The organism is Streptomyces achromogenes subsp. achromogenes, from assembly GCF_000720835.1.
Lineage (GTDB): Bacteria > Actinomycetota > Actinomycetes > Streptomycetales > Streptomycetaceae > Streptomyces > Streptomyces achromogenes.
On sequence record NZ_JODT01000050.1, the window covers coordinates 1 to 46,769 of the forward strand.

A 46,769-nucleotide genomic window follows, 5' to 3' on the forward strand; every position below is an offset into this window, starting at 1 on the left:
TATCAGATCTTTTCTCGATCCGATTTCCTCGGTGCTTTCCAGGTTCCCGCTCTCGCGTTTCCCTTTCCGGCGGTTCCGACTCTATCAGATCCTTTCGGCTCCGATTCCCGGTCGGCGGGGTTTGTCTCGGGGTTTTCGGCTTTCGCCGTCCGCCCTTTCGACATTCACTACGTTAGCCGATTCCCTCCCGGGTCTCATAATCGAGTCCCGCGGGTTCGAATTCGGGCGCGCGGGCGCGCTCGAAACGACCCCGTCGAAGGGGTTGAGCTAGGTAGTGGGTTGGCCGCTCCGGCTGCAGGCGATCGCCGTACCCGGTTCAGCGGCTCGGAATACGTTACGCACTTGGACCGGCTGCGTCAACCTCGGCGGCGCCTCGGTACATGGGCCCGGTAGGGGCTGACGGTGGGATCGTCCGCCACCCAGTAGCGCCACGGGTGGAGGTCGCCGTCGCCTCCCTCACCGGAGACGCCGGTGCGGGGGCCGCTGCGTACCTGGTCGGAGGGGACCGGCGTGCCGGTCAGTATCCGCAGCGGGGTCTCGTCCGGGGCACACGCGTCCGTGCCGTCCAGTGCCCGGTCGATCCCCAGGGCGGTGGCCAGCCGGGCGGGGCCCTTGGCCAGTTCCTTGTCGTTGCGGGCTGAAAGGCGTCGCCTACGGGCCAGCTCGGCGCCCTCCACCACCTCACCGGCGCGCAGCAGCACGGCGCTCGCCCGGCCCTCGGGTCCGCAGACCAGGTTCATGCAGTGCCACATGCCGTAGGTGAAGTAGACGTAGACGTGTCCGGGCGGGCCGAACATCACGGCGTTGCGGGCGGTGCGGCCGCGGTAGGCGTGGGAGCCGGGGTCGTTCTGGCCGTCGTAGGCCTCCACCTCGGTGAGGCGGAGTGCGATCGGGCCGTCGGGTGTGCTGCGGACCAGGACGCGGCCGAGGAGGTCCGGGGCGACTTCCAGGACCGGGCGGTCGAAGAAGGTGCGGGGCAGTGGCGTACGGTCCGGGGGCGCGATCATGCCGTCCGAGGGTAGTCCAGAGGGCGTACCGGCCCGGCGGAACCGGTCATGGGCGGATCGCGTTCGTACCGGTCGAGGATTCTTTCGTAAAGGGAGTGCCATGGCGTTCAAGAAGCTGCTCGCGAGCCTGGGGGCCGGCGGCGCGTCGGTCGAGACGGTGCTGACCGAGGTCAACGTGGTGCCGGGCGGTGTCGTCCAGGGTGAGGTGCGGATCCAGGGCGGTTCCGTGAACCAGGCCATCGAGGGGCTGTCCGTCGGTCTCCAGGCCAAGGTCGAGGTGGAGAGCGGCGACCAGGAGTACAAGCAGGACATCGAGTTCACGAAGGTGCGGCTCGGTGGTGCCTTCGAGCTCCAGGCGGGTGCCGTGCACGCGGTGCCGTTCGGGCTGGAGATCCCCTGGGAGACGCCGATCACCATGATCGACGGGCAGGCGCTGCACGGGATGAACATCGGTGTGACCACCGAGCTGGCGATCGCGCGGGCCGTGGACTCCGGCGACCTGGACCCGATCAACGTGCACCCGCTGCCGGCGCAGAAGGCCATCCTGGACGCCTTCGTCCAGCTGGGCTTCCGCTTCAAGAACGCGGACATGGAGCGCGGCCACATCCGGGGGACGCGGCAGCGGCTGCCGTTCTACCAGGAGATCGAGTTCTTCCCGCCGGCGCAGTACCGGGGCCTGAACCAGGTCGAGCTGAGCTTCGTGGCGGACGAGCACGCGATGGACGTCGTGCTGGAGATGGACAAGAAGCCGGGTCTGTTCAGCGAGGGCTCGGACACCTACCGGTCCTTCCAGGTGGGCCTGAACGACTGGCAGGGGACCGACTGGGCAGCTTACCTCAACCAGTGGCTGTCCGAGGTCGGCAGCAAGCGCAACTGGTTCTAGGCTCGAAGCTGCTGGTTCCAGATCTCGATCAGGAGGTACCGAGGTGACCGAGCTCAAGCGGCGGCCGCTCCCCCATGACTTCCATCCGCCCGTGCCGTCGTTCACGGTGACGAGCGAGGACGTCCGGGAGGGTGCCACGCTGGGAAGCGCCCAGGTGTACGCGGAGGGCAACACCTCGCCGCAGCTGCGCTGGGAGGGCTTTCCCCCGGAGACCAAGAGCTTCGCCGTGACGTGCTACGACCCGGACGCGCCGACCGGCAGCGGGTTCTGGCACTGGGTCCTGTTCGACATCCCGGCGTCGGTGACCGAGTTGCCGGCGGGTGCGGGCAGCGGCAAGTTCGAGGGGCTGCCCGAGGGGGCCGTGCACGCGCGGAACGACTACGGGTCGAAGGACTTCGGCGGTGCCGCTCCGCCGCCCGGGGACGGCCCGCACCGCTACGTCTTCACGGTGTACGCGGTGGACCAGGAGAAACTGGGGCCGGACGCGGACGCCTCGCCGGCCGTGGTCGGCTTCAATCTCCGGTTCCACACGCTGGCGCGCGCCCAGCTGATCGGTGAGTACGAGATCCCCGCGCAGGGCTGAGCGCCGTACCGCGATCCAGTTCAGCGTTCACTGAACGTTTGCCCGCCTCCGGTCTTGGAAGTGATCGGAGGCGGGCACTTTTTATTGCGTTGTCCATCTCGGCGTGCCCGTCCAGAGTTGATCCAAGCCCGCCGGGGGGTGGGCAGGCGCACACGGGAGGTGGGCTGGATGCGTGACACGTTGGTCCTGAACGCGAGTTTCGAGCCGCTGTCGACGGTGTCCCTGAACCGAGCCGTGGTCCTGGTGCTCCAGGACAAGGCCGTGGTCGAACAGGCCCACCCCGTACTGCGCATGCGCGGTGCGGATGTGGACATCCCCGCGCCCCGGGTGATCCGGCTGTGCCGGTATGTACGGGTGCCGTTCCGAAGACGAGCGCCGTGGTCTCGGCGGGGGGTGCTGGTGCGGGACCGGCACCGGTGCGCGTACTGCGGGCGCCGGGCGACGACCGTGGACCATGTGGTGCCGCGGGCGCAGGGCGGGCAGGACACGTGGCTGAACACGGTGGCCGCGTGCGCGGAGGACAACCACCGCAAGGCGAACCGGACTCCGGAGGAGGCCGGGATGACGCTGCTGCGGCAGCCGTTCGAACCGACGCCTGCCGACGCGATGCTGCTCTCGCTGGGGCAGGAGGAGATCGCCGCGCTTCCCGAGTGGCTCGCCAGGGACGCGGCCTAGGGCCTGTCTGACCATTCCCGTCTGCCGGGTTTCTCCGTGTGCGCGGCCGCGGGGCCTCGTGGCGGGCTCGCGCGGTTCCCGCGCCCCTGACGGGGCGCGGGGTGGACGGAGTTCAGTCGATCGGGGGCTTCTCCCGGCGTTCCGTGCCGCCATTGCCGCCGTTGCCGCCCCTGTTGCCCGAACCGCCGCCCAGGGAGCCGAAGTTGCCGACGGCTCCGGAAAGGCCCTTGAGGGCGTCGCCGATCTCGCTGGGGACGATCCAGAGCTTGTTGGCGTCGCCTTCGGCGATCTTCGGGAGCATCTGGAGGTACTGGTACGAGAGCAGCTTCTGGTCCGGGTCGCCGGCGTGGATGGCCTCGAAGACCGTGCGGACGGCCTGGGCCTCGCCCTCGGCGCGCAGGGCCGCGGCCTTGGCCTCACCCTCGGCGCGCAGGATCTGGGACTGCTTCTCGCCCTCCGCGCGCAGGATCTCCGACTGCCGGACACCTTCGGCCTGGAGGATCGCGGCGCGCTTGTCGCGGTCGGCGCGCATCTGCTTCTCCATCGAGTCCTGGATGGAGGTGGGCGGTTCGATGGCCTTCAGCTCCACGCGGTTGACGCGGATGCCCCACTTGCCGGTGGCCTCGTCCAGGACGCCGCGCAGGGCGGCGTTGATCTCCTCGCGGGAGGTCAGGGTCCGTTCGAGGTCCATGCCGCCGATGATGTTGCGCAGGGTGGTGACGGTGAGCTGCTCGATCGCCTGGATGTAGCTGGCGACCTCGTAGGTGGCGGCCCGGGCGTCGGTGACCTGGTAGTAGATGACCGTGTCGATGTTCACGACCAGGTTGTCCTGGGTGATCACCGGCTGCGGCGGGAATGGTACGACCTGTTCCCGCAGGTCGATGCGGTTGCGGATGGTGTCGATGAACGGGACGACGATGTTGAGGCCCGCGTTCAGCGTCCGTGTGTAACGGCCGAAGCGCTCGACGATGGCGGCGCTGGCCTGTGGGATGACTTGGATCGTCTTGATCAGGGCGATGAAGACCAACACCACCAGAATGATCAGGACGATGATGACCGGTTCCATCGTCGCTCCCCGTACCCTTCTCCGCCTCGGCGCCTTCGGCAGATCTCATGTCTGTTGAGGATCTTGCTGGTCGAGTCTGTCAGACCGTCGCGCAACTCGTGGGCCGTTCCCGGTGAGTTGTCCTCACAGGACGATCGCGGTGGCCCCTTCGATGTCCACGACGTCCACCTCCTGACCCACCTCGTAGGCCCGGCCGGTGTCGAGGGCGCGGGCCGACCAGACCTCTCCGGCGAGCTTGATCCGGCCGCCGGATCCGTCGACCCGTTCCAGGACGACGGCCTGTCTGCCCTTCAGCGCCTCGACGCCGGTGGCGAGTTGGGGCCGCTGGGTGCTGTGCCGGGCGGCGATGGGCCGGACGACGGCGATGAGGGCGACGGAGACGACGACGAACGCGAGGACCTGGATGACGGCGTCGAAACCGAGGGCGGAGACGACCGCCGCCGCGACGGCTCCCACCGCGAGCATGCCGAATTCCGGCATGGCGGTGACCACGAGCGGGATTCCGAGCGCCGCCGCGCCGACGAGCCACCACACCCATGCGTCGATGTTCACATGGTCATGGTAGGGCCGCGATCGGGCGGCGGACAGGGCGCGCAGGGGGGAGCGGCGGGGTCAGGACAGGGGCAGGCCCTGGGCGGTCCAGCGGTCGCCGACCTGCTCCACGACGAGCGGGAGGCCGAAGCAGAGGGAGAGGTTGCGGGAGGTCAGTTCCAGCTCGACGGGGCCGGCGGCGAGGACCTTGCCCTGGCGGATCATGAGGACGTGGGTGAAGCCGGGGGCGATCTCCTCCACGTGGTGCGTGACCATGATCATCGAGGGGGCGATGGGGTCGCGGGCCAGCCGGCCGAGGCGGCGCACCAGGTCCTCGCGTCCGCCGAGGTCGAGGCCGGCGGCGGGCTCGTCCAGCAGGAGCAGCTCGGGGTCGGTCATCAGGGCGCGGGCGATCAGGGTGCGCTTGCGCTCGCCCTCGGAGAGGGTGCCGAACTTCCGGTCCAGGTAGTCGCTCATGCCGAGGCGGTCGAGGAAGGCGCGGGCGCGCTGCTCGTCGACGTCCTCGTACTCCTCCTGCCAGCCGGCGGTCATGCCGTAGGCGGCCGTGAGGACGGTCTGCAGGACGGTCTGGCGCTTGGGGAGCTTGTCGGCCATGGCCATGCCGGCCATGCCGATGCGGGGGCGCAGTTCGAAGACGTCGGTGCCGGGCTTGCCGAGGGTCTCGCCGAGGATGGTGGCGGTGCCCGTGCTGGGGTAGAGGTAGCTGGAGGCGACGTTCAGGAGGGTGGTCTTGCCGGCGCCGTTGGGGCCGAGGATGACCCAGCGCTCGCCCTCCTTCACCGACCAGGAGACCTGGTCCACCAGAGCCCGGCCCTCGCGGACCACGGATACGTCCTGAAGCTCCAGAACATCGCTCATGAGCGCGTTGTCTCCCCTTGCAGTGTGGCCGGTCTCGGCTGTCGCGTACGCCTGTGACTGGGGTCTCGCGCCGGTGGGCGCAGCCCTTATGAAATCTACGCCACGAGTGCCCCGCTCCATTCCATCGGTCCGGTCCTTAGGGTGGGGGCATGCTCTCGGAACCGCGTTCAGGACGTCTCGCAGCTTGGGGTAATGCCCTTTTGGCCGGACTTGTCTCTCCGGACGACGCCGCTCTCGCCATCGTGGGCGAGGACGCGGTGCACCGGGTGGACGGGCTGCCCGGTGAAGGGGCACCGGTCGGGCTGACGCTCGCGCTGGGGCGGCTGCGCGCGCTGGGGGTGACCGGGCTGCGGGTGGCGCTGCCGGCGCCGGGGCATCCGCTGGGGCTGAGCGGTCCGCCGGAGTTCAACGCGCGGGCGCTGGACGCCGGGGAGGCGGTGGTCTGTCACGGCGCCGCGTTCGGGCTGGTGCCGGAGGCGTACGAGGCCGGGCCCGAGGGCGATGTGCACGCCGAGGTGGTCTGGCGGGTACTGCCGGTGCGCGAGGCGCCGCCGGCCGACGTGCCGTCGCTCGGTGAGGCCGAGCGCGAGCTGGCGGAGGCGCTGCGCGAGGCGACCGAGGTGCTGTCGAAGCTGGACGTCGCCGGGTCGGGGCCGGTGGCGGAGGCGGCGATCGACGCGTACCGGGCGCGGGCCGAGCGGGGCCGGGAGGTGCTGGCGCCGGGGTACCCGCCGCGCGCGGTGCGGGTGCTGGAGCTGGCGCAGCGGGTGGGGCTGCTGGTGTCGCTGGCGTACGGCAACGGGCACGGGGCCGCGGTCAGCTCCGCCGAGATGCGGGCGCGGTCCGAGGCCCTCAGGCCGGTGGAGCGAACGGCGCGACGGGCGCAGGTGGCGGCGTACAACGCGTATGTGGAGGAGCGGGAGCGCGGGGGGCGGTGAGCGGGCGGGTGGACGGGGCTCGGTGACCGGTCGCGGGGCGCGACTGGGGAGGAGCGGGGCGCTGGACGCGGTGACCGGTCGCCGGAGCGCGGCTACGGGGGAACGGGGGCGCCGGACGCCGTCACCGCCCGCGGGGCGAGGTCGCGGGTCTCGGCGGTGGTGACCCGTGCGGGGCCGGCCGGTGAGCTGGTCGCCCGGCGGGGCGGCCGGCGCCGGCAGGGCGCGCCGGTGAGCTGGTCGCCCGGCGGGCCGGCCGGCGCCGGCGGGGCGCGGCAAGGCCTCCCGGCGGGGCCGGGAGGCCTGGGGTCGCTGTCCGGTGTCGGGTCAGCTGTTGACGCCGAGGTTGCCGAAGGCCGGGTTCAGTACGCCGATGACGTTCACGCTGTTGCCGACCGCGTTCACCGGGACGTGCACCGGCACCTGGATGACGTTGCCCGAGACGACGCCCGGGGACCCCACGGCCCCGCCCGCGGCGCCGCTGTCGGCGGAGGCGAGCCCCGCGCCGGCGGCCACCAGGCCACCCGCCACCATCGTCACGGCCGCTGCCTTCTTCAGGTTCTTCACTGTCTACCCCTCCTGGGTGCTCCACCGCGGCGATCACCGCGGCACGCACTGGAGAACGGCGGGGATCACCGGAGGATGCGCCGTCCGGGTGACATTCCCACGACGGTATGAATCTCAGTCCGGTTAGTGACGCTCCGTGTTGCCCTGGTGCGGACCGGTCGGGGCGGGTCAGCCGGCCACGCCGTGGCGTACGGCCCACAGCGCGGCCTGGGTGCGGTCGGCGAGGTCGAGCTTCATCAGGATGTTGGAGACGTGCGTCTTGACCGTCTTCTCGGACAGGACGAGGACGCGGGCTATCTCCCGGTTGGAGCGGCCGTCCGCGATCAGGCCGAGCACCTCGCGCTCCCGTTCGGTGAGCGATCCTCCCCGGCCCTGTCCGCCGCCCGCCTCCTCCCGGGCGAGCAGGGCGTCGGCGACCTCCGGCTGGAGCAGGACGTGCCCGGCGTGCACGGAGCGGATGGCGCCGGCGAGGGCGTCGGGGTCCACGTCCTTGTAGACGTACCCGGCGGCGCCCGCGCGCAGGGCCGGGACGACCGTGCGCTGCTCGGTGAAGCTCGTGACGATCAGCACGCGCGCGGGGTTGCCGAGTTCGCGCAGTCTGCGCAGCGCGTCGATGCCGTCCATGCCCGGCATCTTGATGTCCATGAGGACGACGTCGGGCCGCAGCTCCTCGGCGCGGGCGACTCCCCCGGCGCCGTCGGCGGCCTCGCCGACGACCTCTATGTCGTCCTGCACCTCCAGGAAGGTGCGCAGGCCCCGGCGGACCACCTGGTGGTCGTCGACCAGCAGCACCTTGATCGGTTCACCCACCGGGGACCTCCATCTCGATCGTGGTGCCCTTGCCGGGCGCCGATTCCACGGTCAGCGAGCCGCCGACCCCGCCGGCCCGGTCCCGCATGGAGACCAGGCCGAGGTGGCGTCCGGCGCGGCGGACCGCCGTGGGGTCGAAGCCGCTGCCGTCGTCGGTGACGCGCAGGACGGCGCCGCAGCCGCGCCGCCGCACGCTCACGTCCACGTGTTCCGCGCCGGAGTGCCGCAGGGCGTTGTGCAGGGCCTCCTGGGCGACCCGGAGCATGGCCTCCTCCTGGGCCGCGGGCAGGGCGCGCAGGCCGGCGCCGGTGAAGGTGACGCGGGCGGTGTGGGCGCGGTCGAGGACCTGTATCTGGGTGCGCAGGGTGGCGACCAGGCCGTCCTCCTCCAGCGCGGCGGGCCGCAGCTCCACGACGGCGGCGCGCAGCTCGTCGGCGGCCTCGGCGGCGAGCGAGGCGACCTGGTGCAGTTCGCCCTTGGCGCGGGCGGGGTCGCGGTCGACGAGCGCCGCCGCGGCCTGGGCGGTCAGGCGCAGCGAGAACAGCTTCTGGCTGACCGCGTCGTGCAGTTCGTGGGCGAGCCGGGAGCGTTCCTCGGCGATGGTCAGTTCGCGGCTGCGCTCGTAGAGCCGGGCGTTGGTGAGGGCGATGGCGGCGTGCTGGGCGAGGATGGAGAGCAGTTCCTCGTCGTCCTGGGTGAAGCCGCAGCCTCCCTCCGGCTTGGCGCAGCGCTTGTTGGCGAGGAAGAGCGCCCCGATGACCTCCTCGCCGTCCCTGATCGGCAGGCCCAGGAAGTCGGCCAGGTCGGGGTGGGCGTCCGGCCAGCCCTCGAAGCGGGGGTCCTTGCGCACGTCGGCGAGGCGCTCCGCCTTCGCCTCGTGCAGCATCGCGGCGAGGATGCCGTGCTGACGCGGGAGCGGGCCGATGGCACGCCACTGCTCCTCGCTGACGCCGTCGACGACGAACTGGGCGAAGCCGCCGTGGTCGTCGGGGACGCCGAGGGCGGCGTACTGCGCGTCGAGCAGTTCGCGGGCGGAGGCGACGATCGTCTTGAGGACGTCGCGCACCTCCAGATGCCTGCTCATGGCCAGCAGCGCGGAGCTCACCGCGGCGAGGCCGGACCGGGGGCCTTGACTCATGTCCTCACGGTACCGGCGGGGTCCGACAGCGCGGATCGGGCCGGTGACGGCGGGACCTGGTCCGCTGGTCCTAGGGCGGGTGGCCGAGCCCGGGTCGCCGGTGGTGGACAGGTGCGTACCTACGTGACGTACGCGCGCGCGAGGCGGGGGCTATGCCTCGCGGACGAGGCCGGCGGGGGCCGTCTCCTACCCAGGGAGGAGGAGCCTCACGCTGGGCGTCGCGGTGACGACTTGCCGTGAGGGCGGCCGGTAATGCATGTGAGCCCGCGCATAGGGCCTGCATCACGTACGAAAGCGCATAGGAGATGGGCCCGCCCGCATGAACGGGATCGACGGTCCCGTCTGTCCTATTTTGCCCTTCCCTGATCCACTATCTCGCATCGTATGTCGCACCTTTGCCTGGGCATTTCGCGCCCGCTAAGAATTGCCTCGTCGCTCAGCGCCGCGGGTTTCCACCGCGGCGTTCGTGCGGGAGGAGCCGATTCCCCCGGCGGACGCAGGAGCGACCTCCGCGCTATCGAAGAGGTCCATCAGCCATGCCCGAGAACATGCTCAATCGTGCTCATAGTCGTCCGCTGACCACGCGGCGCAGGATCGCCGCCGTCGCGGGTGTCGCCGCGTTCGGCACCGCCGCCGTCGCCCTCTCGGCCACCGTCGGTCACGACGGCACCGTCACCACGGGCTCCCCCGCCACGACCGCGCAGGTCTCCTCCGTCACGGCGGCGAAGGACGTCAAGGGCACCGACATCCGCCGGCTGACCGCCGACAGCGTCAAGCTGGACGCCCTCGCGGCGCGGAAGAAGGCCGCCGACGCCACGGCCGCCGCCAAGACGGCCAAGGCCGCCGAGCAGAAGCGGGCCGCCGTCCGCAAGGCCGCGCGGCAGCACTCCGCCGTGCAGGCCGCCACCCGCTCCACCGAGCGTCTGGACATCCAGCCGGTCGCCGCCAAGACGTACACCAACAACCTCGACGGCTGGATCCGGCAGGCCCTGTCCATCATGCGGGCCAAGGGCATCCCGGGCAGCTACAGCGGCCTGCACCGCAACATCATGCGGGAGTCCTCCGGCAACCCCCTCGCCATCAACAACTGGGACGTCAACGCCGTCAACGGCATCCCGTCGAAGGGCCTGCTCCAGGTCATCCCGCCGACCTTCAGCGCCTACCACGTCGCCGGCACGTCCTGGAACATCTACGACCCGGTCGCCAACATCACCGCCGCCGCCAACTACGCGGCCCACCGGTACGGCTCGATCGACAACGTCAACAGCGCGTACTGAGGTCTGGCGCGGGACCTCAGCGACGTGACGCCGAAGGGCGGCACCCCGATCACGGGGCGCCGCCCTTCGGCGTTACGCGTGTGCGCACGGGGCGCGGTTACTTGCGCATGACCTCCGGCTCGTGGCGGCGCAGGAAGCGGGAGACGAAGAAGCCGCAGACCGCGCCGAGCGCGAGCAGCGCGACCATGTCCAGGCCCCAGGCCGAGGCGGCGTGGTCCCACAGCGGGTCGGTGCTGCCCGGGTCGTCGGTGTTCGGGGCGATGTTGTTGAAGTCCAGCGTGGTGCCGGCCGCGGCCACCGCCCAGCGGGACGGCATCAGGTACGAGAACTCGTTCACGCCGGGCGTGCCGTGCAGCGTGAACAGGCAGCCGGTGAAGACGACCTGGACGATCGCGAACATCACCAGCAGCGGCATGGTCTTCTCGGCGGTCTTCACCAGCGAGGAGATCACCAGGCCGACCATCATCGAGGTGAAGCCCAGCGCCATGATCGGCAGGCACAGCTCGACCAGCGTGGAGCCGCCGAGCACCAAGCCCTTGCCGGGGATCTCGCGGCTGGTGAAGCCGATGACGCCGACCAGCAGCCCCTGGAACATGGTGACGGCGCCGAGCACGACCACCTTGGACATCAGGTACGCCGAGCGGGACAGGCCGGTCGCGCGCTCCCGCTCGTAGATCACCCGCTCCTTGATCAGCTCACGGACCGAGTTCGCGGCGCCCGCGAAGCACGCGCCGACGGCGAGGATCAGCAGGACGGTGGTGGCGGTGCCGTTCGGGACGGGCAGGTGGGTCTTGGGGTTGACCGGGTTCGGCAGCAGTCCGCGGTCGGGCTGGATCAGCAGGCTGACCGCGCCGATGACCGCCGGCAGCAGCACCGTCAGCGCCAGGAAGCCCTTGTCGGAGGCGATGACCGAGACATAGCGGCGGACCAGGGTCATCAGCTGCGAGCCCCAGCTCTGCGGCTTGGGCGGCCTCAGCGCCTGCGGCGCGGGCATGGGGGCGGTCTGCGGGGCGATGGCGTCGATCTCCGCCGCGTACATCTGGTAGTGCTGCGAGCCCTTCCAGCGGCCCGCCCAGTCGTAGTCGCGGTAGTTCTCGAAGGCGGAGAAGACGTCGGCCCAGCTGTCGTAGCCGAAGAAGTTCAGCGCCTCCTCGGGCGGGCCGAAGTAGGCGACCGCGCCGCCCGGGGCCATCACCAGGAGCTTGTCGCACAGCGCCAGCTCGGCCACCGAGTGGGTGACGACGAGGACCGTACGGCCGTCGTCGGCGAGGCCGCGCAGCAGCTGCATGACGTCGCGGTCCATGCCCGGGTCGAGGCCGGAGGTCGGCTCGTCCAGGAAGATCAGCGACGGCTTGGTGAGCAGCTCCAGGGCGACCGAGACGCGCTTGCGCTGGCCGCCGGAGAGCGAGGTGACCTTCTTGTCCTTGTGGATGTCGAGCTTCAGCTCGCGCAGCACCTCGTCGATGCGGGCGTCGCGCTCCTTCGCCGTGGTGTCGGCGGGGAAGCGCAGCTTGGCCGCGTACTTCAGGGCCTTCTTCACGGTCAGCTCGCGGTGCAGGATGTCGTCCTGCGGCACCAGGCCGATGCGCTGGCGCAGCTCGGCGAACTGCTTGTACAGGTTCCGGTTGTCGTACAGCACCTCGCCCTGGTTGGCGGGCCGGTAGCCGGTGAGCGCCTTGAGCAGGGTGGACTTGCCGGAGCCGGACGGGCCGATCACGGCGATCAGCGACTTCTCGGGGACGCCGAAGGAGACGTCCTTGAGGATCTGCTTGCCGCCGTCGACCGTGACGGTCAGGTGACGGGCCGAGAAGGAGACCTCACCGGTGTCGACGAACTCTTCGAGGCGGTCGCCGACGATCCGGAAGGTCGAGTGGCCGACGCCGACGATGTCGGCCGGCCCCAGCTGTACGGAGCCGCCCTTCGCGATCGGCTGGCCGTTGACGTAGGTGCCGTTGTGCGAGCCGAGGTCGCGGATCTCGAGGCGGCCGTCGGGCGTGGCGTGGAACTCGGCGTGGTGGCGGGAGACCTGGAGGTCGGAGACGACCAGGTCGTTCTCCAGGGCACGGCCGATGCGCATCACGCGGCCGAGCGCGAACTGGTGGAACGTGGTCGGGCTGCGGTCGCCGTAGACCGGCGGCGCCCCCGCGCCACCACCGGGCGTCTTCTGCGCGTACTGCTCGGCGGGCCCACCCTGCTGCCAGCCCGCGTGCGGGGCCTGCGGATGGGCCGGGGCCTGGTGGGGTATGCCCTGCTGGGGCATGGCCTGCTGGGGTACGGCCTGGTGGTGGGCGGGCGCCTGGTGGGCGGGTGCCTGCTGGGGCATGGGCTGCTGGGCCCAGTCGGGGGCGGCGGGGCCCTGGGGCGCGTACGGTGCCGCCGCGTGCGCCTGCGGCTGCGGCTGTGCCTGCGGGTCCTGTGCCGGGCCTCCGACCGGTACGGCGGTCGCCGAGAGGTTCACCCGCGGGCCGTCGGTCGCGTTGCCGAGGTGCAGCGACGAGCCGGGAACGATCTCCGTGTACTGGACCCGCCGGCCCTGCACGTACGTGCCGTTGGTGCTGCCGTGGTCCTCGATGACCCAGGTGTGGCCGTTGAAGCTGACCGTGGCGTGCCGCCAGGAGACCCTGGCGTCGTCGAAGACGATGTCTCCCTGCGGATCACGGCCGAGGGTGTAAGGCCTGGACGGGTCGAGCGTCCAGGTCCGTCCGTTTGTTTCCAGTACGAGTTCCGGCACTCCATGCCCCACTGAGTTGTCCCCCGAATTACCCCCATCGCGGGGAGTCTAGGGATGTCGAACATCGAGGGGGAACTATTCCAGGCGCGGCCCCCTGACCGAAACCCGGGCCTTGCCAAGCGGTCCCGGGCGCGCTCCACTTCGCCCTGGTGGCGGGGGTGAAACCGGGCCGGACGGTGGCAATCGCCGCAGGGGGCGAGCGGTGCCGTCGGTGTCGCGTGGGCGGGTGGGAGGCCTCCGGTGAGCGGGACCGCCTCGGACGGACGCGGCGGGCCCGCCGAGCGAGGGGCGTCGAGACCGGCACGGCCGCCGTCGGGATCACGCCACCGGGGGCGGTCCGGGGCGGTTGCGCCCTTTGGTCGTGGTCCTTCCCGCTGGTCGTACTCCTTCCCGCGCTCCTTGTGAGCGGCGGGAGTTGGGGGGTGGTGGCGGCCGGTGGTGCTGCTCCCCCGGCGCCCTGTGCCGGGAGGGGTCGCGGCGCGGCGGGTGGGGACGGGCCGCCCGAGGGGTGTGGTGGCGCTTCTGACGCAGTCGCCGTGGCGCTGTGGCGCCGCGGGCGGGGGCGGGCCGCGGATCGCCGGTCGCCGGTCGGCGTGGCACGCTCGGAGTGAGGGCGAGGCGGTGTCCGGTCCGCGCGCCGCCCGGGCCGGCCGGCCGCAAGGTTCCCGACACCGGGGCGTCGGCCATTGTTCCGTGTCCGTCAGGCGGACCTCGGCGGCGGGAGGCACTGGGTGCCGGATACGGTGGTGACACCATGAGCGCTTCGCAGACCTCCGCTTCGCAGACCTCCGAGGTCCCCACCCTCCTTGTCAAGATCTTCGGCAAGGACCAGCCGGGCATCACCGCGGGTCTCTTCGACACCCTCGCCGCCTACCTGGTCGACGTCGTCGACATCGAGCAGGTCGTCACCCGGGGCCGGCTGGTGCTGTGCGTCCTGGTGACCCAGCCGCCGGCCGGTCTGGAGGGCGACCTGCGGGCCACCGTGCACAGCTGGGCCGAGTCGATGAAGATGCAGGCCGAGATCATCTCCGGACACGGCGACAACCGTCCGCGCGGCCTCGGACGCTCCCTGGTGACCGTGCTGGGCCACCCGCTCACCGCCGAGTCGACGGCCGCGATCGCCGCCCGGATCGCGAAGGCCGGCGGCAACATCGACCGTATCTTCCGGCTCGCCAAGTACCCGGTGACGGCGGTGGAGTTCGCCGTCTCCGGCGTGGAGACCGGGCCGCTGCGCACGGCCCTGGCCTCCGACGCCGCGGCACTGGGTGTCGACATCGCCGTGGTCTCGGCGGGCCTGCACCGGCGCGCCCAGCGGCTGGTGGTCATGGACGTGGACTCGACCCTGATCCAGGACGAGGTCATCGAGCTGTTCGCCGCGCACGCCGGCTGCGAGGACCAGGTCGCCGAGGTGACGGCCGCGGCGATGCGCGGGGAGCTGGACTTCGAGCAGTCGCTGCACGCACGCGTGGCGCTGCTGAAGGGGCTGGACGCGTCGGTGGTGGAGAAGGTGCGCGAGCAGGTCCGGCTGACGCCGGGTGCGCGCACCCTGATCCGCACCCTGAAGCGGCTCGGCTACCAGGTGGGCGTCGTCTCCGGCGGCTTCACCCAGGTCACCGACGATCTCAAGGAGCGGCTGGGTCTGGACTTCGCGCAGGCCAACACGCTGGAGATCGTCGACGGCAAGCTGACCGGCCGGGTCGTCGGCGAGATCGTGGACCGGGCGGGCAAGGCGCGGCTGCTGCGCCGGTTCGCCGCGGAGGCCGGGGTGCCGCTGTCGCAGACGGTCGCGATCGGCGACGGCGCCAACGACCTGGACATGCTGAACGCGGCGGGCCTGGGCGTGGCCTTCAACGCCAAGCCGGTGGTGCGGGAGGCGGCGCACACGGCGGTGAACTTCCCCTTCCTGGACACGGTCCTCTACCTCCTCGGCATCACCCGCGAAGAGGTCGAGGCGGCGGACACGCACGACGAGGACTGAAACGGGCCGGACTGGGCCGGGAGGAGCCGGGCAGGGCCCGGTGGGACGGGCCAGGTGGTGCCCGGGCCGGGCAGGGCAGGGCCGGGCAGGGCAGGCCTGCGGGCGGCCACCGGCGGCCCGTCCGCCCGGCGGCCCGTCCGCCCGGCGGCCCGTCCGCCCGGCGGCCCGTCCGCCCGGCGATCCGTCCACCGATGGGTCGTCCCCGGTGAGGTCGACCACCGGCGGATCACCCCTCGGTGAGGTCTGCCGCCGGTGCGTCACTCGCGGAGGACCCGGCCGCCCACGGTTGCGCTCTCGGCAGGGCCCGGCGATCCGCCCGGGTCCCAGGCCCTCCCCCCTACGGCCTGCCGGGGCGGCGCCAGGCCGGGGTCGTCACTCGGAGGGGGCCCAGTAGTCCGTGAGCGTGGCGACGCCGGGCTCGACGCCCTTCCAGAGGCCGTCGTAGGAGAGCAGGGCGAAGCCGGCGGCGGGGAAGCCACGACGGTTCATCCGGACGAGCGCGTCGCCCTCGGCCGAGCCGGCCAGGATGTCGGCCAGGCCGTGCACGCCCGGGTTGTGGCCGATGAGGATCACGTTCCGCACCTCGTCGGACAGCTCGTTGAGCACGGCGATCAGCTCGCCCGGCGATGCCTCGTAGATCCGCTCCTCGTAGACGGTCTTCGGCCGGTGCGGCAGCTCCTGGACGGCGAGTTTCCAGGTCTCGCGGGTACGGACCGCCGTGGAGCACAGGGCCAGGTCGAAGGTGAGGCCGGTGTCGGCCAGCTTGCGTCCGGCGGCAGGGGCGTCCATGCGGCCTCGCTCGGCGAGTGGGCGCTCGTGGTCGGGAACCTGGGGCCAGTCGGCTTTCGCATGCCGGAAGAGGACGATCCTGCGGGGTTCTGCGACGCTCATGAGATCCAGCTTCGCATGAAACGGGCCACCCGGCGCAGGGAGTTGACATGCGGATTCACCGCGTGAGGGGGCTTGCCGTCAGCGCGCGACGAGCTGCTGGACGCGCTCCAGCAGCCGCGCGATCGCCGGGTCGCCGCCGGCCGCCTGGGCGTCCGACGGGTTGAGTATCAGCGCGAGCAGCGCGACGAAGGCGAGGGCGGGCAGGGCGAGCGCCCACCAGGGCAGACGGGTGCCGACGCCGCCCGTGGTCGCCGGGTGGGGCCGGGAGTGGGTGCGGGCCGGCATGATCGCCTCCGTGAGTGGTCTCCGAGGAACCGTGACCGCCTCACGCGGTCACCTCTCGAAGGTACGGAATCCGGGGCCGCCAACCCATCCGGATTCCCACCCACTTGACCCTGACCCTGACCCCCTAGGGGATGGGGGGCCAGCACACCATCCGCCCGGAGCGGGACGCCCCGAGCGGAGCCAGGCAGGGCCGTCGGCGTCACGGGGACGCGATGGTCGCCACCACGGCGATGATCACGAAGATGGCGAGGAACGAGCCGAAGACGAGCAGCATCTTCTTCTGGCCGTTCTGCGGGTTCGGGTCGAGCACAGGCTGCATGACCCCAGTCTCGCACCCCGCCTTCCCCGCGACGGCCCCGGGGCACCCCGGTCGGGTCAGCGCGTCGCCTCGTCCTCGACCGTGCGGTCACGGCCCGCGATGAAGCCCACCACCATCTGCGGCACCATCAGGGCCGCCATCAGGGCGATCGGCAGTCCCCAGCCGCCGCTCTGCTGGTAGAGCACGCCCACCAGCAGCGGGCCGGGGATGGAGATCAGATAGCCCGTGCTCTGGGCGAACGCGGACAGCTGGGCCACGCCCGCACCGCTGCGGGCGCGCATGCCGACCATGGTCAGGGCGAGCGGGAAGGCGCAGTTGGAGACGCCGAGCAGCAGGGCCCAGGCCCAGGCGCCGCCGGACGGCGCGAGGTACAGCCCGGCGTATCCGGCGAGCCCGCAGACGCCCAGCACCAGGACGATCGGCCCCTGGTGGGGCAGGCGGGTGGCGACCCGGGGGATGACGAAGGCCAGCGGCACGCCCATCACCATGGTCACGGCGAGCAGCACACCGGCGGTGCCGGCCGGGACGCCGGCGTCCCGGAAGATCTGCGGCATCCAGCCCATCGTGATGTAGGCGGCCGTGGCCTGGAGGCCGAAGAAGACGGCGAGCGACCAGGCCGTGCGGCTGCGGGTGATGCGCAGTGGGGCCTGCTGTTCCGCGGTGTCGGCCGCCGGCTCCTGGGTCCGGGCGTCGGCCGGGCCCCGGTTGCGGAGCAGCGGCAGCCAGGGCAGCACGGCGGCGGCGGCGATGGTCGCCCACACGACGAGGCCGGACTTCCAGTTGCCGCCCATGGCGTCGGTGAGCGGGACGGTCAGCGCGGCGGCGAGGGAGGTGCCGGCGGCGAGGGCCATCGAGTACAGGCCGGTCATGGACCCGACCCGGTCGGGGAACCAGCGCTTGACGATGACCGGCATCAGGACGTTGCTGACGGCGATGCCCATCAGAGCGAGCGCGCTGGCGGCCAGGAATCCGGCCGTGTTGCCGACGTACGGCCGTATGACCAGGCCGGTGGCGATGGCGGCCATGCCGGCGCACACCACGGCGGCCGGTCCGAAGCGGCGGGCCAGGCGGGGTGCCATCACACCGAAGACGGCGAAGCACAGCGGGGGCACGGAAGTGAGCAGTCCGGCCACGCTGCCGCTCATACCGAGCCCGTCGCGGACCTCTTCGAGGAGGGCGCCGAGGCTGGTGATGGCCGGCCGGAGGTTCAGGGCGGAGAGCATGATGCCCACGACCACCAGCCGGGTCGCCCACGCGCGCGTGCGGCCCGCGCCGGGGGTCGTCTCTGGGGGGTTCGGCGCGGCGGCCGCCGCACCGCGTTCGGTCGGTGACATCGCCGTACGGGTCTCCACTGTCCGGATTTCCTCACTAGCCATAAGACCCATCATAGAATCATAGGATGATTGCCTGTCCATCCCCGGAGCGTCCGCGCCCGGTCCTTACGTGCGAAGGTGTGCCATGCCCTTGAGCCACCCACGTCGTTCGGCGCTGTCCGAGCAGGTCATCGCGGAACTGCGCAACCAGATCGCCTCCGGCGAGTGGCCGGTCGGTTCCCGCATCCCGACCGAGCCGGAACTGGTCGAGCAGCTCGGTGTCGCCCGCAACACCGTCCGCGAGGCCGTCCGCGCGCTCGCGCACAACGGTCTGCTGGACATCCGCCAGGGCTCGGGCACGTACGTCGTCGCCACGAGCGAGCTGGCCGGCGTGATGCACCGCCGCTTCGCCGACGCCGACCCCCGGCACATCGCCGAGCTGCGCTCCACCTTGGAGTCGGCCGCGGCCAAGCTGGCCGCCGAACGGCGCACCGAGAAGGACCTCAAGCAGCTGGACGCGCTGCTCGTCCGGCGCGAGGAGGCGTGGGAGACGGGCGACACGGAGTCCTTCGTGGCGGCCGACGCCACCTTCCACCTGGCGGTGGTGGCCGCGTCCCACAACGACGTGATGACGGCGATGTACGCCGATCTCGGCGAGGTGCTGCGCGACTGGCTGCGCGCGGACGTCGGGGCGGAGCTGACCCCGGAGACCCACATGGACCACGCCCGCCTGGTGGACGCGATCCGCGCGGGGGACGCCGAGGCGGCGGCCGGGGAGGCCGCGAGCTATCCGTTCCTGTGCAATCCGGGCCGGTTCAGCGCGCCTTCTGGTGGCTGATCCACACCGAGCGGATCTCCTTCCAGCACCGGCCGGTGAGCCGTACGGTCATGGCCGGCCAGGCGTCCGCCGGGGCGCTGTCGCTGTCGATGTCCCACCAGCGGGCGCACTCGATGTGCAGCCGTACGCGGTCGATGTCGACATAGGGGTTGTGGCAGTAGGCCACCACCTGGGAGCCGTGGACGGTGGTACGGCAGGAGGCGCCGAACCGGCCCGGCGAGGGTGACGCGCCGGCCGCCACGCGCGCGTGCGGCAGCGCGTCGTACGGCAGCGACAGCACGAGGGCCAGGGCCAACGACAGCGGGGCCAGGCTGCGGGACAGGCGCACAAGCGGACCTCCTCGGCCGGGCTGCGGAGGGTCGTGCGAGCGAACGCGTCGTCCGAAGGCGTACTCACAGGGTGCGCCGTCGGCGCGGCGGCGGCCCGGCCGGTGGGCCGGACGGGTGAACTCCGGCATCCGCACCCGGGCCTACGGGAGTGCCCCGCACATGCGCCCGCGCCTACGGCGACGCCCCGCTCCTCGCGCACGGCGGGAAACGGGGCGTCGTAGCGTCGTAAGGCTCAGCAGGGCCTCGTAGGGCTCACGCAGGGCCTCTCAACGAATCGGAACTCAGGCGCCGATGGCGTGCAGGCCGCCGTCGACGTGGATGATCTCGCCCGTGGTCTTCGGGAACCAGTCGCTCAGCAGGGCGACGATGCCGCGGCCGGCCGGCTCCGGGTCCTTCAGGTCCCACTCCAGCGGGGAACGGCTGTCCCACACGGAGGCCAGGTCGCTGAAGCCCGGGATGGACTTGGCGGCCATGGAGCCGATCGGGCCCGCCGAGATCAGGTTGCAGCGGATGTTCTGCTTGCCCAGGTCGCGCGCCATGTAGCGGCTGGTGGCCTCCAGAGCGGCCTTGGCCGGGCCCATCCAGTCGTACTGCGGCCAGGCGTACTGCGCGTCGAAGGTGAGGCCGACGACCGAGCCGCCGTTCTGCATCAGCGGCAGGCAGGCCATGGTCAGCGACTTCAGGGAGAACGCCGAGACGTGCATGGCGGTGGCGACGGACTCGAACGGCGTGTTCAGGAAGTTGCCGCCGAGCGCGTCCTGCGGCGCGAAGCCGATGGAGTGCACGACGCCGTCCAGGCCGCCCAGCTCCTCGCCGACGATGTCCGCCAGCCGCCCGAGGTGCTCGTCGTTGGTGACGTCCAGCTCGATGACCTTGGTCGGCTTCGGCAGCTTCTTGGCGATGCGCTCGGTCAGCGTGGGCCGCGGGAACGCGGTCAGGATGATCTCGGCGCCCTGCTCCTGGGCCAGCTTGGCGGCGTGGAAGGCGATGGAGGACTCCATCAGCACACCGGTGATCAGGACGCGCTTGCCCTCGAGGATTCCGCTCATGGTGATCAGTGACCCATTCCCAGTCCGCCGTCAACCGGGATGACGGCTCCAGTGATGTACGAGGCGTCGTCGGACGCGAGGAAGCGCACCGCCGCGGCGATCTCCTCCGGCTGCGCGTACCGGCCGAGCGGCACCTGGGCGACGATGTTCTGTCGCTGCTCGTCGCTGAGCACCTTGGTCATGTCGGTGTCGACGAAACCGGGCGCGACGACGTTGAACGTGATGTTGCGCGAGCCCAGCTCCCGGGCGAGGGAACGCGCGAAGCCGACCAGCGCGGCCTTGGAGGCGGCGTAGTTCGCCTGTCCCGCCGAGCCGAGCAGACCGACCACGGACGAGATGAGGACGACGCGGCCCTTCTTGGCCCGCAGCATGCCGCGGTTGGCGCGCTTGACGACGCGGAAGGTGCCGGTGAGGTTGGTGTCGATGACCGAGGTGAAGTCGTCCTCGGACATGCGCATCAGGAGCTGGTCCTTGGTGACGCCCGCGTTGGCGACCAGGACCTCGACCGGACCGTGCCGGTCCTCGATCTCCTTGTAGGCCTGCTCCACCTGCTCCGGGTCGGTGATGTCGCACTTGACGGCCAGGAAGCCGGCCGGCGGCTCACCCGAGCGGTACGTGATCGCGACCTTGTCGCCGGCGTCGGCGAAAGCGCGGGCGATGGCGAGGCCGATGCCCCGGTTGCCTCCGGTGACGAGAACCGAGCGGCTCAACGGATCACCCTTTCGATAGCGGTCTTACATATCCGCCCGGACTCCTGGGCGGCAGGCGGCTTCACCGGAAACCTATCGGTACCGCCGCGCCCGCAGGCAATCGGGCACCGACAGTGCCTCATGCCGCACACTGTGGGGTCCCTACAGTCGGCGTGCCGCCGGAGCGCGTCGGGCTCGGTCCGTCCTGCGGGGCGGGAAGCGCGGTCGCCCCGGCCCGGCGGGTGCACGAGACGTACGCGAGGTGCCCCTCAGCGAGACCGATCCGGACACCCGGCCCCGCTGTCAGCATCCGCTGGCGACACCTCGCACTCGGCCCACACCGTCTTGCCCGGCCCCCGCCGCTCGCCGACACCCCAGCGGGCGGCGACGGCCGCCACGAGGAGCAGTCCCCTGCCGCCCTCGGCGTCCGGAGGGCCGCACGGAGTTTCCGGCCCAGGATGCTCGGGCCGCCCCGGGTGGGTGTCGGACACCTCGACGCGCACGACACTGGCGGCGCGGTCGAAACTCAGGCGCAGCTCGAAGTCACGCCCCGGGACGCGGCCGTGGAGCACGGCGTTGGCGGCGAGTTCGGCGACGACGAGAGTGACGGCGTCGGAAGCGGGGCCGCCGTACGGCATGCCCCAGAGGTGGAGACGGTGCGCGGCGAGCCTGCGGGCGAGGCGGGCCCCTCGGCGGGTGGCGGAGAAGCGCTGGACGAACACACTTACGGTTACGGCCACTTGGGCCTCTGGCGCTGACATGGAGCCAGAGTTCTGCTCACGTCCAGGCCGCCAACAGGTACGACGCCCATACAGTCGCGGCTGTATCAGTGCACACTCTGGACTGGGTGGGTAACTCCCCGTGACCCTGGGTGGGCGGGCGGGGTTTCGGTGAGAGCACGGAGACGTGAGCACAGGAGGCACGTGGCGATGACGGTGGACCACGGCGGAGGCACTGCGAACAACACTGAAGCCGAACTTTCCGACAGTCTCAAGACCTTCGGCGCGGTTCTGAAGGCGCTGCGGGAAGAAGCCGGGCTGACCCAGGAGGAGTTCGCGCCGCGCGTACGGTACTCGGCCGCGTACATCGCCAAGATCGAGCAGGGCAAGCGGTTCCCTCCGGCGGATCTGCCGGCACGGGCGGGTGAGGTGCTGGGGCCGGTCGGGGCGAAGGTCCTTACGGCGGCGGCGAAAAGTCTGACGAGGCGGGCAGGGCTGGCGTCGTGGTTCCAGCAGTGGGCGGGGATCGAGGAGGAGGCGATCTCCCTGTACGCGTATGAGTGCCGGGCGATTCCTGGGTTGTTGCAGCCCGAGGGATACATTCGGGCGATTTACGACAGGCGACTGCCACCAGTGTCCGAGGAGCAGATCGAGCGCCAGGTCACGGCTCGACTGGACCGCCAGCAAATCATCTCCACCCGGCAGAACACGGCGTTCAGCTTCGTCATTGAACAGGCCATCCTGGATCGGCGCATGGGTGGGCGGGATGTGACCAGGGGAGTCATCGATCACCTTCTAAAGGTGGGCACTCGGCGCAACGTCGAAATCCAGATCATGCCCGCGCTCCAGGAGGACCACTGCGGGGTCGACGGTCTTATGTATCTGGCCGAAACGCCTGCTCACCAGTGGATCGGTTACACGGAAGGGCAGCGGTCAAGCAACCTGATCTCCGCCCCCAAGGACGTGAGCGTCATGCTCCAGCGCTATGGCAAGCTGCGTTCGCAGGCCCTGGATTGCCGGGCCACCGTGGAGCTGCTGGAACAGATGCGAGGAGCGCTATGAGCACCACCGACGAGCTGAGCTGGTTCAAGAGCAGCTACAGCGGCAGCGAGGGCGACAACTGTGTCGAGGTCGCCGTGCTCCCCGCAGCAGTCCACGTACGCGACTCCAAACACAAGGACATCCGCCCCCTCACCGTCACCCCGGCCGCCTGGACGGCGTTCACCGCGCTCCTGGACGGCTGAGTTCGCGGCCAGGGATTCTCCCGGGAGTGTGACCGGCGCGGCATGATTCACTGCCTGCGAAGGTCACCACAGGCAAGCGCCCGAAGGGATCCCACCGATGCCTCACGAAGTCGATCATTCTTTCCTGGCGCTCCCCCTACGCGCCCTCGCCGACGCCGCGCTGGCACGCGCGCGTGCGCTGGGGGCCGAGCACGCGGACTTCCGGTTCGAGCGGGTGCGCAATGCCTCCTGGCGGCTGCGGGACGCGCGGCTCGCCGGGTCGTCGGACACCACCGACCTCGGGTACGCGGTCCGGGTGGTGCACGGCGGCACCTGGGGCTTCGCCTCCGGGGTGGACCTGACCATGGACGCCGCCGCCCGGGTCGCCTCGCAGGCGGTGGCGATGGCCAAGCTGTCCGCGCAGGTGATCAAGGCCGCCGGCTCCGATGAGCGCGTCGAGCTGGCCGACGAGCCGGTGCACGACGACAAGACGTGGGTCTCCTCGTACGAGATCGACCCGTTCTCGGTGCCGGACGAGGAGAAGGCCGCGCTGCTCGCGGAGTGGAGCAGCCGGCTGCTGGGCGCGGACGGTGTCGATCACGTCGACGCCTCGCTGCTCACCGTTCATGAGAACAAGTTCTATGCGGACACGGCCGGGACGGTGACCACCCAGCAGCGGGTACGGCTGCACCCGCAGCTGACGGCCGTCTCGGTCGACGGGGCGAGCGGCGAGTTCGACTCCATGCGCACCCTCGCCCCGCCGGTGGGGCGCGGCTGGGAGTACCTGACCGGGACCGGCTGGGACTGGGACGACGAGCTGGCCCGGATTCCGGAGCTGCTCGCCGAGAAGATGCGGGCGCCGAGCGTGGAGCCGGGCGTGTACGACCTGGTGGTGGACCCCTCCAACCTGTGGCTGACCATCCACGAGTCCATCGGCCACGCCACCGAGCTGGACCGCGCCCTCGGCTACGAGGCCGCCTACGCCGGCACCTCCTTCGCCACCTTCGACCAGCTCGGCAAGCTGAGGTACGGCTCGGAGCTGATGAACGTCACCGGTGACCGCACCGCCGAGCACGGCCTGGCGACCATCGGCTACGACGACGAGGGCGTGGCGGCGCAGTCCTGGGACCTGGTGAAGGACGGCACGCTGGTCGGCTACCAGCTGGACCGGCGGATCGCGCGGCTGACCGGGTTCGAGCGGTCCAACGGGTGCGCGTACGCCGACTCCCCCGCGCACGTTCCGGTGCAGCGCATGGCCAACGTCTCGCTGCGGCCGGATCCCGCCGGGCTGTCCACGGAGGATCTGATCGGGGGCGTGGACCGGGGCATCTACGTCGTCGGCGACCGGTCCTGGTCGATCGACATGCAGCGGTACAACTTCCAGTTCACCGGCCAGCGCTTCTTCAAGATCGAGAACGGGCGGATCACCGGGCAGCTGAAGGACGTCGCCTACCAGGCAACGACCACCGACTTCTGGGGCTCGATGGCCGCCGTGGGCGGACCGCAGACGTACGTCCTCGGGGGTGCCTTCAACTGCGGCAAGGCCCAGCCGGGCCAGGTCGCCGCCGTGTCCCACGGCTGCCCCTCGGCCCTCTTCAGGGGCGTCAACATTCTGAACACCACGCAGGAGGCCGGTCGATGAGCGCCCGTACCCACAAGCCGCACGAGATCGTCGAGCAGGCGCTGGCGCTGTCCCGGGCGGACGGCTGTGTCGTCATCGCCGACGAGCACTCCACCGCCAATCTGCGCTGGGCGGGCAACGCGCTCACCACCAACGGGGTGACCCGGGGCCGTACGCTCACCGTGATCGCGACCGTGGACGGGGCCGAGGGCACCGCCTCCGGTGTGGTGTCCCGGTCGGCGGTCACCGCCGAGGAGCTGGAGCCGCTGGTGCGGGCCGCCGAGGCCGCCGCGCGCGGCGCCGGTCCCGCCGAGGACGCGCAGCCGCTGGTCACCGGGGTGCCGGAGTCACCGGACTTCATGGACGCGCCCGCCGAGACCTCCTCCGCGGTGTTCGCCGACTTCGCGCCGGCGCTCGGCGAGGCGTTCGCCCGCGCGCGGGCGGGCGGCCGGGAACTGTACGGCTTCGCCAACCACGAGCTGGTGTCGACCTATGTGGGCACGTCCACCGGGCTTCGTCTGCGGCACGACCAGCCCACCGGCACGCTGGAACTGAACGCCAAGTCCCCCGACCGCACCCGCTCGGCGTGGACCGGCCGCTCCACCCGGGACTTCAAGGACGTCGACCCCGGCGCGCTCGACGCCGAGCTGGCCGTACGGCTCGGCTGGGCGAAGCGGCGCGTGGACCTGCCCGCGGGCCGGTACGAGACGCTGCTGCCGCCGACCGCCGTCGCGGACCTGCTGATCTACCAGCTGTGGTCGGCCTCCGGCCGGGACGCGGCCGAGGGGCGGACGGTGTTCTCCAAGCCGGGCGGCGGCACCCGGATCGGGGAGCGGCTCTCGGAGCTGCCGCTCACCCTGCGCAGCGACCCGAACGAGCCAGGGCTGGAGTGCCCGCCCTTCGTGATCGCCCACTCCTCCGGCAGCGACGAGTCCGTGTTCGACAACGGGCTGCCCACGCACGCCACGGAATGGATCGACCGGGGCGTGCTGAAGCACCTGACGACGACCCGGCACAGCGCGGGCCTGACCGGACTCCCGGTCGCCCCCGCGCTCGGGAACCTGATCCTGGACGGCGGCAACCGGTCCCTGGACGAGATGGTCGCGGACACCGAGCGCGGGCTGCTGCTGACCTGCCTGTGGTACATCCGCGAGGTCGATCCGGCGACCCTGCTGCTCACGGGCCTGACCCGGGACGGCGTCTACCTGGTGGAGAACGGCGAGGTGACCGGGCAGGTGAACAACTTCCGGTTCAACGAGTCGCCGCTGGACCTGCTGGGCCGGGCCTCCGAGGCCGGGCGGACGGAGCGGACGCTGCCGCGCGAGTGGAGCGACTGGTTCACCCGCGCCGCGATGCCCCCGCTGCGGATCCCGGACTTCAACATGAGCTCTGTCAGTCAGGGCGTATAACCTCGTAGGCGTTCGTGGTCGGGTGTCGTCACCCGGCTGCCGGAAGATCATCAAGGAGACACGAGAACCGTGACGGACATCGTCGACGAGCTGAAGTGGCGCGGGCTGTTCGCCCTGTCCACCGACGAGGACGCATTGCGCAAGGCGCTCGCGGACGGTCCCGTCACGTTCTATTGCGGTTTCGACCCGACGGCTCCCTCCCTGCACGTGGGACACCTGGTGCAGGTGCTCACCGTGCGCCGGCTCCAGCAGGCCGGGCACCGCCCGCTGGCGCTCGTCGGCGGTGCCACGGGCCTGATCGGCGACCCGCGTCCGACGGCCGAGCGCACGCTGAACGACCCGGAGACGGTGGCCGGCTGGGTGGACCGGCTGCGCGCCCAGATCGAACCGTTCCTGTCCTTCGAGGGCGAGAACGCGGCGATCATGGTCAACAACCTGGACTGGACCGCGGGCCTGTCCGCGATCGAGTTCCTGCGGGACATCGGCAAGCACTTCCGCGTCAACAAGATGCTGACGAAGGACTCCGTGGCCCGCCGTCTGGAGTCCGACCAGGGCATCAGCTACACCGAGTTCAGCTACCAGATCCTCCAGGGCATGGACTTCCTCCAGCTCTACCGCCGCTACGGCTGCACGCTCCAGCAGGGCGGCAGCGACCAGTGGGGCAACCTCACGGCCGGGCTCGACCTGATCCACCGGCTGGAGCCGGACGCCTCGGTGCACGCCCTGGCCACCCCGCTGATGACCAAGGCGGACGGCACCAAGTTCGGCAAGACCGAGGGCGGCGCCGTCTGGCTCGACCCGGACCTGACGACGCCGTACGCGTTCTACCAGTTCTGGCTGAACGTGGACGACCGGGACATCACCCGGTACATGCGCATCCTGTCCTTCAAGTCCCGCGAGGAGCTGGAGGAGCTGGAGCGGCAGACCGAGGAGCGTCCGCAGGCCCGGGCGGCGCAGCGGGCGCTCGCCGAGGAGCTGACCACGCTGGTGCACGGCGCCGGCCAGACGGCCGCGGTGATCGCCGCGTCCCGGGCGCTGTTCGGCCAGGGCGAGCTGGCGGAGCTGGACGAGCGGACGCTGGCCGCGGCGCTGTCGGAGGTGCCGCACATCCGGGTCACCGAGCCGGCCCCGGTGGTCGACCTGCTCGCCGAGGTCGGCCTGGTGCCCAGCAAGTCCGCGGCCCGGCGGACGGTGAAGGAGGGCGGGGCCTACGTGAACAACGTCAAGGTCACCGCGGAGGACGCGGTGCCCGCCCGGGAGGATCTGCTCCACGGGCGGTGGCTGGTGCTGCGGCGCGGGAAGAAGAACCTGGCCGCGGTGGAGGTCGTCTCCGGCTGACGCCGTGCGATGCACTCGGCGCCGAGTCGTGCGCCCGTGTCGTGCGCCCGGCGCCGTGTGGTGTAGGGGCGTGGGCTGTCCGCGCCCCTACACCCGGGCCCGGTGCTTCCTCTTGCCCAGCGTCGCCATGTAGAGGGCGTCGACGGCCGCGACGATGATGATCGCCGCCACCAGCTGGAAGATGTGCCGGCTCCAGTCGATGCCCTTGGTCTCCGACACGCCGACCGCGCGGGCGACCGCGTTGCCCACGATGGCGCCGAGGATGCCGCAGATGGTGGTCAGCCAGAGGGGGCTGTGCTGTTTGCCCGGGATGACCGCCTTGGCGATGATGCCCAGCACGAATCCCACGATGATCGCCCACAACCAGCCCATGGCTGCCTCCTCGTACGGCTCGACGTGAGCATTACGGCCAGTGTGGGGCGGTGCGCCGTACGGCGCACGTCGGATTGCCCCGTACGCGCCGGGGGCGGAGGACGTCGTCGCAGGCAGGGGGCGACCCGGCCTCGATAGCGGCGTGGGGGCGGCGTAACGTGGGGGGTGGCCCGGCCGGGGTTCCCCGCCGGATGCGGACGAGGGTGCGGGCCGGAACGGGTCCGATGCGGGCGGATGGTGAATGGTGATGCGGAAACAGCACGGCGGTGGCGTCCAGGTGTTCCGGATCACCGGCGCGCGGACCGGACTCGCCGAGGATGTCCGGGGCCGGCAGCGGCGGTATGTGATCTCGATGTCGGTCCGTACCGTGTCGGTGATCCTCGCGGCCTCGCTGTGGAACGTCGAGCGGTACGTCGCGATCGTCGCGCTCGTGCTCGGCGCGGTGCTGCCCTATATCGCCGTGGTGGTCGCCAACGCGGGCCGCGAGCGGCCGCCGTCGCTTCCGTCGACGTTCGTCACCGCGCCGCCGCGTCCGATGATCGCGGCCCCGTCGGCCGACGCCCAACGGGCGGACTCCGTACGGGATTCCGCACCGCGCGACGTGCCGACGAACCAGGCGGCCGGAGCGGGCGGTGAGCGCCCCGACCCGGTCTGAGCACGGCGGACGCGGGGGCCGCCGGGGCGGCCACCTGGGAGCTCAAGAAAACCTCAGATCAATCTAGCTGTTCCGGTCCCGGGCGACGGGGTAGCCGTGACATACTGCGTAGGCGCTCCGCATCCCCCGTCGGAGCGACGGACCGACGCCGGGCAGCTCCCCCCGTGGCTGCCCGGCGTCGCCTTGTTTTCCGCCCTTTCGTTTTCCGCCCCTCGATGAGACGAACCGAGACGAAACCGTGAGTGACGAGACCCCGATCTGCTCGGCCAAGGGCTGCCGCACGGCGGCCGTGTGGGTGCTGGCGTGGAACAACCCCAAGGTCCACACGCCGGAGCGGCGCAAGACATGGCTGGCCTGTGAGGAGCACCGCGAGCATCTGTCGCAGTTCCTCGGCGTGCGGGGGTTTTTGAAGGACGTGGTGCGGTTCGAGGAGTGGCGGGCCGCCGAAGAGGCCGGGGCGTAACGGGAGCCGGCGGCTTCGGTCCCGTGCGGCGGTCGCGGAAGCGTCACGGCCGCGGCACGGTCGGGCGACGGGCGGCGCGTGTGCGGTGCCGCGCGGGCAGGGTGTTCCCATGACCGGTGTGACACGGGCCTGCGGCTGCGACGAGGGTCAGATTCCCTGGATGCCGGCGCGGTTCGGAGTGAGCCGCCGGACCGGTCCGGATCCGGCCGAGGGGGACGGTCTCGACTCGTTCACCTGGTCCGAGCGGGAGTCGTAGGGCCGCGTGGTGTGCCCCGTCCCGGGCGGCAAGGCCCTCGCCGCCCGGTGCCTGACCGGCCGGGCGGCGGACGGGCCGGCGGTCTAGCCGCCGATCGCCGACATGGGCCGGTCCGGCTGGACGAACGACGGGTCGTCCAGGCCCGCGCCGGCCTTCTTGCCCCACATCGCCAGCTTCCAGAGGCGGGCGATCTCCTCGTCCGGGGCGCCCGAGCGCAGGGCGGCGCGGAGGTCGGTCTCCTCGGTGGCGAACAGGCAGGTGCGTATCTGGCCGTCGGCGGTGAGGCGGGTGCGGTCGCAGGCCGCGCAGAACGGCCGGGTCACCGAGGCGATCACGCCGACCCGGTGCGGGCCGCCGTCCACCAGCCAGCGCTCCGCGGGGGCGGAGCCGCGTGCGTCGGCGCCCTCGGGGGTGAGGTCGAAACGCGTGCGCAGGGAGGCGAGGATGTCCCCGGCGGTGACCATGCCCTCGCGCTTCCAGCCGTGCTGGGCGTCCAGCGGCATCTGCTCGATGAACCGCAGTTCGTAGTCGTGCTCGACCGCCCAGGCGAGCAGGTCCGGGGCCTCGTCGTCGTTCAGGCCCGGCATCAGGACCGAGTTGACCTTGACCGGGGTCAGGCCGGCCTCGCGGGCGGCGGCCAGGCCGTCCAGGACGTCCTGGTGGCGGTCGCGGCGGGTGAGGGTCTTGAAGACGTCCGGCCGGAGGGTGTCCAGGGAGACGTTGACCCGGTCCAGGCCGGCCGCCTTCAGCGCGGTCGCGGTGCGGCCCAGGCCGATGCCGTTGGTGGTCAGGGACATCCGGGGGCGCGGGGCGAGGCCGGCGACGCGCTCCACGATGCCGGTCAGGCCGGGGCGCAGCAGGGGCTCGCCGCCGGTGAAGCGGACTTCCTCGATGCCGAGGATGCGCACCGCGATGCCGATGAGGCGGACGATCTCGTCGTCCGTGAGCAGGTCGGGCTTGGCCAGCCACCGCAGGCCCTCCTCGGGCATGCAGTAGGTGCAGCGCAGATTGCACCGGTCGGTCAGCGAGACCCGCAGATCGGTGGCCACCCGGCCGTAGGTGTCGATGAGCACGTGGGCCCCTCCCTCTCCCGGTCACCCATTCTGGGCCGCGGATGCCCCGTCCGTCACCTGCGAGCGTACGTGACCCCGCCGACATCGACAGCGGCCCGATCCCACGAGGTACGGCGCGACCGCGTCGTAGGACCGTACAGTCCCGGCCGACGCGGTCGTCCCGGGTGCCGCCTCAGTGGGCGCCGGTGCCGGTCAGGGAGCGCACCTCCAGTTCCGCGTACTTCCCGGCGTCCGGGACCTCCTTCGACAGCAGGGTGCCCACCACGCCGAGCAGGAAGCCGACCGGGATGGAGATGAGGCCGGGGTTCTCCAGCGGGAACCAGTGGAAGTCGACGCCCGGGAACATCGACGTCGGCTTGCCGGAGACCACCGGGGAGAACAGCACCAGGCCGACCGCGGTGACCAGGCCGCCGTAGATCGACCACAGCGCGCCCGCGGTGGTGAACCGCTTCCAGAACAGGCTGTAGAGGATGGTCGGCAGGTTGGCGGAGGCGGCGACCGCGAAGGCGAGGGCGACCAGTCCGGCCACGTTCAGATCGCGGGCCAGGGCGCCGAGGACGATGGAGACCGCGCCGATGCCGACGGTCGACCAGCGGGCCGCGCGCACCTCCTGCTGCTCGGTGGCCTGGCCCTTCTTGATGACGTTGGCGTAGATGTCGTGCGCGAAGGAGGACGACGAGGCCAGGGTCAGGCCGGCGACGACCGCGAGGATCGTGGCGAAGGCGACCGCGGAGATGGTGGCGAGCAGGATGGCTCCCCAGTTGGAGTCCACACCGCCCAGGTGCAGCGCCAGCAGCGGGGCCGCCGTGTTGCCCGCCTTGTTCGAGGCGATGATCTCGCCTGGTTTGATCAGCGCGGCGGCGCCGAAGCCCAGGGCGAGGGTCATCAGGTAGAAGGCACCGATCAGGCCGATGGCCCACAGGACGGACTTGCGGGCGGCCTTGGCGGTGGGGACGGTGTAGAAGCGGATCAGGATGTGCGGCAGGCCGGCCGTGCCCAGGACCAGGGCGATGCCGAGGGAGAGGAAGTCCAGCTTGGTGGTGCCGGTGGCGCCGTACTTCAGGCCGGGCTCCAGGAAGGCGCTGCCCTTGCCGCTGTTGTTGGCGGCCCTGCCGAGCAGTTCGGAGACGTTGAAGTCGAACTTCAGCAGGACGAGGAAGGTCAGCAGCACGGCACCCACGATGAGCAGCACCGCCTTGACCATCTGGACCCAGGTGGTGCCCTTCATGCCGCCGATGGTGACGTACACGATCATCAGCAGGCCGACCAGGGCGACGATGCCGATCTTGCCGCCGTCGCTGGTGATGCCGAGGAGCAGGGAGACCAGCACGCCGGCACCGGCCATCTGGGCCAGCAGATAGAAGATCGACACGACGATGGTGGAGGTGCCGGCCGCGGTGCGCACGGGACGCTGGCGCATGCGGTAGGCCAGCACGTCGCCCATCGTGTAGCGGCCCGAGTTGCGCAGCGGTTCGGCGACCAGCAGGAGGGCGACGAGCCAGGCGACGAGGAAGCCGATGGAGTACAGGAAGCCGTCGTAGCCGAAGAGGGCGATGGCGCCGGCGATGCCGAGGAAGGACGCGGCGGACATGTAGTCACCGGAGACGGCGAGGCCGTTCTGGAAGCCGGTGAACTGCCGTCCGCCCGCGTAGAAGTCGGCGGCGTCCTTGGTCTGCCGGCCCGCCCAGACGGTGATGACGAGGGTCGCGGCGACGAACACCGCGAACAGGGTGATGATCAGCGTGCGGTGCTCGCTCGCCTCGCCGGCGGCCAGCAGCGTGTGGGGTACGGCGCTCATGCTCCGCCCTCCATCCGGGACTTGATGGCCTCGGCCCGGGGGTCGAGCCGGGTGGCGGCACGGTGGGCGTACCACCAGGCGATCAGGAACGTGGTGAGGAACTGGGCGAGGCCCAGAACGAGGGCGACGTTGATGTGGCCGGCCACCTTGGTGCCCATGAAGCCGCCCGCGTAGTTGGACAGCAGGACGTACAGCAGGTACCAGGCGGCGAAGGCGATCGTCAGGGGGAAGGCGAAGGAGCGGTGGGCGCGGCGCAGTTCACCGAACTCCGCGCTCTGCTGCACCTCGGTGAACTCCTCGGCGGAGGGAAGGCGGGTCGGGGTCTGCGCGGGTGGCGGTGTCTCGGTAGCCACGGAGTCTCCTCGCGTCACGGACGTGCGCTTGCTCATCTCTCAGGGACGGGACCACATTACAGCGAGTCATCACGCGACTCCATCGGGTGATTCCCGTAGGGGGCCGGATCTTCCGGGCCTCCCGCCCACGGTCACGGCGCCGCCCGCGACGGGGTTCAAGTCCGCCTGGGTCTTTCGGAGATCAGCGCCGGGGGATAGCTTCGGCCCAGCACGACGTCGTCATGTACCTGCTCGGACAGTCACCGGTGTTCCGGGCGGTTCCGTATCCGGATGATGTGGAGATCCCATGGCTCATCTGCGCTCCAGACGCCGACTGGCGCTCGCCGTACCGGCCGTGCTGTCGCTGACCGCCACGCTCGGCTTCGTGCCGTCGGCGGCCTCCGCGGCGGCCTCGACGGCCCCGGCGGCCACGGCGGCGCGGGCGGCGGACGGCCCCACCCTGTCGTACGTGGTGAACACCCGGACGGACCGTTCCACGATCGCCTCGGTGCGGCGGGCGATCACCCGCAACGGCGGTACGGTCGTGACGAGTTACGACCGGATCGGGGTGATCGTGGTGCACTCCGCGAACCCCGGGTTCGCCCAGGCGATCCGTGCCGTACGCGGTGTCGCCTCGGCGGGCGCCACCCGCAACGCGCCGCTGCCCGCCCAGTCCACCACCGACGTGGGCACGCCGAAGGCGCTGAGCGCGGCCGAGGCCGCCGGGGTCCGGGCCGCCGCCGGCCAGGACCCGCTGGAGCCGCTCCAGTGGGACCTGCCGGCCATCAAGGCGGACAAGGCGCACGAGAAGTCCCTGGGCAGCCCGGACGTCACGGTCGCCGTCATCGACACGGGCGTCGACGACACCCACCCGGACATCGCGCCCAACTTCGACCGGGCGGCCTCCGTCAACTGCGTGTCGGGCAAGCCGGACACGACGGACGGGGCCTGGCGGCCGGGCGCCTCGGAGAGCCCGCACGGCACGCATGTGGCCGGTGAGATCGCGGCGGCGAAGAACGGCGTGGGGATGACGGGCGTGGCGCCGGGGGTGAAGGTCGCCGGCATCAAGGTGTCCAACCCGGGCGGCTACTTCTACACCGAGGCCGTGGTCTGCGGCTTCGTGTGGGCGGCCGAACACCACGTCGATGTGACCAACAACAGCTATTACACCGACCCGTGGTACTTCAACTGCACCGCCGACCCCGACCAGAAGGCGCTCGTGGACGCCATCACCCGGGCCTCGCGCTACGCGGAGAGGAAGGGCACGGTCAACGTCGCGGCGGCGGGCAACGAGAACTACGACCTCGCGTCCCACGCGATCACCGACGAGGACTCGCCGAACGACGGCACCCCGTCGGACCGGGTGATCGACCCGCACGAGTGCTTCGACATACCGACCCAGCTGCCGGGTGTCGTCACGGTCGCGGCGACCGGCGCCAAGGGGCTGAAGTCGTCCTTCTCCAACCACGGTCTCGGCGTGGTCGACATCGCCGCGCCCGGCGGCGACTACTACCAGCCGCCGCAGGCCCCGGCGACCAGCGGCCTGATCCTGGGCACGCTGCCGGGCGGCAAGTGGGGCTACATGGCCGGGACCTCCATGGCGACCCCGCACGTCGCCGGCGTTGCCGCATTGATCAAGTCAACCCATCCGCACGCCCCGGCGGCGGTCGTGAAGGCGCTGCTGTACGCGGAGGCCACCGCCACGCCCTGCACCGACCCGTACGACATCGACGGCGACGGCAAGGTGGACGCGGTGTGCGAGGGGACGAAGAACCGCAACGGCTTCTACGGCTGGGGCGTCGCGGACGCGCTGGCCGCGGTGACCAGGTAGACGGGGCACGGAGGTCCCTGTAGGTGTCCACGCGAAATATTGATTGAATCAATAATGCATAGTGCAGTCATGACTGCACTCACGTACGCGTGGTCCTCGCTGGGCGGCGATCCCGCCCGGCTTTCCCGGCTCACCTCCGTCCCGCGGGAGGGCGTGCTCACGGCGCGCCTTCCCGTGCGGGAGCTGGCCCGGGCGTGCGTCGGCGCCTGCGCCCTGGCCGCGGCGGAGCTGGCGGCCCGCCGGGCCGGGCTTGCCGAGGTGCCGGCCGTCCGGGTCGACGACGGCGCGGTGGCGGCGGCCTTCCACAGCGAGCGGCTGCTGCGGGTGGACGGCCGGGCGCCGGTCTCCTTCGCACCCCTGTCCCGGTTCTGGCGGACGGCCGACGGCTGGGTGCGCACCCACGCCAACTACCCGCACCACCGAAGCCGGCTGCTGGGCGCGCTGGGGCTGCCCGAGGACGCCTCGGCGGAGCGGGTCGCCGCACGGCTCGCCGGGATGCCGGCCGTGGAGGTGGAGGAGACCGTCGACGGCACGGGCGGTCTCGCCGTGGCCCTGCGCACACCGGAGCGGTGGCGGGCCCACGAGCAGGCGGCCGAGGTCGCCGCGCGCCCGCTGGTCGAGCGCGGGCGGCTGGACACGGCGCCCCCGCGCAAGTTCCCGCCGCTCGACCCGGCCGCCCCCGCCGTGTTGCCCGCCGCCGGGCTGCGCGTCCTGGACCTGACCCGGGTCCTGGCCGGCCCGGTCGCCACCCGGACCCTCGCCCTGCTCGGCGCGGACGTGCTGCGCGTGGACGCCCCCTGGCTGCCGGAACTGCCGGACCAGCACGCCGACACCGGCTTCGGCAAGCGGTCCGCCACGCTGGACCTGGGCACCGGCCGGGACGTCCTGGAGGACCTGCTGAGCACGGCGGACGTCGTGGTGACCGGCTACCGCCCGGGCGCCCTGGACCGGTTCGGGCTCTCCCCCGAGGAGCTGAGCGCGCGCCACCCCGGCCTGGTCGTGGCGCAGGTGTCGGCGTGGGGCGCGCACGGGCCCTGGCGCGGGCGGCGCGGCTTCGACAGCCTGGTGCAGGCCGCCACCGGCATCGCGGTCACCGAGGGCACGGCCGGGGAACCCGGCGCGCTGCCCGCGCAGGCCCTGGACCACGGCACCGGCTATCTGCTGGCGGCGGCCGTGCTGCGGGCGCTGACCGAGCAGTCGTACGACGGCGGGAGCCGGCTGGTGCGGATCGCGCTGGCCCGGACCGCGCACTGGCTGACCTCCGGCATCCGCCCGGAACCGGCCGGCGGGGAGCCGTACCCGGGCCCGGACGCCTGGCTGGCGGAGACCGGCGGCACGCTGGGCCGGCTGCGGTACGCCCGCCCGGCCGTGTCCTTCACGGGCGGCCCCGCCGACTGGGCCCGGCCCCCGGTGCCGTGGGGCTCGTCCCCGGCCCGCTGGGCCGCCCCGGCCTCCCAGGGGTGACGGACACGGTCAACGGTCGACGCCGTCAGCGGTCGTTGGTGACCAGCACCTTCAGGGCCGTGCGCTCGTCCATCGCCTTGTAGCCGGCCGGCACGTCCTCGATGCCGACGGTCATGTCGAACACCGGGGACGGGTCGATGGTGCCGTCGAGGACGTCGGGCAGGAGGTCGGGGATGTAGGCGCGGACCGGGGCGACCCCGCCGCGCAGGGCGATGTTCCGGTCGAACATCACGCCGAGGTCCAGGCCGGTGCCGCTGCCGTGGGGCACGCCCACGAAGCCGATGGCGCCGCCGTCCCGGGTGATGCCAACGGCCGTCCGCATGGACTGCTCGGTGCCGACCGCCTCCACGACGGCGTGCGCCCCCTGGCCCCGGGTCAGCTCGCGGACGGCCTCGACGGCCGCCTCCCCGCGCTCGGCGACGACGTCGGTGGCGCCGAACCGGCGGGCGATGTCGGTGCGCACCTGGTGCCGGCCCAAGGCGATGATCCGTTCGGCGCCGAGCCGCTTGGCGGCCAGGACGGCGCACAGCCCGACCGCGCCGTCCCCGACGACGGCGACCGTGGCGCCGGGCCGGGCGCCCGCGCCGAGGGCGGCGTGGTGGCCGGTGCCGAGCACGTCGGACAGGGTCAGCAGGGCGGACAGCAGATGGTCGTCGCCGGCCGCCTCCTTGGGCAGCCGGACCAGGGTGCCGTCGGCGAACGGCACGCGGACGGCCTCACCCTGGCCGCCGTCGTAACCGACGGAACCCCAGAAGCCGCCGTGCTCGCAGGAGGTGGTCAGGCCCTCGCGGCAGTAGTCGCAGACGCCGTCGGACCACATGAAGGGCGCGACCACCAGGTCACCGCGGCGCACGGTGCCCACCTCCGAGCCGGTCTCCTCCACGACGCCGAGGAACTCGTGCCCGATCCGCTGGCCCGGCTGCCGTGCCGCCTCGCCCCGGTAGGCCCACAGGTCACTGCCGCAGATGCAGGCGCGCAGCACCCGTACGACGGCGTCGGTGGGCAGCTGTACCACGGGGTCGGGGACGTCCTCCACGCGCATCTCGTACGGGGCGTGGATGGTGGTGGCGCGCATGGCGGCGGTCCTTCTCGTGCTCGTGCGGGTGGCGGGCGGGGCGGTGCGCTCGCGGGTGGCGGGCGCACTTCACGGTACGTCGTGCCCGCGTAGGCCCGCGCGGCCGGGCCCCGCCGCGCTCACACCCCGGCCGCCCCCAGCAGGCTGCCCGCCGCGTAGGTCACCGCCATCGCCAGTGCCCCGCCGGCCACGTTGCGCACGATCGCGCGCCGGGGGTCGGCCGCGCCGAGGCGGGCGCTGCTCCAGCCGGTGAGGACCAGGGCGGCGAGGACGCAGCACACGGTGACGGGGAGCCGCGCACCGGCCGGGGGCAGCACGATGGCCAGCAGCGGCAGCAGCGCGCCGACGGTGAAGGCCACGAAGCTCGCCCAGGCCGCGTGCCAGGGGTTGGTCAGCTCGTCGGGGTCGATGCCGAGCTCCACCCGCGCGTGGGCCCTCAGCGCGTCCCGCGCGGTGAGCTGTTCGGCGGCCTCGCGGGCCACCTCCCGGGACAGGCCGCGCGCGGCCAGCAGGTCGGTCAGTTCGCGCAGTTCGGCCTCGGGCTGGTCGCGCAGCTCCCGTCGCTCCACGGCCAGCGCGGCCATCTCGGAGTCGCGCTGGGTGGAGACGGAGACGTATTCGCCGGCCGCCATGGACATCGAGCCGGCGAGCAGGCCGGCCAGTCCGGCGGTGAGCAGGGCGGAGCGGCTCTCGGTGGCGCCGGCCACGCCGACGACCAGGCCGGCGGTGGAGACGATGCCGTCGTTCGCGCCCAGTACGGCGGCCCGCAGCCAGTTCAGCCGGGAGCCGAGGGCGCCGCCGTGGGCCTCGTCGTGGGTGGGTTCCGTCACAGCAGGGAGGATTCCACCGCCGGCCCCCGGCCCGCCGCACCGACGCCCGCCTGCCCGCCTGCCGCACCCAGGTCCACCCTGTTGACGGCGGCCCGCGCCAGCGGCCGTGCCATACCGTCCTTCGCCAAGTACCTGACGGGTCGTCACCTACGGCACCGTGACGGCAGTCCGGGTGCGGGGTAAACAGGCGCGCACCGAAGGGAGTTGGTTGTCGCCGCGGCCGGACTCGGCGGGTTCCGGCCGACGGAGCGCACGGCCGAGCAGCGCGTGCCGCCCGTCCCGCACGCCCTGCGGCGCCGGCTGCGCGACCATCCGCATCTGGTCGCCCTGGTGCACGAACGCGGCCTGACCGATCGGGTGTTCCCTGCCCGCCCAGCGGGTCCTGGCCCGCGAGGCGCACGCGGCGGGGCTGCGCGGGGAGCCCTGCCGGCAGCACACGAGGAGCTCCCGTGCGCGGACGGCCACGCGTGAAGCAGGTGATACCGCACCTTCCGTACGCCCCTGCGCGCGGACACGCGTCCTTCGCACCGACACGCGCGCGTGTGCGGTGACCGAGCGGGCGGCCGAGCCGGGAACGCGGGTGCCGGACCTGGGGGACCGTGTTGTCAGTGGTGGCCCGTATCCTCGGTGACCATGCTCGAAGACCGTGCGACCGCAGCGCCCTCCGCCACCCCGTGGCCGGCCGCGTATCCGAAGGGATACGCGGTCGTTGACGTGGAGACCACCGGACTGGCCAGGGACGACCGGATCATCTCGGCGGCCGTGTACCGGCTGGACGCGCGCGGCGAGGTCGAGGACCACTGGTACACGCTGGTCAACCCGGAGCGCGATCCGGGACCCGTGTGGATACACGGTCTGACGAGCGAGATGCTCGACGGCGCGCCGCTGTTCGCGGAGGTCGCCGAGGAGTTCGCGGCCCGGCTGGACGGCCGGGTGCTGGTCGCGCACAACGCGGTCTTCGACTGGCAGATGATCGCGCGGGAGTACGCGCGCGTGCGGCGCGAGGCGCCGGTGCGGCAACGGCTGTGCACCATCGCGCTGTCGAAGGAGCTGGGGCTGCCGCTGCCCAACTTCAAGCTGGAGTCGCTGGCGGCGCACTTCGGGGTGGTGCAGCAGCGGGCGCACCACGCGCTGGACGACGCGCGCGTGCTGGCGGAGGCGTTCCGGCCCAGCCTGCGGGCCGCGGCGGCGGGCGGGGTACGGCTGCCGCTGCTGGAGTGCCGGCCGCTGACGGAGTGGTCGGACCGGCCGGTGCCCCGGCAGGCGACGGGCGGCTACGGCGGCTATCGGGGGGCCGGTTGGCGCCCCTCCCGCAAAAGGCCCGCATGCCCCTATCCCAACCCGGGTCGCTACGAAGACGGCAAAAGGCTCAAACAGGGCATGCGGGTCGCCTTCTCGGGTGACACGTCGACGGAGCGCGAGCTGCTGGAGGACCGCGCCACCGAGGCCGGGCTGCATGTGGCCACCAGCATCTCCCGGCTGACCAGCCTGCTGGTGACGAACGACCCCGACTCGGGCACGTCCAAGACGGTCAAGGCCCGGCAGTTCGGCACGCCGATCGTGGACGAGGCCGCGTTCGGCCAGCTGCTGCGGGACGTGGAGCCCGCCGGCGAGTAGCCCTGGCCGACCTCCTGGCGGTTCATCGTACGAACGGGTGATTGCCCCACGACTCACCCGGTGCCGGCTCGCCGGGCGATCGGCGACGGCTCACCCTGTGGCGCATGGCGACATGCGAAGTTTGCGGCAATGACTACGGAATGACCTTCGAGGTGCACGCACAAGGTGCCGTGCATGTCTTCGACTGTTTCTCCTGTGCGATCCACCGCATGGCCCCGATCTGCGAGCACTGCCGGGTGCAGATCATCGGCCAGGGCGTGGAGGTGGACGGCCACTGGTTCTGCGGCGCGCACTGCGCCCGGGCCGAGGGGAGGGCGGGCATCGTCGACCGGGTCTGACCCGGTACCCGCCTGAACGCACCCCACGGCGCGGAGGTACCGTCGTGGGGTGCACCGCTACCGCTTCCTGCTGTCCCGCCAGTGGGTGATCCTCACGCTCGTCGCGATCGCGCTGATCCCGACGATGATCCGGCTGGGCTTCTGGCAGCAGCACCGCTACGAGGAGCGCACCGCCCGCAACGACCTGGTCTCCGCCGCGCTGCACGCCGACCCGGTCCCGGTGGAGCGGCTGACCTCCCCCGGGCACACGGTGACCCGCGCCGAGAAGTACCGCACGGTCACCGCGACCGGCACCTTCGACACCGCCAAGGAGGTCGTGGTCCGCCGCCGTACCAACTCGGACGGCGAGGTCGGCTTCCACGTCCTCACCCCCCTCGTCCTCGACGACGGCAAGGTGCTGCTCGTCAACCGGGGCTGGATCCCCGCGAACGGCGCGCAGACCGACTTCCCCAAGGTGCCCGCGCCGCCGGCCGGGCGGGTCACCGTCACCGGGCGGCTGATGTCCGACGAGACGACCGCGGCGAGCGGCATCAAGAACGTCAAGGGCCTGCCCGACCGGCAGATCATGCTGATCAACAGCGAGGAGGAGGCGCGACGGCTGGGCGCCCGGGTGCTCGGCGGCTACATCCAGCAGACCGCGCCCCAGGCGAAGGACGGCTCCCCGGAGCAGATCTCCGACCCGGGCAGCGAGGACGCCCCGCTGAACTACGCGTACATGATCCAGTGGTGGCTGTTCGCGGCGGCCGTCCCGGTCGGCTGGTGGTTCCTGGTCCGGCGCGAGCTGCGGGACCGGGAGGAGGCCGCGGCGGAGCAGCGGACCGAGGAGTCCGAACCGGCCCCGGTCTGAGCCCGCCCCACGCCCCGCCCCCACGCCCGGCCGGCGGCCGGCCTCCACCCCGTTCCGGCCCGCGCACGGCCGTCCCGCCCCGGCGCTCGGATCACTCCCCCGGCGGACCACCTGGTTGGCCCCCTGGTCCGCCGGGAAACCGCATCCCGTGAACGCGCGCATCGAGGACTACGCCCTCATCGGGGACGAGCAGACCGCGGCCCTGGTCGGCAAGGACGGCTCGATCGACTGGCTGTGCCTGCCGCGCTTCGACTCCGGCGCCTGCTTCGCCCGGCTGCTGGGCGACGAGGACCACGGCCACTGGCGGATCGCGCCCCGCGGGGCGGACGTCTGCGCCCGCCGCGCCTACCGGCCCGACACCCTCGTCCTGGACACCGAGTGGGAGACGCCGGACGGAGCGGTACGGGTCACCGACCTGATGCCGCAGCGCGAGCGCGCCCCCGACGTCGTACGGATCGTGGAGGGCCTCAGCGGCCGGGTCACCGTCCGCAGCACGCTGCGCCTGCGCTTCGACTACGGCTCGATCATGCCGTGGGTGCGCCGCGCGGACGGCCACCGGGTGGCCGTCGCCGGGCCGGACTCCGCCTGGCTGCGCGCCGAGCCGGCCGTGCGTACCTGGGGCGAGGAGTACGGCACGCACGCGGAGTTCACCGTCGCCGCGGGCGAGCGGGTGGCGTTCGTCCTCACCTGGCACCCCTCGCACGAGAAACGCCCGCCGCCCATCGACCCGTACGAGGCGCTGGAGAGCAGCGTCGCCGACTGGCGGAGCTGGGCCGGGCGGTGCCGTTACGAGGGGCCGTACCGGGACGCGGTGGTGCGCTCCCTCATCACCCTCAAGGCCCTCACCTACGCTCCGACCGGCGGGATCGTCGCCGCGGCGACCACCTCGCTGCCCGAGAAGCCGGGCGGCGTGCGCAACTGGGACTACCGCTACTGCTGGCTGCGCGACTCCACCCTCACCCTCGGCGCGCTGCTCGCCGCCGGCTACCAGGAGGAGGCCGAGGCCTGGCGGGACTGGCTGCTGCGCGCGGTGGCCGGCAACCCGGCCGATCTGCAGATCATGTACGGCGTGGCGGGCGAGCGGCGGCTGCGGGAGACGGAGCTGCCGTGGCTGCCCGGCTTCGCCGGCTCCGCCCCCGTGCGCATCGGCAACGGCGCCGTCGACCAGCTCCAGCTGGACGTGTACGGCGAGGTGATGGACTCCCTGTCGCTGGCCCGCGCCTCGGGCCTGCCGACCAAGCCGCACATGTGGGCCATGCAGCGCTCGCTGATGAGGTTCCTGGAGTCGGCGTGGCGGCGGCCGGACGAGGGCCTGTGGGAGGTGCGCGGCGGCCGGCGGCAGTTCGTGCACTCCAAGGTGATGGTGTGGGTGGCCGCCGACCGCGCCGTCAAGACGCTGGAACGGCACCACGAACTGAGCGGCGACCTGGACGGCTGGCGCCGGCTGCGCGACGAGGTCCACCGGGAGGTGTGCGACAAGGGCTACGACAAGGAGCGCAACACCTTCACCCAGTACTACGGCTCCCGGGAACTGGACGCCGCGCTGCTGCTCATCCCGCGCGTGGGCTTCCTGCCGCCGGACGACCCCCGGGTGGTCGGCACCGTCGACGCCATCCGCGACGACCTCGGGCACGGCGGCTTCCTGCGCCGCTACGACACCGGGGACTCGGTGATCGACGGACTGCCGGGCGGCGAGGGCGCCTTCCTCGCCTGCTCCTTCTGGCTGGCCGACGCGCTGCACATGACCGGCCGCACCCAGGAGGCCCGCGAACTGTTCGACCGGCTGGTGGGCCTGTGCAACGACGTGGGGCTGCTGGCCGAGGAGTACGACCCCGTCGACGGCCGCCAGCTGGGCAACTTCCCGCAGGCGTTCAGCCATGTCGGCCTGGTGAACACGGCGCTCACGCTCTTCGGGGAGGACGGGGCAGGATAGGGCCATGGATCTTGGACTGAAGGACCGGGTGTACGTCGTCACCGGAGCCACCCGGGGACTGGGCAACGCCACCGCGCGGGAACTCGTCGCGGACGGGGCGAAGGTGGTCGTCAGCGGCCGGGACGAGCAGCGGGTCGCCGAGGCCGCCGCCGCCCTGGGCCCGAACGCGGTGGGCGTGGCCGTGGACAACGCCGACCCGAGCGCGCCCGAGCGGCTGATCGCGGCGGCCCGGGAGAGCTTCGGGGGCTTTCACGGGGTGCTGGTGAGCGTGGGCGGTCCGGCGCCCGGGTTCGTCGCCGACAACACCGACGAACAGTGGCGGGACGCCTTCGAGTCGGTCTTCCTCGGCGCGGTGCGGCTGGCCCGCGCGGCGGCGGCCGAGCTGCCGGAGGGCGGGGTCATCGGGTTCGTGCTGTCCGGGTCGGTGCACGAGCCGATCCCGGGCCTGACGGTGTCCAACGGGCTGCGGCCGGGGCTCGCCGGGTTCGCCAAGTCGATCGCCGACGAGCTGGGGCCGAGCGGCATCCGGGTGGTGGGGCTGCTGCCGGGCCGGATCGACACCGACCGCGTGCGCGAGCTGGACGGGCGGTCCGCCGATCCGGAGGCCACCCGGACGGCGAACGCGTCACGGATTCCGCTGCGCCGCTACGGCCGGCCCGACGAGTTCGGCCGGACCGCCGCGTTCCTGCTGTCCCCGGCCGCGTCGTATCTGACCGGCGTCATGGTCCCGGTCGACGGCGGCATGCGGCACGGATTCTGAGTCGGCCGCGGGCACGGCGAGGTCGGCCAGCCCGTCGGCCACCGCCTCTCGGCCCCGACGAACGACGGCCGCCCCGGCGGTGTCGGTCCGCACCGGCACCGCCGTGGCCTTCCGCCGAAGGCGGCGGCCGGACGAGTTATTCGGGGTGGTTCATTCGCCCAGCCCGGCCAAGTCGCGCAGGCGGCGGGCCTGGGCGGCGCGCTCCGCCGTGCGCTGCTCGTCGTAGGTACGGTCGACGGCACCGCGCAGCAGCGCCTTGGTCTCCACCACGGCGTCGCGCGGCGCGGCCAGCAGCGCCGCCGCCAGGTCCCGTACCGTCGCGTCCAGGTCGGCCGCGGGCACGGCGAGGTTGGCCAGCCCGCTGGCCACCGCCTCCTCGGCACCGACGAACCGCCCGGTCACGCAGATCTCCAGCGCGCGGGCGTATCCCACGAGCCCGACCAGCGGGTGGGTGCCGGTCAGGTCCGGAACGAGGCCGAGGCTGGTCTCGCGCATGGCGAACTGGACGTCGTCGGCGACGACCCTGAGGTCGCAGCCGAGCGCGAGCTGGAAGCCGGCCCCGATGGCATGGCCCTGGACGGCGGCGATGGACACGAGGTCGGTGCGCCGCCACCAGGTGAACGCCTCCTGGTATTCGGCGATGGTCGCGTCGATCCCGGCGTCGTCACGGCGCGCGAGGTCCACGAAGGTCGGCTCGCCCTCGATCCCCTCCGGGGTGAACATGCGACGGTCCAGCCCGGCGGAGAAGGACTGGCCCTCGCCGCGCAGCACGACCACCCGGACGGAGCCCGGCAGCAGCCGCCCGGCCTCGGCGAGCGCCCGCCACAGGGCGGGAGTCTGCGCGTTGCGCTTGGCCGGGTTGGTCAGCGTCACCGTGGCGAGGGTGTCCTCGACGGTGAGCCGTACGCCGTCCTTGTCGAGTGCGGGAGCGAGGTCCTGGTCGGGCGAAGCCATGGGGTGCCTCCGATGGGTGCGGTCAGCAGAGCTGAGCTAAGTGACTGCACAGTAACCACCCGGCCGGTCGGTCCGCCGACCGGGTGGCCACCATCGAAGCCGATGGGCCGCCCGGAGTCAGGACGAAGCGGCCTTCTTACCCCGGGTCGCTCCGCCACGCCCACGGAGCGTGACGCCCGACTCGCTGAGCATCCGGTGCACGAAGCCATACGAGCGGCCGGTCTCCTCGGCCAGCGCCCGGATGCTCGCACCGGAGTCGTACTTCTTCTTCAGGTCTGCCGCGAGCTTGTCGCGCGCGGCGCCGGTCACCCGGCTGCCCTTCTTCAGAGTCTCGGCCACCCGTGCCTCCTCATGGGAAGTGCGCTCTGGTCTCCTCATGATCACCCCTCCTGGGCGTGATGGCCACCCATTCGGCAAGGTCGGTGAGACATCGTTGTGACGACAGGAGGGGTCCCCCACAAACGGAATGCGTGATTCCAGCGGGTGGAGTCCAGGGGTCCGTACGGGTGGATTCGCGAAGTACCAGGTCAGGAACGCCGAGCGGCCGACGCCCCGGCTACCGGGGGGTCGGCCGCGAAATCCGTGTATGACACACCTCGATACGAGGAGATCTCACACAGATGATGGATCACGGATAGGCCGAATGATCCATGCGCGAGGGATCCGGCCGTCGATCACGCCAGGGTGACGAGGTCCGCGTAGTCGGAGCCCCACAGGTCCTCGACGCCGTCCGGCAGCAGGATGATCCGCTCCGGCTGGAGCGCCTCGACGGCGCCCTCGTCGTGGGTGACGAGGACGACCGCGCCCTTGTAGGTGCGCAGGGCGCCGAGGATCTCCTCGCGGCTGGCCGGGTCCAGGTTGTTCGTCGGCTCGTCCAGGAGCAGCACGTTCGCCGAGGAGACGACGAGCGTGGCGAGGGCGAGCCGGGTCTTCTCGCCGCCGGAGAGGACCCCGGCCGGCTTGTCGACGTCGTCGCCGGAGAACAGGAACGAGCCGAGCACCTTGCGGACCTCGACCAGGTCCATGTCGGGGGCGGCCGAGCGCATGTTCTCCAGGACCGTGCGGTCGGGGTCCAGGGTCTCGTGCTCCTGCGCGTAGTAGCCCAGCTTCAGGCCGTGGCCGGGGACGACCCGGCCGGTGTCCGGCGTCTCCACGCCGGCGAGGAGGCGCAGCAGCGTGGTCTTGCCGGCGCCGTTGAGACCGAGGATGACGACCCGGGAGCCCTTGTCGATGGCTAGGTCGACGTCGGTGAAGATCTCCAGCGAGCCGTACGACTTCGACAGGCCCTCGGCCATCAGCGGGGTCTTGCCGCAGGGCGCGGGCTCCGGGAAGCGGAGCTTGGCGACCTTGTCGGACATCCGGATGTCCTCGAGGCCGGAGAGCAGCTTCTCGGCGCGGCGGGCCATGTTCTGCGCGGCGACCGTCTTGGTGGCCTTGGCGCGCATCTTGTCGGCCTGGGCGTTGAGCGCGGCGGCCTTCTTCTCGGCGTTGGCGCGCTCGCGCTTGCGGCGCTTCTCGTCGGCCTCGCGCTGCTGCTGGTACAGCCTCCAGCCCATGTTGTAGACGTCGATCGTGGAGCGGTTGGCGTCCAGGTAGAACACCTTGTTCACGACCGTGTCCACGAGGTCGACGTCGTGGGAGATGACGATGAAGCCGCCGCGGTAGGACTTCAGATAGTCCCGCAGCCAGGTGATCGAGTCCGCGTCGAGGTGGTTGGTGGGCTCGTCCAGCAGCAGGGTGTCGGCGTCGGAGAACAGGATCCGGGCCAGCTCGATACGGCGGCGCTGACCGCCGGAGAGGGTGTGCAGCGGCTGGCCGAGCACCCGGTCGGGCAGGTTCAGCGCGGCGGCGATGGTGGCGGCCTCGGCCTCGGCGGCGTACCCACCCTTGGTGAGGAACTCCGTCTCCTGGCGCTCGTACTGCTTCAGGGCCTTCTCGCGGGTGGAGCCCTTGCCGCTCGCGATGCGCTGCTCGTTCTCGCGCATCTTGCGGATCAGTACGTCGAGTCCGCGCGCGGACAGGATGCGGTCGCGGGCGAGGACGTCAAGGTCGCCGGTGCGGGGGTCCTGCGGGAGGTAGCCGACCTCGCCGGAGCGGGTGATCGTGCCGGCGGCCGGGATGCCCTCGCCGGCCAGGCACTTGGTGAGGGTGGTCTTGCCTGCGCCATTGCGGCCGACGAGGCCGATGCGGTCGCCCTTGGCGACACGGAAGGTGGCGTTCTCGATGAGGACGCGCGCACCGGCGCGCAGCTCGATACCGGAGGCGGAGATCACGGACAGACTCCAGGGCGTACAGGGATTGGCGGGTGGGCGGCTGAGGACGTTCCCGCCGTCTAATGCGCGAGGAGAATGGCCATGGGCCCCAGTCTAACGGGGCGGTGCAAGCGAATTTCCTGCGTCCCGGTGACCGGGACGCAGGGCGGGCGGGGCGCTGCCCAGGGGGGTGCGGCCGGGGGTGATCCGCCCCAGGTCGTCCAGGGCCACGAGCTGGCCGGTCCAGGCGGTGTCCGGGCACGGCTGGGCGAGCAGCAGGGCCGGACCGCGCCGGAGCGCGCCACCGGGGCGGAACGCGCAGCCGTCGCGGGCGGGCAGGGTCCAGCGCAGATCACCGTCGGCGGTGCGGTACGCGGCGACGCGGCGCGGGGTGACGACGGCGAGGATGCCGTGACCGAGGGGGCGCAGGACGCCGGCGCCGCCGTGGGCCGGGAGCCACTCGGCCGCGTCGGGCAGGGCCCGGTGCCAGCGCACGGTGCGGCCGTCGGTGGCGGTGAGCAGCCCGTCGTCCCAGAGCGTGATCGCCTCCGCGCGCGCGGGGAGCACGACGACGGGACGGTGCCCCGCGCGCGCGTAGCGCCAGCGCGGGGCACCCCCGCGGGTGTCGTACCCGGCCACGACGGCGCCCCGCACCCGGGGCACCCACGTCCGGTCCGCATGCGCGGATCCCGTGAGCCGGTCCCCGTAGGCCGGGGGCCGCGCCTGGTGGAGTACGCCGAGGAGGCAGAGCCCCGCCAGCAGACCGAGCGCCCGGCGGAGGTACGGGATTAGGGGGCGGGGGTGGTGCGAGAGGGGCGCGGGGCGTGCGGGGGGGG

General features: G+C 72.0%; 49 protein-coding genes. 22 read left to right on the forward strand and 27 right to left on the reverse strand.

Annotated features, from left to right (window positions below; translation table 11 throughout):
* Window positions 1–356: 356 nt before the first annotated feature.
* Window positions 357–1,007 (reverse strand): DNA-3-methyladenine glycosylase, encoded by a 651-nt coding sequence (locus IH25_RS0134110; protein WP_030619857.1) that lies wholly within the window; start codon window positions 1,005–1,007, stop codon window positions 357–359.
* A gap of 100 nt (window positions 1,008–1,107) precedes the next feature.
* Here IH25_RS0134110 and IH25_RS0134115 point away from each other — a divergent pair, with 100 nt between their 5' ends.
* From IH25_RS0134115 to IH25_RS0134125, 3 genes are all read left to right on the forward strand, one after another.
* Window positions 1,108–1,890, forward strand: a complete 783-nt coding sequence (locus tag IH25_RS0134115) for a sporulation protein (RefSeq protein ID WP_030619860.1) — start codon at window positions 1,108–1,110, stop codon at window positions 1,888–1,890.
* A 43-nt stretch (window positions 1,891–1,933) separates the two neighbouring features.
* Window positions 1,934–2,473, forward strand: coding sequence for a YbhB/YbcL family Raf kinase inhibitor-like protein (locus IH25_RS0134120; protein WP_030619863.1), 540 nt, complete (start codon window positions 1,934–1,936; stop codon window positions 2,471–2,473).
* 168 nt (window positions 2,474–2,641) lie between these two features.
* Window positions 2,642–3,148 carry an HNH endonuclease gene (locus IH25_RS0134125; protein WP_030619866.1) on the forward strand — a complete coding sequence of 169 codons (507 nt, stop codon included), beginning with the start codon at window positions 2,642–2,644 and terminating at the stop codon, window positions 3,146–3,148.
* A gap of 112 nt (window positions 3,149–3,260) precedes the next feature.
* Here the strand turns inward: IH25_RS0134125 and IH25_RS0134130 are convergent, their stop codons facing one another.
* From IH25_RS0134130 to IH25_RS0134140, 3 genes are all read right to left on the reverse strand, one after another.
* On the reverse strand, window positions 3,261–4,214 hold the full coding sequence (locus IH25_RS0134130) for an SPFH domain-containing protein (RefSeq protein WP_030619869.1): 954 nt from the start codon (window positions 4,212–4,214) through the stop codon (window positions 3,261–3,263).
* Window positions 4,215–4,337: 123 nt separating this feature from the next.
* Entirely contained in the window at window positions 4,338–4,766 is a 429-nt protein-coding gene (locus IH25_RS0134135; protein ID WP_030619873.1) for an NfeD family protein, read from the reverse strand.
* Between the two features lie 60 nt (window positions 4,767–4,826).
* Complete coding sequence (locus IH25_RS0134140) at window positions 4,827–5,624, reverse strand: ABC transporter ATP-binding protein (protein WP_030619876.1); 798 nt, start codon at window positions 5,622–5,624, stop codon at window positions 4,827–4,829.
* Window positions 5,625–5,773: 149 nt separating this feature from the next.
* Between IH25_RS0134140 and IH25_RS0134145 the strand changes: the two genes are divergently transcribed.
* Window positions 5,774–6,562, forward strand: coding sequence for a hypothetical protein (locus IH25_RS0134145; RefSeq protein WP_078844569.1), 789 nt, complete (start codon window positions 5,774–5,776; stop codon window positions 6,560–6,562).
* A 324-nt stretch (window positions 6,563–6,886) separates the two neighbouring features.
* Here the strand turns inward: IH25_RS0134145 and IH25_RS0134150 are convergent, their stop codons facing one another.
* From IH25_RS0134150 to IH25_RS0134160, 3 genes are all read right to left on the reverse strand, one after another.
* Window positions 6,887–7,126 (reverse strand): chaplin, encoded by a 240-nt coding sequence (locus IH25_RS0134150; protein ID WP_030619885.1) that lies wholly within the window; start codon window positions 7,124–7,126, stop codon window positions 6,887–6,889.
* Between the two features lie 168 nt (window positions 7,127–7,294).
* Window positions 7,295–7,936 (reverse strand): response regulator, encoded by a 642-nt coding sequence (locus IH25_RS0134155; RefSeq protein ID WP_030619888.1) that lies wholly within the window; start codon window positions 7,934–7,936, stop codon window positions 7,295–7,297.
* Complete coding sequence (locus tag IH25_RS0134160; RefSeq protein ID WP_030619891.1) at window positions 7,929–9,074, reverse strand: GAF domain-containing sensor histidine kinase; 1,146 nt, start codon at window positions 9,072–9,074, stop codon at window positions 7,929–7,931. The genes IH25_RS0134155 and IH25_RS0134160 overlap by 8 nt, the downstream gene beginning before the upstream one ends.
* A gap of 536 nt (window positions 9,075–9,610) precedes the next feature.
* On the opposite strand from IH25_RS0134160, the gene IH25_RS0134165 reads away from it, so the two are divergent.
* The gene (locus IH25_RS0134165) at window positions 9,611–10,351 is read left to right on the forward strand and encodes a transglycosylase SLT domain-containing protein (protein WP_030619894.1); all 741 of its coding nucleotides are present in this window, start codon (window positions 9,611–9,613) and stop codon (window positions 10,349–10,351) included.
* A gap of 97 nt (window positions 10,352–10,448) precedes the next feature.
* On the opposite strand, the gene IH25_RS0134170 is transcribed toward IH25_RS0134165, so the two are convergent.
* Window positions 10,449–13,082: an FHA domain-containing protein gene (locus IH25_RS0134170; protein WP_030619896.1), complete on the reverse strand. Its 2,634-nt coding sequence runs from the start codon at window positions 13,080–13,082 to the stop codon at window positions 10,449–10,451.
* A gap of 754 nt (window positions 13,083–13,836) precedes the next feature.
* Between IH25_RS0134170 and serB the strand changes: the two genes are divergently transcribed.
* Complete coding sequence (gene serB / locus IH25_RS0134175; RefSeq protein ID WP_030619899.1) at window positions 13,837–15,060, forward strand: phosphoserine phosphatase SerB; 1,224 nt, start codon at window positions 13,837–13,839, stop codon at window positions 15,058–15,060.
* Between the two features lie 372 nt (window positions 15,061–15,432).
* Here the strand turns inward: serB and IH25_RS0134180 are convergent, their stop codons facing one another.
* The 4 genes from IH25_RS0134180 to IH25_RS0134195 all read right to left on the reverse strand — a co-directional run bounded on the left by IH25_RS0134180 (window position 15,433) and on the right by IH25_RS0134195 (window position 17,931).
* Window positions 15,433–15,951, reverse strand: a complete 519-nt coding sequence (locus tag IH25_RS0134180) for a SixA phosphatase family protein (RefSeq protein WP_030619902.1) — start codon at window positions 15,949–15,951, stop codon at window positions 15,433–15,435.
* A gap of 78 nt (window positions 15,952–16,029) precedes the next feature.
* Window positions 16,030–16,236 (reverse strand): hypothetical protein, encoded by a 207-nt coding sequence (locus IH25_RS0134185; RefSeq protein WP_030619905.1) that lies wholly within the window; start codon window positions 16,234–16,236, stop codon window positions 16,030–16,032.
* A 199-nt stretch (window positions 16,237–16,435) separates the two neighbouring features.
* Window positions 16,436–16,555 (reverse strand): SGM_5486 family transporter-associated protein, encoded by a 120-nt coding sequence (locus IH25_RS42905; protein WP_107058521.1) that lies wholly within the window; start codon window positions 16,553–16,555, stop codon window positions 16,436–16,438.
* A gap of 56 nt (window positions 16,556–16,611) precedes the next feature.
* Window positions 16,612–17,931 (reverse strand): CynX/NimT family MFS transporter, encoded by a 1,320-nt coding sequence (locus IH25_RS0134195; RefSeq protein ID WP_394298460.1) that lies wholly within the window; start codon window positions 17,929–17,931, stop codon window positions 16,612–16,614.
* Between the two features lie 82 nt (window positions 17,932–18,013).
* Between IH25_RS0134195 and IH25_RS0134200 the strand changes: the two genes are divergently transcribed.
* The gene (locus IH25_RS0134200) at window positions 18,014–18,706 is read left to right on the forward strand and encodes a FadR/GntR family transcriptional regulator (RefSeq protein ID WP_030619913.1); all 693 of its coding nucleotides are present in this window, start codon (window positions 18,014–18,016) and stop codon (window positions 18,704–18,706) included.
* On the opposite strand, the gene IH25_RS0134205 is transcribed toward IH25_RS0134200, so the two are convergent.
* The 4 genes from IH25_RS0134205 to IH25_RS40260 form a co-directional block, all read right to left on the reverse strand.
* A complete protein-coding gene (locus IH25_RS0134205; protein WP_030619917.1) occupies window positions 18,684–19,034 on the reverse strand; it encodes a hypothetical protein in 351 nt (116 codons plus the stop codon). The two genes, IH25_RS0134200 and IH25_RS0134205, sit on opposite strands and share 23 nt — an antisense overlap.
* A 282-nt stretch (window positions 19,035–19,316) precedes the next feature.
* Entirely contained in the window at window positions 19,317–20,084 is a 768-nt protein-coding gene (gene fabI, locus IH25_RS0134210; RefSeq protein WP_030619921.1) for an enoyl-ACP reductase FabI, read from the reverse strand.
* Between the two features lie 5 nt (window positions 20,085–20,089).
* Window positions 20,090–20,794, reverse strand: a complete 705-nt coding sequence (gene fabG, locus IH25_RS0134215) for a 3-oxoacyl-[acyl-carrier-protein] reductase (RefSeq protein WP_030619922.1) — start codon at window positions 20,792–20,794, stop codon at window positions 20,090–20,092.
* A 248-nt stretch (window positions 20,795–21,042) separates the two neighbouring features.
* A complete protein-coding gene (locus IH25_RS40260) occupies window positions 21,043–21,534 on the reverse strand; it encodes an ATP-binding protein (protein ID WP_209445407.1) in 492 nt (163 codons plus the stop codon).
* A gap of 168 nt (window positions 21,535–21,702) precedes the next feature.
* Between IH25_RS40260 and IH25_RS0134225 the strand changes: the two genes are divergently transcribed.
* The 5 genes from IH25_RS0134225 to tyrS all read left to right on the forward strand — a co-directional run bounded on the left by IH25_RS0134225 (window position 21,703) and on the right by tyrS (window position 27,083).
* Complete coding sequence (locus IH25_RS0134225; RefSeq protein WP_030619925.1) at window positions 21,703–22,554, forward strand: helix-turn-helix domain-containing protein; 852 nt, start codon at window positions 21,703–21,705, stop codon at window positions 22,552–22,554.
* A complete protein-coding gene (locus IH25_RS0134230; RefSeq protein ID WP_030619930.1) occupies window positions 22,551–22,736 on the forward strand; it encodes a DUF397 domain-containing protein in 186 nt (61 codons plus the stop codon). The genes IH25_RS0134225 and IH25_RS0134230 overlap by 4 nt, the downstream gene beginning before the upstream one ends.
* A gap of 97 nt (window positions 22,737–22,833) precedes the next feature.
* On the forward strand, window positions 22,834–24,357 hold the full coding sequence (locus tag IH25_RS0134235; RefSeq protein ID WP_030619934.1) for a TldD/PmbA family protein: 1,524 nt from the start codon (window positions 22,834–22,836) through the stop codon (window positions 24,355–24,357).
* Window positions 24,354–25,745 (forward strand): TldD/PmbA family protein, encoded by a 1,392-nt coding sequence (locus IH25_RS0134240; protein ID WP_030619937.1) that lies wholly within the window; start codon window positions 24,354–24,356, stop codon window positions 25,743–25,745. Before IH25_RS0134235 ends, IH25_RS0134240 begins: the two co-directional genes overlap by 4 nt.
* Before the next feature lie 69 nt (window positions 25,746–25,814).
* Window positions 25,815–27,083: a tyrosine--tRNA ligase gene (tyrS, locus tag IH25_RS0134245; protein WP_030619943.1), complete on the forward strand. Its 1,269-nt coding sequence runs from the start codon at window positions 25,815–25,817 to the stop codon at window positions 27,081–27,083.
* An 87-nt stretch (window positions 27,084–27,170) separates the two neighbouring features.
* Here tyrS and IH25_RS0134250 read toward each other — a convergent pair whose 3' ends face one another.
* Window positions 27,171–27,455: a GlsB/YeaQ/YmgE family stress response membrane protein gene (locus tag IH25_RS0134250; RefSeq protein WP_030619946.1), complete on the reverse strand. Its 285-nt coding sequence runs from the start codon at window positions 27,453–27,455 to the stop codon at window positions 27,171–27,173.
* Window positions 27,456–27,702: 247 nt separating this feature from the next.
* Between IH25_RS0134250 and IH25_RS0134255 the strand changes: the two genes are divergently transcribed.
* The 3 genes from IH25_RS0134255 to IH25_RS41450 all read left to right on the forward strand — a co-directional run bounded on the left by IH25_RS0134255 (window position 27,703) and on the right by IH25_RS41450 (window position 28,829).
* Window positions 27,703–28,110 carry a DUF3099 domain-containing protein gene (locus IH25_RS0134255; RefSeq protein ID WP_030619949.1) on the forward strand — a complete coding sequence of 136 codons (408 nt, stop codon included), beginning with the start codon at window positions 27,703–27,705 and terminating at the stop codon, window positions 28,108–28,110.
* A gap of 238 nt (window positions 28,111–28,348) precedes the next feature.
* Window positions 28,349–28,573, forward strand: a complete 225-nt coding sequence (locus IH25_RS0134260) for a hypothetical protein (protein WP_030619952.1) — start codon at window positions 28,349–28,351, stop codon at window positions 28,571–28,573.
* Window positions 28,574–28,682: 109 nt separating this feature from the next.
* Entirely contained in the window at window positions 28,683–28,829 is a 147-nt protein-coding gene (locus IH25_RS41450; RefSeq protein WP_157847072.1) for a hypothetical protein, read from the forward strand.
* Window positions 28,830–28,912: 83 nt separating this feature from the next.
* On the opposite strand, the gene moaA is transcribed toward IH25_RS41450, so the two are convergent.
* The 3 genes from moaA to IH25_RS0134285 all read right to left on the reverse strand — a co-directional run bounded on the left by moaA (window position 28,913) and on the right by IH25_RS0134285 (window position 32,053).
* Window positions 28,913–29,902 (reverse strand): GTP 3',8-cyclase MoaA, encoded by a 990-nt coding sequence (gene moaA / locus IH25_RS0134275; RefSeq protein WP_030619955.1) that lies wholly within the window; start codon window positions 29,900–29,902, stop codon window positions 28,913–28,915.
* A gap of 172 nt (window positions 29,903–30,074) precedes the next feature.
* Entirely contained in the window at window positions 30,075–31,700 is a 1,626-nt protein-coding gene (locus IH25_RS0134280) for a solute symporter family protein (RefSeq protein WP_030619958.1), read from the reverse strand.
* The gene (locus IH25_RS0134285; protein ID WP_030619961.1) at window positions 31,697–32,053 is read right to left on the reverse strand and encodes a DUF485 domain-containing protein; all 357 of its coding nucleotides are present in this window, start codon (window positions 32,051–32,053) and stop codon (window positions 31,697–31,699) included. Before IH25_RS0134285 ends, IH25_RS0134280 begins: the two co-directional genes overlap by 4 nt.
* A gap of 286 nt (window positions 32,054–32,339) precedes the next feature.
* Between IH25_RS0134285 and IH25_RS0134290 the strand changes: the two genes are divergently transcribed.
* On the forward strand, window positions 32,340–33,863 hold the full coding sequence (locus tag IH25_RS0134290) for a S8 family peptidase (protein WP_030619962.1): 1,524 nt from the start codon (window positions 32,340–32,342) through the stop codon (window positions 33,861–33,863).
* 69 nt (window positions 33,864–33,932) lie between these two features.
* Complete coding sequence (locus tag IH25_RS0134295) at window positions 33,933–35,327, forward strand: CoA transferase (protein ID WP_030619966.1); 1,395 nt, start codon at window positions 33,933–33,935, stop codon at window positions 35,325–35,327.
* Window positions 35,328–35,352: 25 nt separating this feature from the next.
* Here the strand turns inward: IH25_RS0134295 and IH25_RS0134300 are convergent, their stop codons facing one another.
* The 3 genes from IH25_RS0134300 to IH25_RS43255 all read right to left on the reverse strand — a co-directional run bounded on the left by IH25_RS0134300 (window position 35,353) and on the right by IH25_RS43255 (window position 37,697).
* Window positions 35,353–36,402, reverse strand: a complete 1,050-nt coding sequence (locus IH25_RS0134300) for a zinc-dependent alcohol dehydrogenase family protein (protein ID WP_030619969.1) — start codon at window positions 36,400–36,402, stop codon at window positions 35,353–35,355.
* A 119-nt stretch (window positions 36,403–36,521) separates the two neighbouring features.
* A complete protein-coding gene (locus IH25_RS0134305) occupies window positions 36,522–37,232 on the reverse strand; it encodes a VIT1/CCC1 transporter family protein (RefSeq protein WP_030619972.1) in 711 nt (236 codons plus the stop codon).
* A 147-nt stretch (window positions 37,233–37,379) separates the two neighbouring features.
* Window positions 37,380–37,697, reverse strand: coding sequence for a hypothetical protein (locus IH25_RS43255; RefSeq protein ID WP_030619975.1), 318 nt, complete (start codon window positions 37,695–37,697; stop codon window positions 37,380–37,382).
* 168 nt (window positions 37,698–37,865) lie between these two features.
* Between IH25_RS43255 and IH25_RS0134320 the strand changes: the two genes are divergently transcribed.
* The 5 genes from IH25_RS0134320 (at window position 37,866) to IH25_RS0134340 (ending at window position 42,727) form a co-directional block, all read left to right on the forward strand.
* Window positions 37,866–38,849: a DEDDh family exonuclease gene (locus IH25_RS0134320; protein WP_030619979.1), complete on the forward strand. Its 984-nt coding sequence runs from the start codon at window positions 37,866–37,868 to the stop codon at window positions 38,847–38,849.
* 104 nt (window positions 38,850–38,953) lie between these two features.
* Window positions 38,954–39,187, forward strand: coding sequence for a hypothetical protein (locus IH25_RS0134325; protein WP_078844571.1), 234 nt, complete (start codon window positions 38,954–38,956; stop codon window positions 39,185–39,187).
* A gap of 49 nt (window positions 39,188–39,236) precedes the next feature.
* A complete protein-coding gene (locus IH25_RS0134330; protein WP_030619984.1) occupies window positions 39,237–40,034 on the forward strand; it encodes an SURF1 family cytochrome oxidase biogenesis protein in 798 nt (265 codons plus the stop codon).
* Window positions 40,035–40,182: 148 nt separating this feature from the next.
* Window positions 40,183–41,967, forward strand: a complete 1,785-nt coding sequence (locus IH25_RS0134335) for a glycoside hydrolase family 15 protein (RefSeq protein WP_030619986.1) — start codon at window positions 40,183–40,185, stop codon at window positions 41,965–41,967.
* A gap of 4 nt (window positions 41,968–41,971) precedes the next feature.
* A complete protein-coding gene (locus IH25_RS0134340) occupies window positions 41,972–42,727 on the forward strand; it encodes an SDR family oxidoreductase (RefSeq protein ID WP_030619989.1) in 756 nt (251 codons plus the stop codon).
* A 150-nt stretch (window positions 42,728–42,877) separates the two neighbouring features.
* On the opposite strand, the gene IH25_RS0134345 is transcribed toward IH25_RS0134340, so the two are convergent.
* The 4 genes from IH25_RS0134345 to IH25_RS0134360 all read right to left on the reverse strand — a co-directional run.
* The gene (locus IH25_RS0134345) at window positions 42,878–43,681 is read right to left on the reverse strand and encodes an enoyl-CoA hydratase/isomerase family protein (protein ID WP_030619992.1); all 804 of its coding nucleotides are present in this window, start codon (window positions 43,679–43,681) and stop codon (window positions 42,878–42,880) included.
* A gap of 117 nt (window positions 43,682–43,798) precedes the next feature.
* A complete protein-coding gene (locus IH25_RS0134350) occupies window positions 43,799–44,020 on the reverse strand; it encodes a helix-turn-helix domain-containing protein (RefSeq protein WP_004002281.1) in 222 nt (73 codons plus the stop codon).
* A gap of 335 nt (window positions 44,021–44,355) precedes the next feature.
* The gene (abc-f, locus tag IH25_RS0134355; protein WP_030619995.1) at window positions 44,356–45,954 is read right to left on the reverse strand and encodes a ribosomal protection-like ABC-F family protein; all 1,599 of its coding nucleotides are present in this window, start codon (window positions 45,952–45,954) and stop codon (window positions 44,356–44,358) included.
* Window positions 45,955–46,047: 93 nt separating this feature from the next.
* A partial coding sequence (locus IH25_RS0134360) for a hypothetical protein (RefSeq protein WP_394298461.1) occupies window positions 46,048–46,769 on the reverse strand: 722 nt, incomplete at its 5' end.

Bases quoted from the DNA above. Each gene is read 5' to 3' on its own strand.
- IH25_RS0134110 (WP_030619857.1), bottom strand. From the start codon at position 1,007: ATGATCGCGCCCCCGGACCGTACGCCACTGCCCCGCACCTTCTTCGAC.
- IH25_RS0134115 (WP_030619860.1), top strand. From the start codon at position 1,108: ATGGCGTTCAAGAAGCTGCTCGCGAGCCTGGGGGCCGGCGGCGCGTCG.
- IH25_RS0134125 (WP_030619866.1), top strand. From the start codon at position 2,642: ATGCGTGACACGTTGGTCCTGAACGCGAGTTTCGAGCCGCTGTCGACG.
- IH25_RS0134130 (WP_030619869.1), bottom strand. From the start codon at position 4,214: ATGGAACCGGTCATCATCGTCCTGATCATTCTGGTGGTGTTGGTCTTC.
- IH25_RS0134140 (WP_030619876.1), bottom strand. From the start codon at position 5,624: ATGAGCGATGTTCTGGAGCTTCAGGACGTATCCGTGGTCCGCGAGGGC.
- IH25_RS0134145 (WP_078844569.1), top strand. From the start codon at position 5,774: ATGCTCTCGGAACCGCGTTCAGGACGTCTCGCAGCTTGGGGTAATGCC.
- IH25_RS0134160 (WP_030619891.1), bottom strand. From the start codon at position 9,074: ATGAGTCAAGGCCCCCGGTCCGGCCTCGCCGCGGTGAGCTCCGCGCTG.
- IH25_RS0134165 (WP_030619894.1), top strand. From the start codon at position 9,611: ATGCCCGAGAACATGCTCAATCGTGCTCATAGTCGTCCGCTGACCACG.
- serB (WP_030619899.1), top strand. From the start codon at position 13,837: ATGAGCGCTTCGCAGACCTCCGCTTCGCAGACCTCCGAGGTCCCCACC.
- IH25_RS0134180 (WP_030619902.1), bottom strand. From the start codon at position 15,951: ATGAGCGTCGCAGAACCCCGCAGGATCGTCCTCTTCCGGCATGCGAAA.
- IH25_RS0134185 (WP_030619905.1), bottom strand. From the start codon at position 16,236: ATGCCGGCCCGCACCCACTCCCGGCCCCACCCGGCGACCACGGGCGGC.
- IH25_RS42905 (WP_107058521.1), bottom strand. From the start codon at position 16,555: ATGCAGCCTGTGCTCGACCCGAACCCGCAGAACGGCCAGAAGAAGATG.
- IH25_RS0134195 (WP_394298460.1), bottom strand. From the start codon at position 17,931: ATGGCTAGTGAGGAAATCCGGACAGTGGAGACCCGTACGGCGATGTCA.
- IH25_RS0134200 (WP_030619913.1), top strand. From the start codon at position 18,014: ATGCCCTTGAGCCACCCACGTCGTTCGGCGCTGTCCGAGCAGGTCATC.
- fabI (WP_030619921.1), bottom strand. From the start codon at position 20,084: ATGAGCGGAATCCTCGAGGGCAAGCGCGTCCTGATCACCGGTGTGCTG.
- IH25_RS40260 (WP_209445407.1), bottom strand. From the start codon at position 21,534: ATGTCAGCGCCAGAGGCCCAAGTGGCCGTAACCGTAAGTGTGTTCGTC.
- IH25_RS0134225 (WP_030619925.1), top strand. From the start codon at position 21,703: ATGACGGTGGACCACGGCGGAGGCACTGCGAACAACACTGAAGCCGAA.
- IH25_RS0134230 (WP_030619930.1), top strand. From the start codon at position 22,551: ATGAGCACCACCGACGAGCTGAGCTGGTTCAAGAGCAGCTACAGCGGC.
- IH25_RS0134235 (WP_030619934.1), top strand. From the start codon at position 22,834: ATGCCTCACGAAGTCGATCATTCTTTCCTGGCGCTCCCCCTACGCGCC.
- IH25_RS0134240 (WP_030619937.1), top strand. From the start codon at position 24,354: ATGAGCGCCCGTACCCACAAGCCGCACGAGATCGTCGAGCAGGCGCTG.
- IH25_RS0134250 (WP_030619946.1), bottom strand. From the start codon at position 27,455: ATGGGCTGGTTGTGGGCGATCATCGTGGGATTCGTGCTGGGCATCATC.
- IH25_RS0134255 (WP_030619949.1), top strand. From the start codon at position 27,703: ATGCGGAAACAGCACGGCGGTGGCGTCCAGGTGTTCCGGATCACCGGC.
- IH25_RS41450 (WP_157847072.1), top strand. From the start codon at position 28,683: ATGACCGGTGTGACACGGGCCTGCGGCTGCGACGAGGGTCAGATTCCC.
- IH25_RS0134280 (WP_030619958.1), bottom strand. From the start codon at position 31,700: ATGAGCGCCGTACCCCACACGCTGCTGGCCGCCGGCGAGGCGAGCGAG.
- IH25_RS0134290 (WP_030619962.1), top strand. From the start codon at position 32,340: ATGGCTCATCTGCGCTCCAGACGCCGACTGGCGCTCGCCGTACCGGCC.
- IH25_RS0134295 (WP_030619966.1), top strand. From the start codon at position 33,933: ATGACTGCACTCACGTACGCGTGGTCCTCGCTGGGCGGCGATCCCGCC.
- IH25_RS0134300 (WP_030619969.1), bottom strand. From the start codon at position 36,402: ATGCGCGCCACCACCATCCACGCCCCGTACGAGATGCGCGTGGAGGAC.
- IH25_RS0134320 (WP_030619979.1), top strand. From the start codon at position 37,866: ATGCTCGAAGACCGTGCGACCGCAGCGCCCTCCGCCACCCCGTGGCCG.
- IH25_RS0134325 (WP_078844571.1), top strand. From the start codon at position 38,954: ATGGCGACATGCGAAGTTTGCGGCAATGACTACGGAATGACCTTCGAG.
- IH25_RS0134340 (WP_030619989.1), top strand. From the start codon at position 41,972: ATGGATCTTGGACTGAAGGACCGGGTGTACGTCGTCACCGGAGCCACC.
- IH25_RS0134345 (WP_030619992.1), bottom strand. From the start codon at position 43,681: ATGGCTTCGCCCGACCAGGACCTCGCTCCCGCACTCGACAAGGACGGC.